The following is a 56651-nucleotide window of genomic DNA, read 5'->3' on the forward strand; positions in this document are numbered from 1 at the left end:
TTGCGACTGGCGCCCGCGCCGGACGCCCTTCGGTGCCGGACGGCGGCGGCGCCGGCTCGGTATCGGCGGGCGCCGCCGCTGTTGCCGCGCCCGGGGTCCGCGAGCTCGAGGCGGACACCGGGCCTCGTCTCACCGGCCTTGCCGCTGGAGCAGCGCGTCCAGGCGCGGATAGACGGCGCGGACGTTGTGCTCCTGGATCTCGGCGACCTGGGCGGTGGACAGGCCGGCGGCCTCGACGTAGCGCCGCGTGTCGTCGAAGTGGTGGCCCGAGCACGGGTCGATGTCCCGGACGGCGCCGATCATCTCGGAGGCGAAGAGGATGTTGCGCCGGGGCACCACGTCGAGCAGCAGGTCGATGCCGGGCTGGTGGTACACGCAGGTGTCGAAGAAGACGTTGCCCAGGACGTGCTCCTCCAGCTCGGGCTTCTTCAGCGCCATCGCCAGCCCGCGGAAACGCCCCCAGTGGTAGGGCACCGCGCCGCCGCCGTGCGGGATCACCAGGCGCAGGGTCGGGAAGTCCGCGAACAGATCGCCCTGGATCAGCTGCATGAACACGGTGGTGTCGGCGTTGAGGTAGTGCGCGCCCGTGGTGTGGAAGGCCGGGTTCACGCTCGTGCTGACGTGCACCATGGCCGGGAGGTCGTACTCGACCAGCTTCTCGTAGAGGGGGTACCACGAGCGGTCGGTCAGCGGGGGCGCCGTCCAGTGGCCGCCGGAGGGGTCGGGGTTGAGGTTGACGGCCACCGCGCCGTACTCCTCGACGCACCGGGTCAGCTCCGGGACGCAGGTGGCCGGGTCGACACCCGGGGACTGCGGGAGCATGGCCGCCATGGCGAAACGCTCGGGGTAGAGCCGGGCGACCCGGGCGCACAGCTCGTTGCAGAGGGAGGCCCACCGGGAGGAGGTCGCGAAGTCCCCCACGTGGTGGGCCATGAAGGAGGCGCGCGGGGAGAAGACCGTGACGTCGATGCCCCGCTCGTCCATCATGCGCAGCTGGTTCGGCTCGATGCTCTGCCGCAGATCGTCGTCGCCGATGCGCAGATCCGCGGGGTCGGGAGCCTCCGCGGGACGGCCGAGCGCGGCGATCTGCCGGTCGCGCCAGGCGCCGAGCGCCGCCGGCGCGGTGGTGAAGTGACCGTGACAGTCGATGATCATTAAGCTGCTCCTCGATACAGAGGTCGGGCTGCCGGGCTCGGCACAGCCTGGGGTGCGGCCATGACACCAGTCGCTGACACGCGCGGCGTGTCGTCCGGCTCCCGGGCGACTGCGACAGCAGCATAATCCGCAACATAATTGTTGACAATTATGCCGACATTTTGCAGGGAGCTGTGCCGCCGTGTCCTGGGCCCCGCCTCGGCCCGCCCGCCCTTGACCCTGCCTCGGTCCGCCCGCCCTTACCCCTGCCTCGCCCCGGCGCCCCCTCGGCCCCTCGGCCCCTCGGCCCCTCGGCCCCTCGGCCCCCGGTGCCTTCTTCCCTCGGGTCGGCCCCGTGGCCGGCGTCCCGCGACGATGACGCCCCGGTTCGGCTGCCGGCCCGGCCCGGCCCGGCGGGAGGAACGGTCCGGCGGGGAAACGGTCCGGCGGGGGGGCACGGTCCGGCAGGGCCTACCCCCGCACGTTCAGCACCGGGCGCAGCATGAGGTGGTGGATGGGCCGGCCCGGTTCCTGGAGCCTTCTGACCAGCAGCTCCACGGCCTCGGCGCCGACCGCGCGCCGAGGGGGTGCCACACCGGTGAGGGGAGGGTCGGCCAGGGCGGCGAGCTCGTCGTCGTAGGCGACGACGGCCAGGTCGTCGGGGACCCGCACACCGGCCGCCCGCAGCCGGCTCACCAGCGGAAGGGCGACGGAGTCGTTGTGGACCAGGACCGCGTCGACCTGGCCGTCCTTGATGGCGTGCACCAGTTGGTCGCACTTGTGGTCCAGGTCCGCCATGTCGTTCTCCTCCAGCACACACGGCACCTCCGGAGGGCATGGCCGCAGCTCCAGGGCGGTCAGGGCCCGCTCGTAGCCGACCCGCAGCATGGGAGCGGTCAGCGTGTCGAACCGCAGCAGCGCGATACGGCGGCGCCCCTGTTCGGCCAGATGCCGTACGGCCAGGTAGGCCCCGTACTCATGGTCGGTGGCCACGGCCTCCACCGAGCCGGTGTCCAGTCCGACGCGGCGCTCGGCGAGCACCACGGGGACCGGCAGCCCCCTCAGCCACGCTTCGGTGCCGGGTGAGGTGCGCGGGTCCTCGGCCGTGGTCACCAACAGTCCGTCCACGCCTGTCTGGAGCATCTGGGCGACCAGCGCCCGCTCCTCGGCGAAGGCGTTGCGGGAGACCCCGAGGGCCAGCCTCACCCCGAGCGCCTCCGCCGCCGCCCGGGCGCCGCTGACGACCTCCGGGTAGTAGTACGACGAATGCGGGACGACCATCCCCAGGCTGTATCCCCCGGTGGCCTCCTTCCGTGTGCGGCCGGGCGCCCGCCCTTCGACCGTCGGGCGCTCTCCGGTGGCCGGCGGGGCCGCGCCGCCGGTCTCCTGGCGTTCCGCGGGCCAGACGACCCCACCGTGCACCCGGGTCACCGTGCCGCGCCGGGCCAGCTCCCGCACGTCGCCGCGGATCGTGACGGCGGCGACGTCCAGATCCTCCGCCAGTTCCCGGATGGTGACCGACCCACGGGCTCTGACCGCCTCGATGATCGCTCGGTGCCTGTCTTCCGCAAGCATGACCTGCCTCTCCGATCGTCCCGGCCAAACGATATCGATTCCGGCCGCGGCACGCCGCCTGACACAGCTCGCGGACACCGACCCCGACGAGGTCGTCGAGGACTTCGCCGACGCGGCCGGCCTCGACTCGGTGGAGGTGTTGATCACCGGGTGGGGCTGCCCGCCGCTGGACCGCGACGTCCTGGAACAGGTCCCCCGGCTGCGCGCGGTCATCCACACAGCGGGCTCGGTCAAGCACCACATCACCGACGCCTGCTGGGAGCGGGGCATCGCCGTGTCGTCGGCGGCCGAGGCCAACGCCGTCCCGGTGGCCGAGTTCACGCCGGCCGCCATCCTCTTCGCCCGCAAGCGGGTGTGGCAGATCAGCGCCCTGTACCGGCGGCACCGTACGTTCCTGCCGTGGGCCGAGCACTTCCCGGGCCTCGGCGACTACCGCCGTACCGTCGGGGTCGTCGGCGCCTCCCGCGTCGGCCGGCGGGTGCTGGAGCCGCTCCGGCCGTTCGACGTCGAGGTACTGCTCGCCGACCCCTACCTGGACGCCGCCGACGCGCGGGCGCTCGGCGCCACCCTGGTCGACCTCGACGCCCTCGTGGCCGGCCCCGACACCGTCTCGCTCCATGCCCCGCGCCTGCCCGACACCCACCACATGATCGACCGCAGGCGCCTGTCGATGCTCCGCGACGGAGCGACGCTGATCAACACCGCGCGGGGTGAGCTGGTCGACACCCAGGCCCTCACCGACGAGCCGGCCACCGGCCGGATCCACGCCGTGCTCGACGTCACCGGCCCAGAACCCCTGCCGCCGGCCTCCGCGCTGTACGAGCTGCCGGCGGTGTGACTGACCCCGCACATCGCCGGCTCCGTCGGGACGAGCTGGAGCGGCCGGCGCAGCACTCCCTCGACGAGCTCGCACGCTTCGCGGCGGGAGCGCCCTTCGCCCACCCCGTCCAGCCCGTCCAGCCCACCCAGCTGGCCCGATCGGCCTGAACCACCCGCCGGCGGCGGAACCCCGACCTCAAGTGGGGCATCTGCAAGCCGGCCTGGCGGCAGGGCGCCACCGAGGTCGCCGAGCGCGTCGTCTGGCACGGCAACGTCGCCGTCGCCCCCGATTCCGCCACCGGATTCGACGACGTCGACCCGACGTCGTGACGCGGTGACCGGACCGGCGTCCGCCCTCTGCTCGCCGGCACTCGCACGGACACGGTCACCGCGCGCTTTCAGGTGCGGCCGATCCGATATCGCTTCCCGCGCGGATCGCCTGCACCTTCCTTGACTCGCCCACTTTCGATATCACATCCACGGTCGCCTGGGAGACGGGCAGCCATGTCACTCACTCGCCGAACCATCCTCCAAGCAGCCCTGACCAGCGTCGCCGTGCCGCTGCCGGCCGGCCTGCCCCTCCCCGCCGCAGCGGCCGGGAGAGCGACCACCGAGATCTCCGACGCCTCCTTCTTCGGCGCCTGGAACACCACCGCCGGAACCCGGAGCACCCCACCGGTCCTCGACTACGCGGGCGCCGCCGGTCTGGCTCCCGTCGCCGACGCCGCCCGCGCCGGCGACTACCCGGTCCGCGGTGCCGGCCTCCTTGTTGCGGGCCATGAGCATGAATCCCACGCCGGCGGCGCTGACCGCGTCGTCGATCAGGTAGGTCCCGCCGGGGGCCACGAATTCCAGGGCGCGTTCGAGGTGGGTGAACTTGCCGGGCCACGTGTCCGCGAACACCAAGTCGAAGGGCTCTCCGTCATAGGTGTCGAGCCGGTCCCCGCCGTCCCCGGCCACGAAGGTCACCCTCGGATCGGACCCCGGCTGCCGGCGGGCCACCGCCTGGACAGCGGCGTCGAGTTCGACCGTGACCAGGCGAGAGGCTGCGTCCATCCCGCTCAGGAGCCAGGCCGCGCCTTCGCCCACGCCGGTGCCGAGTTCGAGAACGCGGCCGCCTGGCCGGGCAGCCGCGAGTACGGCCAGCGAACTGCCGGTCCGCTCCTCGCACGACATGGTGAAGCCGGCCTCGCGCGCCGCAACGCGCAACGCGGGCAGGGCGGTTGGAAACGCGACCGGCGTGTCGTCCATCCAGGGATGGCGCTCGCGCCGCGCTTCCCGTGCAACGTCGTTCGCTTCCAGACCCTCACGCGCACAGGGCCGCCTCCTGTCACCGACGTGCCCGGACAGCGCAGCCCTCAGGCCGCCGTACCGCGCCCCCGGTCCCGCAGGACCGCCACGCCCACCGCGGCCGACAGTGCCAGTCCCGCCGACACGGCCATCGCCACGTCCGCGCCCCGGGCCGTGGTCCCGGCCGACGCGGTGAGCGCGATCGTCAGGGCCACTCCGGCGCACGAGCCGATGTAGCGGAAGGTCTGCTGCGCACCGGAGCCCATCGCGGCCCGGGTCATCGGCACCGACTCCACGGCGAGCAGCGGCAGCGCGGCGTTCAGCAGGCCGCTGCCCATGCCGGCGACGACCAGGCCGGGCAGCAGCCGGGGCCAGGAGCCGGCGCCGACCGCGCCCAGCATCGCCAGCACCCCGGCCGCGTGCAGGACGAAACCGAGGGCCAATCGGTGGCGGTGCGAGACGCGACCGCCGAGGTGTCGGGCCAGGAGGGCCACCACGAAGGAGAGGCCGGACCAGAGGAGGAAGAGCCATGCCGTGCCCATCGGTGACATCCCCATCGCCTGCTGGATCAGCGTCGGCAGGAAGCTGAACAGGCCGATCACCGCGAGTCCGGTGAACAGCCCACCCACGGAGGAGGCCAGGAAGAGCGGGCGGCGCAGCAGGGTCAGGTCGATCATCGGGGTGGCGGCGCGGCGCTCCACCAGCGCGAACACGGCCGTCAGCAGAACCGCCGCCGCCAGCAGCAGGACGACGGGGGTCCGCAGCCAGCCGCCCCGCCCCAGGGTCAGCGCCGCCACCAGCGCGATCAGCGCCGCTCCGAAGGCTGCGGCACCGGCGAGATCCGGCCGCCCGGCACGCGGGGAGCGCGACTCCGCGAGGCCCCGCACCCCGAGTACGGTCACGATCAGCGCGGCGGCGCCCAGGACGCCGTACGAAAGGCGCCAGGAGGGCATCGCCCCGGAGAGGACCGGGCCCACCGCGATGCCGCCGCTGACGAAGGCGCCCCACACTCCGGTGGCGTGCATCCGTCCGCGCGGGGTGGGGAAGGCGTGGACGATCAGGCCCAGGCTGCTGGCGAGGAGCGCCGCGCTCGCCGCGCCCTGGGCGATGCGGGCGAGGGTGAACAGCCAGGTCGACGTCGCGAATCCGGCGAGGACGGTGGTGAGGCCGAGGACGACGGTACCGGTGACGAAGATCCGGCGGCGGCCGTGATCGTCGGCGAGGCTCCCCGCGACCAGCAGCAGGGCGGCCAGGCCCAGCGGGGTGCCGTTCAGCAGCCATGCCTGCGCGGACAGCGGGGTGTGCAGGTCGGCGGCGGTCTCGGGGAGCGTGACCATCGGCGCGGTGTACGTCATCAGGGCCACCGCGGTGGCGGCACTGGTCAGGGCGAGGGTGAGACCGGGGCGCTGGGGCGCGTCGGAGCGGACCCGGCTCCCCTTCGGTGCGGCGGTGCCGCCGGGAGCCAGGGAGGAGCCGCTCCCCGTCTCCCCCTCGACGTCGGTGTCGGTGTCGGTGTCGGTGTCGGTGTCGTTCACGGGTGTACGTCCTTCCGGGCCGCGGCCGGACCGCGGCCACGACCGCGGAGCGCCTCACAGGAACAAGGTCAGTTCGCTGACTGAACTTACTGAGCCCGTAGGCTAGCACCATCAGTTCAGTCACTGAACTGATATGGGGGAAGTTGGTTACAGTGGACGGCATGACACTGGGCAAGGACTACGCGAAGCAGGAGTGCTCGATCGCCCGCGCGCTGGAGGTCGTGGGCGAGCGGTGGACGCTGCTGGTGGTGCGCGACGCGCTCTACGGCGTCCGGCGCTACAACGACTTCCTCGTCCACCTCGGCATCCCGCGCGCCGTCCTGGCCAACCGCCTCCAGACGCTCACCGCCGAGGGAATCCTCGACAAGCGCCGCTACCAGGAGTCGCCGCCCAGGGACGAGTACGTCGTCACCGACCGCGGCACAGCCCTGTGGCCCGCCCTGCGCGCCCTGTCGATGTGGGGGCGCGAGAACTACGACCTCGTTCCCCTGCGGATCTTCCGGCACGCCGACTGCGGCACCGAGCTGGGTCCGTACGGCGAATGCCCCGCCTGCGGAACCGTCGTGGCCGTGGCGGACGTCGAGATGGTGCCGGGACCCGGGCTCGATCCCGACCCGGCGGATCCGGTCAGCCGGGCGCTGTTGCGGCCCAAGCGGCTGCTGCAACCGGTGGTCACCGACGCCGTCGCGGCGGGGTCCGCGTAACGGGGACCGACGGTCTCCGCGTAACGGGGACCGACGGTCTCCGCGTAACGGGGACCGACGGTCCGTGCGGACCGACGGTGGCCGCCGGGCAGCACCGGGGACCGCCTCGGTTCACGGGAGCCGACGGGCCATAGGATCTGGGCTGCCGGGACGGCAGTTGCCCAGGCCCGCGGGTGCGCGTGCCCACAGGGCTGTCCGGGCACGACGGGCACGACGGGCGAGGGTGCCACCACCGGTGTCCTCCCGGAGGGAGCGGGGATGGCAAAGACTCCGGCAGCGGGCCGGGAGAACGGTCCGACGGCGCCCCAGTTACGCCTGGACGAGCTGCTGGAGGGCCTCCAGGCACAGGTGGCGCAGGTCCGCGCGACCCGGGACCGGGTGCACACGCTGCTGGACGCGGTCCTCACCATCGGCTCCGATCTGGACCTCGACGTGGTGCTGCGGCGGATCACCGAATCCGCGGTGGCCCTGGTCGACGCCGAGTACGGGGCGCTGGGGGTGCTGGGCGACGAAGGGCGCATCAAGCAGTTCATCGTGGTCGGCGTGGACGAGGGGACGATCGGGGCGATCGGCCACTACCCCGAGGGCCACGGCATCCTGGGGCTGCTGATCAGGGAGCCGCAGCCGTTGCGCCTCGCCGACCTCGGTACGCACCCCGCCTCGGTGGGCTTCCCCGAGGGGCATCCGCCGATGACCACGTTCCTGGGGACGCCGGTGCGCGTGCGCGACCGTGTCTTCGGCAACCTGTACCTGACCGACAAACGCGACGGGGCGCGGTTCGACGACGAGGACGAGGCGGTGCTGCGCACGCTCGCCGCCGCGGCCGGCGTGGCCATCGACAACGCCCGCCTGTACGAGGACTCGCGCCGCCGGGAGCAGTGGCTGGCGGCGAGCAGCGAGCTGACCCGCGGTCTGCTCTCGGGCACCGATCCGGGCCAGGTACTGCACCGGGTCGCCGCCACCGTACGGGACCTGGCCGGGGCCGATCTGGTGACCGTGGCGGTGCCGCTGGACGGCGGCGACGACGATCTCGTGATCGAGGCCGCCGACGGGGAGGGCTCCGAGCGGGTGCGCGGGCTGGTGCTGCCGCCCGCCACCCTGGCCGCGCAGGTCTACCGCTCCAACGAGCGGATCACCAGCGGCGCCCTGTCGGAGGAGCCGCAGGAGGGCGGCGGGTCGGCGGGGCGGATCGACCTGGGGCCCGGGTTCCTGCTTCCGCTGGGCGGCCACGAGCACGCCCGCGGAGTGCTCCAGGTCGCCGGCCTGCCCGGCCGGCAGGAGTTCTCCGACGCCACCATGGCCATGATCAGCGGATTCGCCGATCAGGCCGCCCTCGCCCTGGAGATCGCCGAGCACCGGCGCGAGGCCGAGCAGCTGATGGTCCTCTCCGACCGCGACCGGATCGCCCGTGACCTGCACGACCTGGCCATCCAGCGGCTGTTCGCCTCCGGGCTGACCCTCCACTCGGTCCTCGGCCGGATCGCCGACCGGCCCGAGGTGGCCGAGCGCGTCCAGCGGGTGGTCGACGACCTCGACGACACCATCAAGACGGTGCGCGGCACGATCTACGCGCTGCGCGAGCGGGACCGTCCCGGGGGGCGGGGCGAGCTGCGGGCGAAGCTGCTGGCCGAGACCGACCGGGCCGCCGGCGTGCTGGGCTTCACCCCCGCCCTGCGGATGACCGGCCTGCTGGACACCGACGTACCCGCCGAGCACGGCGAGCACCTGCTGGCGGTGGTGCGCGAGACCCTGTCGAACGCCGCCCGGCACGCGCACGCCACCCGGATCGAGGTCACCGCCGCGACCGACGGCAGCCGGCTCCGGCTGCGCGTCGCGGACGACGGGACCGGTGTCGACCCCGCCGTCACCCGCCGCAGCGGCCTCGACAACCTGCGCCGACGCGCCACCGACCTCGGCGGCAGCTTCACCCTCCGGCCGAACGAGCCCGCCGGCACCGTCGCGGAGTGGACGGTGCCCCTTCCGCCCGGCCGGCAGCCCGAGCCCGGATTCACGACGGACGTCGGCGCCGGTCCGAGGTGACGGGGAAGCCGCCTTGCGGCCGGGAGCCGCGTCTCACGCGGGGGTGTCCGCGGTGCGGTGCTCGGGTCGGCGGCCGCCGCGCTGCTCGGGCCGGCCGCCCCCGACCCCGGCGCGGACGCCGGTGGCGGTGTGGGTGAGCGCCACGGCGGCCACCGCCGCGAGAAGCGCGAGACCGACCGCGTACGAACCGTAGGCGACGGCGGCCTTGTCGCGCCGTCCGCACGGGTGTGGGGGTAGGGCCGGTCGGCCCTACCCCCACACCCCACCCGCTGCGACGCTGGACCGATGTTCCAGAACGACGCCTTCGGTCCACTCGACCGGCAGGAGTGCCTGCGCCTGCTCGCCAAGGTGCCGCTCGGCCGCGTGGTCTACACCCGGCAGGCACTGCCCGCGGTCCTCCCGGTCAACTTCTCCCTGGACACGGACGCCTCCGTCGTGCTGAGCACCTCACCCGGCTCCGACCTCGTCCGTGCCGTGGACGGCGTCGTGGTCGCCTTCGAGGCGGACGAGTTCGACGCGGCGAGCCGGTCCGGCTGGAGCGTGGTCGTCACCGGCCGGGCCACCGTGGTGACCGATCCCGCCGAACACGAACGGCTGTCGCAGTCCGGGCCCACGTCCTGGATGCCCCTGCACGACTGGGTGTTCGTACGGATCGAGTCCGAGATGGTCACCGGCCGTGAACTCAGGCGGGCGCGCGGCACCCGGTGAGGCACGGGCCGGTGGCGGACCGGCCACCGGATGCCGGGTGCCGGATGGCCGGATGGCCGGATGGCCGGATGGGCCGGATGGGCCGGATGGCCGGATGGCCGGATGCCGGATGCCGGGTGCCGGGTGCCGGCGGCGGGATGCGCCAGCGTTCTGCTGCGACCGGCGTCGCGGCGTCAGTGGCCTTCCCGCCTGAGCCGGTCCTGTGCCTGGGTGGCGATGACGGCGGCCTGGACGCGCCGCTCCACCCCGAGCTTGGCCAGCAGCCGGGAGATGTGGTTCTTGACCGTCTTCTCGGCGAGGTAGAGCCGGCGGCCGATCTGACGATTGGTCAGTCCCTCGCCGATCAGCGCCAGGATCTCCCGCTCCCGCGCGGTCAGGCCGGGCAGGGCGTCGGGCTCCGGCTCCCTGCCCTGGCGCAGGCGGGCCATCAGCCTGGCGGTGGCGCCGGGGTCGAGCAGGGACTGGCCGGCCGCCACCGTGCGCACGGCCGACACCAGGTCCGAGCCCCGGATCTGCTTGAGCACGTACCCGGACGCCCCCGCCATGATCGAGTCCAGCAGGGCCTCCTCGTCGTCGAACGAGGTCAGCATCAAACAGGCCAGCCCCGGCATGCGGGAGCGCAGTTCCCGGCACACGCTCACCCCGTCGCCGTCCGGCAGACGCACGTCCAGCACCGCCACCCGGGGGCGCAGGGCGGGGACGCGGACGAGGGCCTGCTCGGCCGTGCCCGCCTCACCGACGACCGTGATGTCCGGCTCGTCGTCCAGCAGGTCGTGCACCCCGCGCCGTACCACCTCGTGGTCGTCCAGCAGGAAGACCCGGATCGGGTGGTCGGGGCCGGGCCGCTCGCCGTCCGCCATCGAGTGCTCCTTGTTCCGCGTTCCGCGCTGTCCGATGCCCGCACCGGGTCCGGCCCACGGGGCACGACCGGTCCTTGTCTGTCGCCGTCCGTCGCCGTCTGTCGCCGATCCTGCGTGATGCCGGGCCGAAGGGCCAGGGCCGGTCGGCCCTACCGCTCCCGCGGATTCCTGCTCCACGAGTTCCCGATGACCTGATGCGCCGTCGCACCTGCGGGGGCGGGACCGCCCGACCGGCCCCGGCCCCGACGGCCGTCGGGCAGCCGCCCGCCCCGGCGGACCAGGGCCGAACGGCCCCCGCACCGGCCCCACGACGGGGCCCAACGGCCCTCGATCGGCCTCGGCCCCGGTTCCGCCCGGGACGGGCCGCCGGCTCCGCACCTCCCCGGCCGTCCCGGCCGTCCCGGCTTCGGCCCCTGAGGGTGCCGAACTCCGCGATACACCTGGTGAGTTCGACCGTTCGGCGTCGGCTGCCGCTCCTATGATCCGGTCATGAGGTGGGTGTGGGCGGGGATCGCGTGCAACGCGGTGGGCATCGCCATGTTCGGCTGGGGTCTGGCGGGATCGATCGCCGACGGTTGCGCCTCCTCGCTGCGGGGCGGGTGTGCGGTGCCGGCGGGCGGTGGCTGGTACTTCGCCGCCTTCTTCGTTCCGCCGTGGCTGCTGGCGATCCCCGCCAAACTCGGTCTGTACGCCCGCGACTGGCGTCCGGCCCTGGGCTTCTCGGCCGGCGCTCCCGTCGGTTGCGTGATCGCCCTCTCCTCGGGATCGGGTGCGTCGGTGGGGCACTGGATCCTGGCCCTCGCCCTCCTCGCCTTCGGGGCGGTGACGCCTTGGGCCGCACGGCGATACAGCCTCGCCGCACAGCGGAAGGCCCGCGCCCTCGCCCGGCAGCGGGAGGAACACCACGCCGCGAGGCAACGGCGGGCCGAACGGAGGCAGCAGCGACGGCGCTAGCGAGCGGCCGTTCTCCCCTCGCCCCTGCCCCCTCGCCGCTGCCCCCCTCCCCGTTGCCCCTCCCCGTTGTCCCTCCCCGTTGCCGCGGCCCGTGGATCGGGCGGCAGCGCGGGGTCGCACACGGGTAACCTGCGGCCTGGTGGGTGCGCGTGAGGCGCGGCGATCCGTACGGGGAAAGGGTGCGCAGGCGGTGGAGGGCGAAGAGCTGGTCGCGGTGGGCAGTCTGGTGGTGGCGGCCGTCGCCGCGGTGTTCGCCTGGTTGCAGGCGCGCTCCGCCCGGCAGGCTGTGCGGCGGGCGGAAGAGGCCGTCCGGGTCGCCGAGCAGGCGAACCGCCTCGCCGAGCACGCCAATCGCCAGGTCGCCGATCTCGAGAAGCGCAACCAGCTCGGCCATCTGCGCGCCGTGCTGCGTCAGGCCGCGGCCGACGCGTACTCGCCGGGACTGAACCAGATGCGCTGGGAGAGTGCCTACCGCACCGAGGTCCAGGCGTCGCTGGCCGGTCTGCACGCCCGACTCCCCCTGTGCGCCGCGCTGCTGAACACTCCGCTGCCCGGTGCGCAGGCGCTCGCGCACGCCGTCCAGGAGACGGCGGCGGTCGCCGAGACCACCGAGGTGTCCGCCGCGTGACCACGATCCCCGGCGTCCGTCCCGGCGGCGGCCCGGACTGGGGTGCGCCCGAACGCCGTTTCCGGTCCGAGCAGATGGCCCTCCGCGAGCAGTTCGCCCCGCAGCGGGTGCCGCTCCTCGCGCGGTCGTACGCCACCGACGTGCTGCTGCCGATCGTCCAGGACATGCGCTCCTCCGGTGGGGGCGGCCTGCTGTCGGTCGTCGCGGAAGCCGGATCCGGCAAGACCGTCCTGCTCGGCCACCTGTTCCAACTTCTGTGCGACAGCGACAGCCACAGCGACAGCGACAGCCGCAACGGCAACGGCAACGGCAACGAGGACCTCGCCGGCGGGGGTCCGGGCGGCGGGCTCGGGGTGCCGCCCGGACCCCCGCCGACGCCCGCCGTCCTCGTCCGCTGCGACCAGGTCGTCCTCCCCGACGCGGCGCCGGCCCCGCCCGCGCCCCGCCCCGGCGATCCACTGGCCGCCGTGTCCCCCACCGCCCTCCTCGACCACGCCTTCGGAGCGGCGGCCGGGTCGGGGCTGCTCACGGCGGCGGTCCAGCAGTACGCGGGCGAGCGCCCCGTGCTCCTCCTGGACACGCTCGACCTGCTGCTGTCTCCACGCTGGAGCAAGCCGCTGGGCTCGTACCTCTCCGAACTCGTCGACCTCGGCATCACCGTGGTGCTCACCTGCCGTCCGCGTGACTACGAGGACCACGCGAACGGTCTGATCCCGGCCGTCCAGGGCAGCGGGCGGATGGCGGTCATCAAGGACGTACCCGCCCTCGACGAGGACGAGATCGTCGACTTCACCCGGCAGTTCCTCGCCGACCGGGGCATCCCTCCGGCCGTCGGCGAGGAGGAGTTCGGCGGGCGTCTCATCGCACTGTCCGCCGGCGGCGCCCATGTCCGGCTGCGGCGGCTGCTCAGCAGCCCGCTCCTCCTCGCCATGGTGTGCGAGGTCTTCGGGGAGACCGGTGGGCACGTCCCGCAGGACCTGACCACCAGCGGCCTGTACGCGAGGTACTGGGAGGAGAAGGTCTCGCGCACCCGGCTCACCGGGACCGGCGACGCGTCGGACCAGCGGATCGAGGACAAGGAGTCGCTCTGCCGCCGTATGGCGGCCTTCCTCTGGCACGCCTCCCGCACCCGCTCGCGCTTCCACGACCGCGTCCCCGCGGCACGGCTGACCGGAAGCGCGGCGGGCACCGGCACCGGGGCCGGCCGGATCCGGGCGGCGCTCAGGGAGTTGTGCGACGACGGGTTCCTGAACACCGTGGAACGCGGCCAGGTCGTCGAGTTCCGCCACCAGACCCTCGCCGAGTACGCCGTGGCCCAGTGGCTGGTGGAACTCGACGACGAACGGCGCGATTTCTACGACGAGCTGCGCGAGCGTCCCGCGGAGCGCGGCTTCGCGCTGCCGGTGCTCCGCCACCTGGTCGGCATGGAGGACACCCTTCACCAGCTCGACGACGTCTTCCCGCTGCTGCCCCTGGGCGACTTCGGCGTCTTCCGCAACACCGCGTTCGCCGTGGCGAACTGCGGCAACGACACCTATGTGACCACGCTGGCCGCCGAGGCCACGAGCAGGATCGACCAACGGCTGCGGTCCCTGTGGGAAGCGCTGGAGACCGTCGCCGGACGGGGCCTCGCCGCCGCGCGGGCCGCCGCCCTGCGGGGGCTGCGCGAACTGCCGTACGACCAGGTCGCGGAGGCGGGCGGGCTGTACGGGCTGCTGGCCGTCCGCCGTGGCGACGGTGGGGAGGCCGTCGATCTCGCGGACGGTGTCCGTGCCGTGCACGGCCGGCGGGCGGACTGGCCGCCCCTGGGGACCACCGTCGCCCGGCAGCCCGACCAGGTGCTCCAGCTGATGCTGGAACCGGCGCTCGCGGTCGGCGCGCCGGTCTCCGCCGGGACCGTCCGCGCGGTCGAGGAGGACTTCTCGCGGGCCGGGCGCGCGACGCGGGAGGCCTTCGTCCGGCTCCTGCTCGCGCCCGGTACGCCCCCCGAGCACACCGCCGCGTTCCTGCGCTTCCTGTGGACGCTGCCGGCGGAGGTCCATGTCCCGCGCGCGGCGGGAGGGGAGTTCGTCACCGGCGCGATGCTCGGCACCGGCCGCGCGCCCGAGGCGGTGCTCGACGCGCTGATCACCGACCGCGAGGGCTGTCCCGGCGACCGGCTCGCGCAGCACGCGGCGGTACGGCTCGTCGCCGCCCGTCCCGTGCTGCGCGACCGGCTGTGGCCCCACCTCGACCCGACGGCCGGCTCGGCGAACGCCCGGCTGCGTGCCGCCAACGTGGTGGGCGATCTCTGCGCCGATCCGGCCGTCGCCTCGGACACGTTCGCCCGGCTGGTCTCCCTGGACCTCGGCCCCCGTACGGACGGCGGCCCCGGCATCGGCGGGTCGCCGGGTGCCGAGGGCGCACCGGGTGACGACGGCGACGCAGCCGCCGTGCTCTACGGAGTCGGCCAGCGCGTCCTGCCCTCGCTCGCCTCGGCGGACGAACAGGCCGAGCTGGAGCGGTGGCTGGCACGGCTCGCGCCGCCGACCCGCCGCCGGGGCAGGGAGCCGGAGCGCCGCCGGGGGGACTCGCCCGACCGTGACGCCCTGCGCGACCTGCCTCTGGACACGCTGGTGGAGGTCGCCGCCGACGAGGCGCACGACGTCACCGCCCGGCAGGCGGCCGGGAACCTGCGCGCGGCCTCGCGGCAGGGCACCCTGCTCACCGCCGGCCAGTGGCGCACGCTTCTCGCCTCCCGCTGGTCCGGCACCCGCCGCTCGGCGACGACCCTGCTCGACACCCTGCTGCGCGCGCGGGACCCCGCCGCCGGCCTGGTCGCTCCCGCCCTCCTCACCTGCGGCGGCGCCGACGCGACGCCGGGCGAGCGGCAGGCGCTCTACACGGCGCTCGACAGCTGGCTGCGCGGCTACCCCGAGGGGGCGCGGCCGCACCTCGGCCCCCTGCGCCGGGTGCTGCGCGAGGCCGCCGAGAACGGCGACTGCGCGGGCGAGCCCGCCAAGGCATGGGTGGCGCTCACCAGGACCTGCTTCGAGTCCGCCCTGAAACTCCCCGAGGAGCGGCGCGCGGACGAGGCCCGCGCCGCGTTCGGGGTGTACGACGCGGCGGCCGCGGCCGGTGCGCTGCCCACCCGGGGGCCGGCCGCGGCCCTGGGCGTCAAACTGCTGGTGCGCGCGGTGAACCACGCCGTCGTCACCCCGGAGGAGCTGGCCCGGCTGGCGCGCTCCTGGCGGTGCGGCGGGCAGTGCGCCGCGGTCGGGGGGCTCGTCCAGACGGCGGGCGGCGGTGCCTGGAGCCCGCTGCTGCACGCGCTGCTCGACGACGGCGTGCTGTGCCGTGACGCGGTGGCCGCCCTCGTGCGTCTGCGCGAGACCGACTGACCCCGGCCCGCACACGCGGGGCCGGGGCCGGGGGACACGGCCGGGACGAGGGCCGAGTCGCCGAGTCGCCCGCGTGCGGCGGTCGTGCACGGCGGCCCGCCGCACGGGGAAGTCACCGCACGGGGAAGTGCCGGTCAGCCGGTGAGGTGCCGTTGCAGCCAGTCCGCGGCGGCGCGGCGGAACAGCCGCCGGTTGTCCGCGCGCTGGAAGTCGTGTCCCTCGTTGTGCAGCGTGAGCAGTTCGGCGGTACGGCCGCGTTCGCGTGCAGCCCGTACGAACTGCTCCGACTCCCGCGGCGGGACATTGGTGTCGTGTTCCCCGTGGACGGCGAGCACCGGCACGCGCAGCGCGTCGACCCGGCTCATCGGCGACAGGGAGCGCAGCAGTGCGCGGTCGCGTTCGGGGTGGCCGTACTTGTGGGCCGCCGACTGCGCGATCCACGGTTCGGTGCCCTCGAAGAACGTCGCGAAGTCGGACATGCCGCAGACGGCGACCCCGGTGCGGAACAGGTCGGGGTGCCGGACCAGGGAGGCGAACGTGAGGTAGCCGCCGTAGGAGCGGCCCATGACGGCCAGCCGTGACGGATCGGCCGGGCCGGCCGCCACCGCGTGGGCGGCGCAGTCGGCCACGTCGTCGAGCGCCGCGAACCGGCCCGCACCCAGGTCGGCGTCGACGAACGACCGCCCGTGGCCGGAGGAACCGCGGACGTCGGGCGCGAAGACGTCCAGTCCTCGCCCCAGGATCTCGTGGTACAGCGGGTTGAAGACCGGGCGTTCCTGTTCCTCGGGTCCACCGTGCAGATGGATCACGCAGGGCGCCGGTTCGGCCGGCCCCCGCCCCGGCGCACGGTAGTACCAGCCGTGCAGGGGCAGTCCGTCGCGCGCTGTCGGGCGCAGCGGGAAGGGCCGCACGGGCGGGCGGCCCGGCGGTACGGCGTCCTCGTCCCGGGAGGACCACGGGGTGCGCAGCAGGGACACGCCCTCGGGGAGCCACCAGACACCGGGGCGGCGCTGCGATCCGGACAGGGCCAGGGCGAGCCGCCCCGCGCCGGCCGGCACGATCCGGGTGACCACCTCGTGGGGCAGGGGCACGGGCCGCGGCGGCCCGGTGAGGGGCCCGGTGAGCGGCCCGGTGAGCGGCCCGGTGAGCGGCCCGGTGAGCGGTCCGGCCGTGCCGGGCGGGAACGTGTCGGCGATCTCCAGCTCGCTCGCGCCCCCGACGTTCCAGGCCAGGACGGCGGCACGGCCGTCGAGGGCGAATGCCAGCAGTTCCAGGTCGCCGCCCTCCCGCTCGGCCGCGACGGACCGGTCGCGTGGCCGGCCCTCGGGATCGAGGCCGATCGCGAGCAGCGCCGCGAACTCCCGGTCGAGGTCGCTGCGCAGCCAGAGGGTGTCCGCCTGGGGCGAGAACCTGCCGATCCAGGGGTCGCCGTCGGCCACCGGCACGACCTGTGTCGTGGCGAGGTCGGTGGTGCGGATCACCACCGCCTCACGCCGTCCGCGGGGTCCACGGCGCAGGAGCGCCAGTCGGCCGTCGCGGCTGAGGTCGCACACGCGCAGGGTCGCGGCGTCCGTCTCGGTGGCGAGGAGGACCGCGGCGGCCACCCCGTCGGGGTCGATCAGGTAGGCGGACAGGCCGTCCCCGAAGCCGGCCGCCGGGGCGGGCCGTGCGGTCCGCGGGTCGAGGGCGGACGTGGCGTCGGCGGTCGCGGAGGGGGACGGCGTCCCGGTTCCCGTGCCGGTGAGAGGTGCGGCGCCGAGGAGGACGGCATCGCCGCCGCGGCCGGACCAGCCGGCCGGCAGGCGGTCGGCGTACGCGCCGGACCCGGCCGGAACGCCGGCCGCGGTGTCCCGGCCTGTTCCGGACAGGTCGGTCGGGACGGCGACGGTGACCGCGACGGCCGACCCGTCGTGCGCCCAGCAGCCCAGGTGGGCCGAGGTGCCCGGCTCGGCCCCGGCCAGGATGTGGCGGTCGGTGCCGTCGGGTCGTACGCACAGCACCCTGGTGTGCTCGCCGCCGCCGGGGGCCGTGGTGTACGCGATCCAGCGGCCGTCGGGCGACCAGGACACCTCGCGGACGGGGTCCGGTTCCGAGTCGAGCAGCCGCACCTCGTCGCCGTCGACGGGTCCCGCCCACACCTGGGGCACGCCGCCCCGGTCGCAGACGAAGGCCACCCGCGCCCCGCCGGGATCGGCCGAGGGATACCAGCACCCGTGGGCGGTGAGCCGCGTCGTGGCGTCCCGCGGCCCGGAGGCGTCCGGCAGCGGCACCCGGGCGGGTGCGGCGAAGGCGGCGGGTGCGGCGAAGGCGGCGCGGCCGCCCGCGCCCGCCGGGACCTGGCTCGGGCCCCGCGCCGGGCGGGGGGCAGAGGACGGGCCGGCGGAGGAGGACGGATCGGCGGAGGAGGACGGGCCGGCGGAGGGGGACGGATCGGCGGAGGAGGGCAGGCCGGCGGAGGAGGACGGGCCGGCAGCGGAGGACGGTTCGGCAGCGGAGGATGGATCGGCAGCGGCCGCGCGGGGAGCGGTGGGCGGGCCGACGGCGGCCGCGCGAGGGCCGTGGGCGTCCCCGCCTGAGGCGTCCCCGCCGTAGGCCCCTCCGCCACCGTGTACGTCCCCGCCACCGTAGGCGTCCCCGCCGTAGGCGACGCGCCCATGCGCGTCCCCACCGGGGCCGTCCCCGCCGTGCGCGGCGCGCCCCTGCGCCTCCCCGCCGCGGGCGTCCCCGCCACACGCGGCACGCCCGTACGCGTCCCCGCTGCGAGCATCCCCGCCACACGCGGCGCGCCCGTCGCTCATGTTCCGTGCGTCTGAAGCCATATCTCCAGCAAAGCCGCCTGCCACAGCGCGTTCGCTCCGCGCCGGGTGCGGTGTTCGTCGGGGGCCGCGAGGAGTGTGTCGAGGTACGCGTCCTTGAAGAGCCCGCGCCGCCTCGCCTCGGGGGCGTGGAGTGCCTCGCGCACCCGGTCCAGGACGGGCCCGGCCATGTGGGTGATGGCCGGGACGGGGAAGTAGCCCTTGGGGCGGTCGACCACCTGGTGGGGCAGCAGCTTGCGGCCCGCCTCCTTGACCACGCCCTTGCCGCCGTCGGCCAGCTTCAGGTCCGGCGGACAGGCGGCGGCCAGCTCCACCAGCTCGTGGTCCAGGAAGGGCACGCGGGCCTCCAGGCCCCAGTCCATGGTCATGTTGTCGACCCGTTTCACCGGATCGTCCACGAGCATGACGTGCGTGTCCAGCCGCAGGGCCGCGTCGAGAGAGGTCTCGGCGCCCGGCTCCGCCATGTGTGCGCGCACGAAGCGGCCGGAGACGTCGTCCGGGGGCAGCATGTGCGGGTGCAGCATGTCGGCGAGGTCGTCGTGCGGCCGGTCGGCGTACGTGTCGGTGTACCGGTCGGCCGCCCGGTCGCGGTCGGCCGAGGCCAGGCGGGGGTACCAGTGGTAGCCGGCGAACACCTCGTCGGCGCCCTGCCCGCTCTGGACGACCTTCACCTCCTTCGCCACCTGCTCGGCCAGCAGGTGGAAGGCGACCACGTCGTGGCTGATCATCGGCTCGCTCATCGCCGCGACGGCGCCGTCCAGCGCCGTCGACACCCGCTGGGAGGGCACCTTCAGCTGGTGGTGGTCGGTGGCGAACTCCCGGGCGACCAGGTCGGAGTACGCGAACTCGTCCCCCTCGTCGCCGCCTTCCGACTCGAAGCCGACGCTGAACGTCGCCAGGTCCCGCTGCCCCTCCTCGGCCAGCAGTGCCACGATCAGGCTGGAGTCCAGTCCGCCCGAGAGCAGGACGCCGACGGGCACGTCGGCGACCATCCGTCGGCGTACGGCGGTGCGCAGCGCCTCCAGCACCGCGTCCCGCCATTCGCTCGGGCCCATGCCCGCGTGCTCCGGGCGGCGGGTGTACGAGGGCTGCCAGTAGCGGTGATCGCGGTGGCTGCCGTCCGGTTCGACGACCCGTACGGTGGCCGGGGGCAACTTGCGCACCCCGGCCAGCACGGTGCGGGGCGCGGCCACGGTCGCGTGCCAGCTGAGGTACTGGTGGACGGCCACCGGATCCAGCGAGGTGTCGACGTCGCCGCCCGCGAGCAGGGCCGGGAGCGACGAGGCGAACCGCAGCCGTCCGGGGGTCTGCGCCAGGTACAGCGGCTTGATGCCGAGCCGGTCGCGGGCCAGGACCAGCCGGCCGGTCCGGTGCTCGACGAGGGCGAAGGCGAACATGCCGTAGAAGTGGTCGACGCAGGCGGTGCCCCACTGCCGGTACGCCTTGAGGACGACCTCGGTGTCGGAGGTCGACTCGAAGCGGTGGCCGAGGGACCGCAGCTCCTCGCGGAGTTCCTTGTAGTTGTAGACGCACCCGTTGAAGACGCCGGTGATCCCCTGCCGGGCGTCGGTCATCGGCTGGGCCCCGAGCTCGGACAGGTCGATGATCTTCAGTCGCCGGTGTGCCAGCGCCACGGCGCCCTGGGACCAGATGCCCTCGCCGTCGGGGCCGCGGGCGGCGAGCCGGTCGCTCATGCGCTCGACGGCCGCGAGGTCCGGCCGCCCGCCGTCGAAGCGCATCTCTCCGCTCAGACCGCACATCACGCACCACCTCCCCGGTGCTCGTCAGCGGTCCGGGGAGGTCCGACGCGCGCGGAGCTCCCCGTCGGAGCCTGGTCCGGGCTGGTCGACATGGCGGTACGTCTCCTTCGCGGTGAGGCGGTAGGGCTACGGAGCAATAGGACGACAGAGCAATGGGACGACAGGGCGATAGCGCGAGGGGGCGATCGGGCGATGGGGTGGCAGAGGCGGAGACGGGTGTGGCTGCGCGGCCGGCGGGGACAGGGCGCCGGGGCCGGGCGGGCGGGCCCCGCCGGGGGCGGACGACGTCCGTGCGGGGCGTGCTCGCCTCAACGGCCGGGCGTCCTCACCGGCCGGCCGCCCAAGGCCTCCTCCGCGCCCAGCGTGCCGGAGGGGAGGCGCCCGTTCGGGGCCGGAGCGGGCCGGCGGCGCCTGCCGCTGTCGCCGCGCGTCTCGGCGATCGCCAGATCGGTGCAGGCCAGGAGGTCCTCGTCGGCGGCCGTGCGGCGCAGCCGATGGGCGGCGCTGCCGTCGGACAGGGCCTTCTCCGTGAGCGCCTGGACGGTCTGCCAGTCCCCGGCGGCCTCGAGCGCCGGGCGCACCCGCTCCAGCAGGCCGCGGACGACGTGCGCCGCGGACGCCTCGTGGCCGGTCTCCGGGTCGACCAGAGCCCCTTCGAGGCCGGACCGGGCGGCCCGCCAGGCGGCGGCGCGCAGCCACTCGTGCCGGCCCTCGCAGCCGGGGGACCCGCGGCTTTCCAGGCGTTGACGGGCTTCGGTCACCAGGGCGCGGAAGAGCGCCGCGATGAGCACGACCGTCTCCGCGCGCGGGCAGGAGTCGCAGATGCGCAGTTCGAGTGTCCGCTGGTGCGCCGAGGGCCGGATGTCGTAGTAGATCATCCCGTCGTCGCTGATGACGCCGGAGTCGATGAGCTGCCGCACGGCCGCGTCGTACTCGGCGGCGTCGGCGAAACATCCCACCGGCCCGGCGGTGGGCCAGCGCTGCCACAGCATCGTCCGCCAGCTCGCGTAGCCGGTGTCGGCGCCCAGCCAGAACGGCGAGCTCGCCGACAGGGCGAGCAGGGCGTGCAGCCACGGCGACACCTCGCACATGATCCGTACGGCGGTGTCGCGGTCGGGGACGTCCACGTGGACGTGGGCCCCGCAGATGAGCTGTTCGTCGGCGACCATCCGGTACTCGTCGACCATGTGGCGGTAGCGGAGACCGGCGGTGGGGTGGACGGCCGCCGTGCGTGCGAGGGGCACCGTGCCGGCGGCCACCACGGCCAGTCCGTTGGCGGAGGCGGCCGCGTCCAGTTGCCGCCGGGTGCCGGTCAGGTCGCCGTACAGGTCGTCCAGCGTGATGTGCACGCCGCTGTTCGACTCCACGGTCGTCTGTTGCAGCTCGGTCGTGAAGGTCTGTCCGGGCAGTCCTTCCAGCACCGTGTCGGCGCGTGGCACCAGCAGGCCGGTCTCCACCTCCACGAGGTGGAACTCTTCCTCCACTCCGATGCGAACGGTCACGGCTACTCCTAGAGGTGACGGGCGGACGCTTCGCCGCCGTGGTCCGGCATCCGGTCCCGTCGGTGGTACGGGGCGGCGAGCTGTCCCTCTCGGAGTTCCCCCATGCCCCGGGAACAAGCATGGGTGCTCTTCAGAAGCGTGGGCGTCTCATATGAGCCGTCGACGGCGGTCCGTCCGGGGCCGCGCTCCCTCACCCTCAGGGCTTGACGACGATCTTCCCGGCCGCCTCGCCGGAGGCCATCCGCAGCAGCCCGGCCGGTACGACGTCCGCCAGGCCGATGACCGCGTCGAGGGAGGCGGAGGCGATCCGCGGATGGTCCGCGAGCAGGGCGAGCGCCTCGGGCAGGTCCTGGTCGCAGATGTGCACCTTCGAGGTCGACACCCGGATCTCGTCGAGGACGAGCCTGGTCAGGTCCAGCGGCGACGGGTCGCGGTGCAGGCCCACCAGCCGGATGTGACCGCCGCGGCTCACCGCCCCCATGGCGGTCCGCAGGCCCTGGGGCACGCCGGAGGTCTCGATGACGACGTCCGCGCCGTCGCCGCCGGTGGCGCGCCGGATCGCGGCCGCCGCGTCCTGCCGGGACGCGTCGACGAGCACGGAGGCCCCGCTCCGCCCGGCGATCTCCAGGCGGGCGGCCGAGACGTCCACGCCGATCGTGTCGATGCCCCACGCGGTGCAGGCGGCGACGACGAGCGAACCGATCCCGCCCAGCCCGATCACCGCGACGGTGGCACCCGGTTCGGCCCCGGTGCCGCGTACCGCGTGCAGGGCGACGGCGAGCGGCTGCGCCATGATCGCGACGTCCGGCGAGCAGCTTCCGACAGAGCGGCTGATGCGGGCGGACACGTTGACCCGCTCGGCGAGGCCGCCGTCCACGTGCAGTCCGACCGTGTAGTAGCCGGCGCAGAGGTTCGTCCGTCCGGCCCGGCACCACCGGCACGCCCCGCAGGAGACGCCCGAGCCGGGCACGACCACGTCACCGACGCCGAACCCGGTGACCTCAGGTCCCACGGCCGCCACCCGCCCGACCATCTCGTGGCCGAGTACCAGCGGGCCGACCCGGCCGCTGGCGGGGTGGGGGGCGGCGAAGGGGATCAGATGCGGCCCGGAGGTGAACTCGTCCACGTCCGTCCCGCAGATGCTGGCCCGCAGGATGTCCAGCTGGATCTCCCCCGCCGCGGGGGGCGGGGGATCGGGCCACTCCTGGACTCGGACGTCGCGTTGCCCGTGGTAGACGGCAGCCAGCATCGATGTGATCTCTCTCGGTCGGAGGAGCTACGGGTCCGGTCGGCGCCGCTCGGCCGAGGACGGACAGGAACGGGGCCGGTCCGGGCGTGAGACAGCCCGGACCGGACCGGAACGGGCGTGAGACAGCCCGGACCGGATCGGAACGGGCGTGAGACAGCCCGGACCGGAACCGGAACGAGGACGGACGGACACCGGGCACGAGACAGCCCAAACCGGAACCGGAACGAGGCCGGTCGGGCGTGAGACAGCCCGGACCACACCGGAACGAGGAGGCCGGACCCGGCGTGAAACAGCCCGGCCGGACCTGCGCGAGGCGCCCGCGCGTGTCACTCCAGCCCGAGGGCGTGGAGCATCGGGCGCAGTTTCACGAGCGTCTCCTGGTACTCGTCCTCCGGGTCGGAATCGGCCACGATGCCGCAGCCCGCGTAGAGGGAGGCGGTGTCGTCCCGGACGAGCGCGCAGCGGATGGCGACGGCGAACTCCCCCTGCCCCGAGGTGTCGGTCCAGCCGACGGTGCCCGCGTACCAGCCGCGTTCCAGGCCCTCGTTGCGTACGAGCCAGTCGAGGGCCGCCTCGCGCGGATGCCCGCCGAGGGCGGGGGTGGGGTGGAGGCGTTCGACGAACCGGAGGACGCCGAGGCCGGGCTGGACGCCGCTTCCCTCGACCACCGTGGCCAGGTGCTGGACGTTGGCCAGCTTGAGCACGCTCGGTCCGGTGCCGGCGTCGACGTGCGCGCACGTGGCGCGCAGCGCGTCGACGAGCATGCGCACCACGACGTCGTGCTCGTGCCGGATCTTGGCGCTCTCCGTCAGCTGCTTCTCGAGTTCGGCGTCCAGCCGGGGCGTCGAGCCCCGGGGTGCGGTGCCGGCCAGCCCGAGGGCGTGCACGGTGCCCCCGCCGAGGCGCACCAGGTACTCGGGGGTGGCGCCGATGAAGGTGTGCGTCCCGTGTCCGACGGCGAAGACCGTGGCGTCCGGATACGTCCGGCGCAGCCGCTCCAGCGCGGCCGGGAGGTCGAAGGGCGTGCCGGTGGTCACCCGGACCTCGCGGGCGACGACCACCTTCTCGAAGGCGCCGGCGCGGATACGGTCGACGGCCTGCCCGACCAGGTCCTTCCACTCCCCCGCCGGGGGCAGTTCACGGACGGCCGACGGCGGGCGGGAGGACGGCTCCGGCGCGTCGGCGGAGCGGGGGGCGGCTCCCTCGGGCAGGCACCGCTCGGCCAGGTGGACCAGCGACTTGGCGGTCTGTTCGGGGTCGTCCTGCGGGTGGACGACGGCGTTGAGGCGCAGTTCGGCCATCGGGGACAGGCCGGCGGATCCGCGCATCTGCAGGGCCGGCACCCACATCAGCGCCTCGGGCAGCGGGGCGGTCGGTGACGGTCCCGCCGCGGCGAAGTCCCCGGCGGGGGCGAAGGAGAAGCCGCCCACCAGCAGCGGGCCCTGGCCGGTGGGCAGGCCGTCGCCGGGATGGCCGCCGGTCACGGCGTCCCGGACCAGCCGCTCCCAGGCCGTCCGGGTCCGCGGGATCCGGGTGGCGCCGCGGGCCGTCAGATCGTGTGCCGTGCCGAGGGCGACGAGGGAGCCGCGGTCCCACGCCGACTGCCACAGCAGGGAGCGGTCGGTGTGGGCGCGGCCGTGGCTCCACAGAGCGGTGGGGTCGGCGTGCCGCAACCGGGTGGCCCAGCTGGCGAGGACCGGGCGCCGCTGCCGCCGTGCGGTCCGTGCGGCGCGTCGGCACACGTCGAGGAGGTCGTCCTGGGAGGCGTGCCCCAGCAGGGGCAGGGCGGTGGCGCCGGAGAGGGCGGGCACGGTCAGTACACCCCTTCCACGACGGCGGGGGCGCCCTCGGCGGCCGGCGGGCGGACGTCCGCCACGCCGTCCTGCGGATAGGCGTCGGTGGGCTCGATGCGCAGGGCGACGTCGCGCTCCAGCGTCCACGGCAGCAGCAGGTCCCGGGAGAGCAGGCTGATCCTGGCCTGCCCGCGCTCGCCGTAGGCCACCTCGCGGGCGGGGTCCCCGGGGTCCACCAGCCGTACCCGGCTGAAGGGGTGGTACGGGACGAAGACGCACTCTTGCGTGCCGTCGCCCGGGGTCCTGGGCCGTTGCGGGGCGATGCCCATCATGGTGTTGCCGTAGAGGCCGACCACCGCCGCGTCGGGGAAGAGTTCGGTCTCCAGGACGTGGAGGGTCTCGGCGCCGATGCTCGTGCCGGCCCAGATGATGCCGCGGACCCGGCCGCGGACGAGATCGAGGATCTCCTCCCGGGCCGCGATGGCCTCCAGGACCGGCGGGGTGGCGAAGAGGACGGAGACGGGCTGGGTGCGCAGGACGTCGAGGGCCTGGTCGAGGATGTGCCGGACGTAGCGGGCCACCTCGTCGGACCGGCCCTGCTTCGCCCGTTGCTTGACCCAGCGCGGGTCGAAGTCGATGTAGTGGCAGAAGGTCCGGCGCAGCTGGGCGAGCAGTCCGATGGAGCGGCCCACGATGTGCGGGCCGGTGGGCCCGATGTGCAGCCAGTGGCCGTCGCCCTCGCCGGGCACGCCGTGCTCCTGGAGGACCGTGCTCACCCATCGGACCCCGGCCCGCCGGGACCGCGACTCCACGATCCGCTTGGGGCGGCCGGTGGTGCCGCCGCTGTCGAAGACCTGGAAGTCCCAGTCGGACCGGTCGATGCCGGCCGGCACCAGGGCGTCGACCGGTACGTCCCGCCACTCCTCGCTGACGTCGGGGAAGCGGTCGAGGTCGGCCCAGGTGCGGATGTCGCGCAGCGGGTCGAAGGGGAGCTCCGCGGCTCGCTTGACCCAGAACGGCGAGCCGGTGGACGGGGAGAAGTGCCACTCCATCGCCGCCTGGACGAAGTCGTCCGGGGGAAGGTCGGCGGTGAACGGCTCCAGCGTATCCATGGGCATCCTCTGCCTCCGGGGGTCAGACCTGGGTGAGGTGGCGGGCGCGCGGCTGGGCGAGGCTGCGCCCGACGGCTTCCACGACCGGCCGGAGCCGGTCCATGAGGTCGGTGAACTGGGCGGCGCCCAGCGCCTGGCCGCCGTCGCACAGAGCGGCTCGCGCGTCGGTGTGGACGTCGATCAGCAGGCCGTCGGCGCCGCAGGCGGCGGCCGCCAGGGACATGGGCCCGACGAGGTGCGGCCGGCCGGTGCTGTGGCTGGGGTCGACGACGACGGGCAGGTGGGTGAGGCGTTTGGCCTCGGCGACGGCGCTCAGGTCGAGCGTGAAGCGGGTGCTGCGCTCGTGGGAGCGGATGCCCCGCTCGCAGAGCACCACGTCGCCGTTGCCCGCGTGCATCAGGTACTCGGCGGCGAGCAGCCACTCCTCGACGGTGGCCGCCATGCCGCGCTTGAGCAGGACCGGGCGGCCGGAGCGGCCGGCCTCGCGCAGCAGGGCGAAGTTCTGCATGTTGCGGGTGCCGATCTGGAGCATGTCGCTCTCCTCGGCGACCCGTTCCACGTCCTCGGGCGTGACGACCTCGGTGACCACGGGCAGCCCCGTACGGCCGCGCTGCTCGGCCAGCAGGGCCAGGCCCGCGACGCCCAGGCCCTGGAAGCTGTAGGGGGACGTCCGGGGCTTGAAGGCGCCGCCCCGGAGCACGGACGCACCGCCGGCCACCACGACATCCACCACGGTTGTCATCTGTTGTTGGCTTTCCACGGCACAAGGGCCCGCGATCACCACGAACTCCGCACCGCCGAGGATCGGTCCGTCCGGGCCGCCCAGCGCCACGCGGGTGTCCTGCGGGGAGAAGTGCCGGCTGGTCAGCCGCTGCGGGCCGGGGACCAGCACCACGCGGTCGACACCGTCCGCGGCCTGGACCGAGGAGGCCAGTTCCGGCGTCCCGGCCTGCTCGCTCACCAGCACGGTGACGCTCTTCGCCGCCCCGGACACGGGGTTCAGGCCACTCGCTGCGAGTAACGCGCCCACCCTTTCGACCTGCTCCTGCGTTGCCTCTCGGCTCATCACCACGATCATGGATGCCTTCCATGGGGCTGTCGTGCGCGGGCTGTCCGGCGCCGCTCGCCCGGGGAGCACGGAGTGCGGGCAAGCCCCTTGCGGTGCGCCTCGACAGAGCTCTTGCAGTCGGGCCGATCCTCCAGCGCCGAATCAAAGCTGTCAATGGGGGTTGTCAACTCAAGTTAATGATGCTCAAATCGCTGTGCCCTCTCCAGCCGGGGACGGCCAAGCCCGCATCGTGTACGGAGGCGTACAGGTGAAGATGATCGACATCAGCCAGGGCTGGTACGAGGGGATGCCCTCGTACGACGCGCCCTGGTACCCGGACTTCGGCGTACGGCGGGCCATGAGCCCCGAGACCGATCCGGCGAAGACCGGCCGCACCTTCTCCGACCTCCACCTCTTCCCGCACAACGGCTCCCACGTGGAGTCCGGTTACCACTTCTACGAGGACCGCGAGAAGATCGACGAGGTCCCCCTGGAGACGTTCGTCGGCCGGGTCTGCATCGCCGACCTCTCCCACAAGCGCGATCTCGAACCCGTCACCGGCGAGGACCTCGACAAGGCGCTGCACGAGGTGTGGCGGCCGGGGGACCGCCTGCTGATCCGCACCGATCACCCCAACCGCTACCTGGGGCGTGCGGACTACTGGGACAACCCGCCCTACCTCACGGTGTCCGCCGCCGACTGGGCGGTGGACAACGAGGCGGTGCTCGTCGGCATGGACTGCATCACCGAGCGCCCGGACGACCGCAGCGGCCAGGTGCACCGGCGCCTGCTCGCGGCCGGCATCCCGATCCTGGAGAACATCCAGAACCTCGACCGGATCAGCGTGCCCGTCGCCCAGCTCATGGCACTGCCCGTCAAGATCGCCGGTGTCGAGGCGGCCCCGGTGCGCGCGGTCGTCTTCGAGGGCTGGCCCGTCTGACGGCACGGAAGCGGGCGCGGACGCGGACGCGGAGGGCGGCCCCGCCGCCCCCGGCCGACGCCGCGCGGAGCCCCGACCGGTCCCGGCCCGTACCGGAGGAAACGATCTGACGTGTTGTCCATACCACTCATCCGCCAGGGCGCGGAGAGCACCTCGCGGGACACGCACGTCCTGCACGCCGTCACCGGCGCACCCCTGGCGACCGTCCACGAGGCGCCGCCGCTCCTGACCAGGCTGACGGCCGGAGCCATGCGCACGCTCCCCGAGACCGCCCCCGGTGAACTGGCGGCCGCGCTGGCCGAGGCGGGCCGGATCTTCGCCACGGAGACGGTCGAGGGGCAGACCCCCGACGACTACTGCCGGCAGCAGGCCCTGGCCTCCGGTGCCCCCGTCGCGGTCGCACGGCGCACCCTGGACCGGTGGGAGCGGCAGTGCCGGGTGCTGCCCGACGTGGTCGCGGAGCATCGGCCCGTCGGCGCCGCACCGGGACGCCCGGCCCGCTGGGTCCGCCGCGGCTCGGTGCTCGGGGTGATCGCGCCGAGCAACCACCCGGCCACCCACCTCGGCTGGCTGAAGGCCGTCGCCCTGGGCCACGGCGTCGCCGTACGGCCCGGCGCGCGCGACCCGATCACCCCGCTGCGGCTGGTCAGGGCACTGCTGCGGGCGGGGCTCCCGCCCCGTCTGCTGAGCCTGCTGCCCGGTTCGCACGCCGCGGCCGACACGCTCGTCGCCGCGGCCGATCTGGCGCTGGTGTACGGGAGCGAGGCCACCGTGGCCCGGCTGCGCGGCGACCGCCGCGTCCTGGTGCACGGGCCCGGCCGCAGCAAGGTCCTGGTGGACGGCCCCGTGGACGACGGCCTTCTCGACCACCTCGTGGGGGAGATCGCCGAGGACGGCGGGGTCCGCTGCACCAACGCCAGCGTCGTCCTCACCTCCGGCGACCACCGCGCCCTCGCCGCCGCGCTGGCCGAGCGGCTGGCCGCGCTGCCCGTGCTCCCGGTGACCGATCCGGGCGCCGTCCTGCCGGCCCGGCCGCTCAAGGAGGCCGTGGGTCTGCGGCACGCGCTCGCCGCGGCCGCCGAGGGGGCGCCGGATCTGCTGGAACCGTACTGCGCCGGCGACCCGACACCGCTCGTGGACGGCGACGCGGCCGCGCTGCGGCCCGCCGTGCTGTGCGTGGACCGCTCCGACCACCCCGGGTTACGCGCCGAACTGCCGTTCCCCTGTGTCTGGGTGGCTCCCTGGCGCGCGTCCGAGGGTGTCGCCCCGCTGCGCGACTCCCTGGTCCTCACGCTGATCGGCACGGATCCGTCCCTGGTGGACGAGGCGCTCGGGACACCCTCGATCCGCACGGTCGTCCACGGGCGGGTCCCCGGCTGGTGGCAGGACCCGTACCTGCCGCACGAGGGCCACCTCGGGCAGTTCCTGAGGGACGTGAAGGGCTGTGTCGTGGCGGACGGGGAGGGCGGATGACACTCCAGGGCAAGCGCGTGGTGGTCACCGGGGCCTCCGGCGACCTCGGCCGGGCCATGGCCCGCAGGTTCCTCGAACTCGGGGCCGACCTCGCCCTTCAGTACCGCAGTGACGCGGCCGCCCTCGAACCGGTCCTGCGGGCGGCGCGGGAGGCGGGCCGCGAGGCGTTCGCGGTCGCCGCGGACCTCACCGCGGCGGACGGGCCCGACCGGCTGGCGGCCGCGGTCCTGCGGCGGTGGCCGTCGGTGAACGGGCTGGTCAACAATGCCGGCGGGGCCCGCCCCGAGTCGTTCGAGGACGTCAGCGCCACGGCCTGGGAGCAGGCGCTGCGGCTCAACCTCACCGCGCCGTTCCGGCTGATCCAGCTGCTGCTTCCGGCGCTGCGCGAGGAGGGCGGCTCGGTCGTGAACGTGTCCAGCGTCGCCGCCCTCACCGGCGGCGCGTTCGGACCGCAGTACGCCGCGAGCAAGGCGGGCCTGATCGGGCTGACCCGCAGCGCCGCGCGCGATCTCGGGGTCCACGGCGTCCGGGTGAACGCGCTCGCCCCGGGGCCGGTGGAGTCGGCGATGACCTCGTCGCTGGACGGCCCGGTGCTCGACGGCATCATCCGCACCACCGCCCTGCGCCGGCTGGTCGATCCCCTGGAGATCGCGGAGGCCGCCGCGTTCCTGCTGGGCACCGGGACGGCGGTGTCCGGACAGACCCTCGTCGTGGACGCCGGACGCCACTTCGTCTGATGACCCGTCAGCAACTCTCGATCCGCCAACGATATGGAGACTGTGACATGTACGTACTCGGCATCAACCTGAGCCACGACCGTGCCGCCTGTCTGCTGCGGGACGGACGGATCGTGGCCGCGGTCGAGGAGGAGCGGCTGGACCGGCTCAAGCACTCCGAGGGCTTCATCATCCACGGCCACTTCGAGAAGCTGTCGAAGGTCCTGCCGATGAAGGCGATCACCTACTGCCTCGACGCGGCCGGCATCGGGATCGACGACATCGACGTCGTCGTGGGCAACCGGCCGCTGGGCGACGGCGCCCGCGAGCGCATCCTGAAGGAGCTGCCGATCCGCGACAAGAGCCGGATCCACAGCCTGCCGCTGCCCTCGCACCACCTCACCCACGCCTACGCCGGCTACCTCGCCTCCCCGTTCGACGAGGCCGCGGTGCTGGTCGTCGACGGCGTCGGCAGCAAGGTGCCGGGCACCGGACGCATCGAGAAGCACACCATCTTCGACGGCGAGGGCACCTCGCTCCAGCGGGTCCACGCCGAGACCTTCCCGGAGGACTGGAGCGAGGTGGGGCTCGGGCTCTTCTACAGCTTCTTCTCGGCGAAGCTCGGATTCGTCACCCGCTGGGGCCACCCCACCTTCGGCGACTTCGGCTGCGGCGGCTACACCGAGGCGGGCAAGACCATGGGCCTCGCCCCCTACGGCCGGCCCCGCCCCGAGTGGCAGCGCCTGCTCACCGTCAAGGAGGGCAACGTGGTGGTGCGCACCGAGGACATGGAGCAGGCGTGGGAATCCTGGTACGCCTCCGACGGCGACGGCTACGACGCCCGGCAGAAGGGGTCCTGGCAGCACCAGTTCGCCAAGGACGTCGCCTACAAGATCCAGACCGAGACCGAGGAGGCGATGCTGGAACTCGCCCGGTACGCCCACGAGGTGACCGGCCGCGACAAGCTCTGCCTCACCGGCGGCGTCGCCCTCAACTCCGTCGCCAACCAGCGGATCGCCGCCGAGGGCCCCTTCGACGAGGTCTACATCCTGCCGCCGGCCGGTGACGCGGGCACCGCCATCGGTGCCGCCTACTACGGCTACTACGCGATCGCGGGCGGAACCGAACGGCACCCGGTGCGCTCGGGCTCGACCGGCCGCGACTACGCGGAGCAGGAGATCGAGGAGGCCGTGCGGGCGGCCGGCGACCGGGTCGAGTCGCGCCGCGCCACCGTCGCCGAGGTCGCCTCGCTCCTGGCCGAGCACCGCCTCGTCGGCTGGTTCCAGGGCGGCTCGGAGATCGGCCCGAGGGCCCTCGGGCACCGCAGCATGCTCGCCGATCCGCGCCACCCGGAGGTGCGCGACTACCTGAACGAGGTCGTCAAGCACCGCGAGGTCTTCCGGCCGTTCGCGCCCTCGGTCCTGGCCGAGCGGGCGGGCGAGTGGTTCGACATGCGGGGCGACAGCCCGTTCATGCTGCTCGTGCCCGAGGTGCTGGAGAGCCGCCGGGCGCAGGTCCCGGCCATCACCCACGTGGACGGCACGGCGCGGGTGCAGACCGTCGAAGCGGACGTCAACCCGCGCTACCACGAGCTGATCTCGCACTTCGCCGACCTCACCGGGGTGCCCCTGGTGCTGAACACCTCGTACAACGACGCCGGTGAGCCCATCGTGGAGACGCCCGCCGACGCCGTGCGCACCTTCCTCAACACCGAGCTCGACCACCTCTACATCGGCGACCTGCTGCTGACCAAGCCGGGCCGGGAACTCCCGGAGCGGCACCCGAGCCGGCGGTCCCTGTCGTGACGGCTCGGATCACCGAAGCCGCCACGGCCGAGCGGCTGCGCGACGTGCTGGCCGAGATACGCGCGACGGCCGACCAGGGCGACGCCCTGGACTCCGCGCTCATCGCGGCGGTGGAGGGAGCGGCGCTGATCGCGGTGGCGGCCGAGGACGCCGGCCGGGAGGACGGCGGGGGCGACGCCCTGGAGCTGGCGCGGCAGGCCCTCGGGGCGATGCGCGCCTGCGTGGTCGCCACCACCGTGTCGGTGCGGACCCTGGCGGACCGGCGGCGGGCGCGTGTCCTCGCCGGGCCCGTCGGCCGCCCGACCTGACGTCCGCCTCCGCCGGGGCGGGACACCGGGCCGACGTCGAGTCGGCATCGAGCGAAGGAGGTGTGCATCTTCCATGGCCTCACGGGCCCTCGCACAGCACTCGCGCCGCGACGCTCCGCTCCGGCCGGCCGGACCGGCGGACGGACGCCCGTCCCTGCTGCTGGTGGGTGACGACGGCGGAGATCCCGCCGGCTGGGCGCGGCGCGGCATCGAGCGCCGGTACCGCCTGCTGTCCCCGCCCGCGGGCGGCGGCTCAGAAGGCGGGGGCCCGGCCGCGGCGGCCGGGGTCGTCACGTTCCAGAGGGCCGCCGTGGACCGGGCGCTCCGGCTGGCGGAGCGCTCCGGTCTGCCCACGGCGGCCCTGCGGACGGCCGCGCTCAGCCGGTCCGGCACGCCGCGCCGGTCCGCGCCGGCCGACGGGTCCGCGCCCGGCCCGGCCTGGACCGTCGTGGTCGTCTGCGCGGTTCTCGACGGCCGGCCGTCACCCCTGTTCGCCGCGCGTCCGGAGCGGGAGGGCGAGGACACCGGATACGTGGTCGAGGCGTCCGATCCGCTCCTGCACCGGCGGGACGTCATCGGGGCGGTGCTCGGCGCGCACCGCGGGCTAGACATCCGCGCCGGCCTCACCGCCACCGAGGTCGGCGTCGTCGGGCGGGACGGCGGCAGGCCGGCCGAGTGGGTGGGCGTCGAGGGTCTGCTCGGCGCCGACCCCCTGCTGCGGGCCGGGTCGCTGGCGACGGGCGTCGACTGCGCACTGGCCTGGGCCGACCTCGCGGCCGGCGCCGCACCCGATCTCACCCCGCGCCGGCGGAGCGCGGCCGCCGTGCGCCTCACCCGCCCGGGACGGGAACTCGCCCTGGAACCCGTGGAGCTGGACGTGTCCGCGCTGCCGGGCGGCATCTGGGAGGTGCACCTCGGCGCGGACCGGGACGGCGAGGGCCACGCACCCGCCCGTCCCGTCGTCCTCGCGGTCTCGGTGGGCGAGGACGCCGCCGCCTGCCGGCGCGCGCTCGACCTCCTGCCCGGCGCCCTGCGGGTGCGGCACCGTCCCCCACCACCGCTCACCGAAGAACGGAACCGACGGAGAACTCATGTCTGAATCCCGCGTACTGCTGATGATCGCGGCCTCACTCAACCCGGACCTGCTGCGCACCCCGCACGAGATGGGCCTGAAGGTGCTGCTGGCCGCCGCGGTGCCCCCGGCGGACGACAGCCTGTACGACGAGCACCTGGCCGTGGACGAGCTGGACGAGGAGGCGGTGCTCGCCGCCGTCCGCGCCCATCTCGCGGACGGCGGCCGGATCGACGCCGTGGCCACCTTCCACGAGGGTGCGCTGCACGTGGCGGCCCGGATCACCGCCGAGCTGGGCCTGCCGGGCAACTCACCGGAGGCGGTGCGCGCGATGCGCGACAAGTTCCTCACCGGGCGGCGGCTCACCGAGGCCGGGGTGCCCACGCCCGGCACCCGGGTGGCCACCACGTTCCCCGAGGCCCTGGCGGCCGCCGCCGAACTGGGCTTCCCGCTGGTCCTCAAGCCCCAGGCCAGCGCGGCCAGCCAAGGCGTGACCAAGGTGGCGAACGAGACCGAGCTGAAGGCGGCGTTCGAGAACATCACCGGCCTCTACGAACCCGACGCCTTCAGCGACGGCGCGTACTCGGTCCCCAACGTCGCCCGCATCTACGCCTACCCCGAGACGCGGGGGGTGCTGATCCAGGAGTACGTGTCGGGCGACGAGTTCGCCGTGGACCTGGTGTACGGCGGTGGCGAGTACCGCCTGCTGGCCATCCACGACAAGCCCTATCCCTTCGCGGAGCCGCACTTCATCGAGGGCGCGTACGCGACGCCGTCGGCCCTCCCGGAGAGCGAGCAGGCCCGTCTGGTGGACACCGCCGTGGCCGCGCTGAAGGCGCTGGGCGCGACGGTGGGCGGTGCCCACGTCGAACTGCGCCTCACCGACGAGGGCCCGAAGATCATCGAGGTGAACGGGCGGCTCGGCGGGACCACCGCCTTCGTCCAGGAGTCGATCCGGGAGTCGACCGGGGTGTGGGGCCCCAGGGAGTACCTGCGGGCGGTCCTCGGGGAACCGCTGGACTTCACCGCCGAGGAGCACCCGACCCCCGCCGGTTTCACGCCGCTGCTGGCCGACCGCAGCGGGGAGATCGCCGCCTTCGCGGGCGTCGAGGAGGTCGTGGACGTCCCCGGAGTGATCGGGGTGCGCTGGATGGCCAGGCCCGGGGACCACGTGGTCATCAAGTACCCGGAGAACCCGGTCTCCTGCTACGCGCTGATCCTGGCCCGGGGCGGGACCCGTGAAGAGGTCCTGTCGGCGCTGGAGGGCGCCGAGAAGGTGCTCAAAGTCGTCTACACCGGGGACCGGCAGCGATGACGAGCCGGACGGAGGGAGCGCGTACGGCGCCGAGCCCCGCCGGCCAGGATCCCGCCGGCGCGGGGGGCCTGGGGCCGCACGGACGGGGTTCCGGGTCGCGGGCCCGGTTGCGGCAGCGGCACCTGACCATGATCGGCCTGGGCGGGGCGATCGGGGCCGGGCTCTTCGTGGGCTCCGGGGCGGGCATCGCGGTGGCCGGGCCGGGCATCCTCGTCAGCTTCGCGCTGGCCGGTCTGCTGTCCGTGCTCGTCATGCGGATGATGGGCGAGCTGTCGGTGGCACTGCCGTCGGCCGGCTCGTTCTCGGCCCACGCCGAGCGGGCCTGGGGCAGCTGGGCGGGGTTCACCGTGGGGTGGCTCTACTGGTGCATGATCGTCGTGGTGCTGGCCATCGAGGCCACGGGCGCGGCGGTGATCGTGCACGGGTGGGTGCCGGCCGTCGACACCTGGGTGTGGGTGCTGGTCTTCATGACGGTGCTCACCGGGGCCAACCTGGCGACGGTCGGCGCCTTCGGTGAGTTCGAGTTCTGGTTCGCCGCCCTGAAGGTCGCCGCGATCGTCGGGTTCCTGGTGCTCGGCGTTCTGGCGATCGCGGGGTGGCTGCCGGGCGGGAAGGCGATCGGACTGGCCCACCTGACGGACCACGGGGGCTTCCTCCCGCACGGATGGGACGGGGTGCTGTCCGGACTGCTCGTGGTGATCTTCTCGTTCGGCGGCATGGAGGTCGTCACCTTCGCCTCCGCGGAGTCCGCGGACCCCGCGCGCGGGCTGAGCAGGGCCATGCGCGCCGTCGTGTGGCGGCTGCTGCTGTTCTACGTCGGATCGGTGGCGGTCATCGTCACCGTGCTGCCGTGGAACGACAGCAGGATCGGGCAGAGTCCGTTCGTGGCGGTACTGGACCGCGTGGGGGTGCCCGGCGCCGCCCAGCTGATGAACGTCGTGCTGCTGGCCGCGCTGCTCTCGGCCCTCAACGCCAACCTCTACGCCGCCTCGCGCATGGTCTTCTCGCTGGCCGAACGGCGCGAGGCCCCGGGCCCGCTGCGCCGGCTCTCCGCCGGCGGCGTGCCGCGCCGGGCGGTACTGGCCTCCGTGGCCTTCGGTTTCGTCTCCGTCCTGCTGAACTTCGAGTGGCCCGACAGCGTGTTCCTGTGGATGCTCAACTCGGTGGGCGCCATCGCGCTGGTGGTCTGGATCGCCGTGGCGGCGACCCAGCTGCGGCTGCGGGCGGAACTGGAGCGGACGGCACCGGAGCGGCTCACCGTGCGCGTGTGGGGCTTCCCCTGGCTGACGGCGGTGGCGCTGCTCGCGATGGGCGCCCTCCTCGTCGCGCTCGCCGCCGACGAGGACACCCGTCCCCAGGTGGTGGGCACGGGGGCGCTGACCGCGGTGGTGCTCACCGCCGGGGTGCTGCGGCAACGGCTCCGGGCGGCGTCCGAAGCGCGCTGAGGGCGTGCGCGCCCCCGCCAGGGTGTGCGCGAGCGTCCCCGACGGGGCGCGGTCGCACACCCGGGCCGTTCCGGCCGGCTCACGGCAGGCGCTCGACGGCGGCGTCGGCGCCGAGCAGCTCCCGCAGCGTCGCCTCCAGCCACTCGCGTTCCGCCTGCTGCGTCGCTCTGGCCATGATCAGCATGCCCCGGCGGTACCGGTCCTCCTCGTCCTTGATCCGCACCGGTGTGCCGGACCGGCTGAAGAAGCCGGCCGGCCGGCTCAGGAAGTCCAGCCGCCGGCGCAGGACGGCTGCCTGCCGGGCGGGATCGGGCAGCCGGCTGAGGAAGGCCAGCAGGGTGAAGAAGGCACCGCTGTCGGTGATCTCGCTCTCCTTGGGCTCGCTCAGCCGGCGCAGCAGCTCGGCCCGGCCGGCGGGGGTGATCCGCAGGACCTGCCGGGGCGGTGCGCTGTCGCCCGGCTCGGCCTGGCGTTCCACGTGGCCGGCCCGGCGCAGCCGGTTGAGGGCCGGGTAGAGCGCCCCGTCGCTCACCGGCCGGTTGTGGCCGATCAGCTCCGAGATACGGCGGCGCAGCTCGTAGGCGTGCATCGGACGCTCCGCCAGAAAGCCGAGGATCGAGAGGGTCAGCACGTCTTCCTTCTTCCTTGCCGGGACGACCGACGGGCGCGGGCCCGTTCGACGGCCTGAGGGCGCGGTGCCGTTCGAGGCGCGTGGGGCCGGGCGAAAGTCTTGACTAGCTCTATTAGAGTGACACGAATCGAGCTAGTCTGTCTCCGCCGTCGGGCGGCGCGGTACCGAGGCCGCCGTCGGCGGGCGAGGCGGCGAGGAGAGGGGGAGTGCGTGTCCGGCCGTACGACGATGCGAGCGATGGTGGTGGAGCGTCCCGGCGGGCCCGAGGTGCTGCGGCCGCGCGACCTGCCCCGCCCCGAGCCGCGGGACGGCTGGACCCTGGTCCGCGTGACGGCGTTCGGGCTGAACCGCTCGGAGTTGTTCACCCGCCGCGGGCTCTCCCCCACCGTGCGCTTCCCCCGCGTCCTGGGCATCGAGTGCGTCGGTGTCGTGGAGTCCTCGTCCGACCCGGCACTGCCGGCGGGCACCGCGGTCGCGGCCGCGATGGGCGGCATGGGGCGCGTGTTCGACGGCAGCTACGCGCAGTACACCCTGCTGCCCACGGCCCAGCTCATGCCCCTGACCTCCGCACTGCCGTGGCACGTCCTGGCGGCCGTGCCGGAGTCCTTCCTCACCGCCCACGGTTCGCTGGCGGCGCTGGCTCCGCGGCCGGGCCACCGGTTGCTCATCCGCGCCGCCACCTCCTCCGTCGGCATGGCGGCGCTCGCCCTCACCGCGGGCAGCGGCGTGGAGACCGCGGCCACGACACGCGACCCCGGCAAGGCGGAGAAGCTGCTCCGGCACGGTGCCGACCACGTCGTGATCGACCGGGGCGGCCGTCTCGGCCAGGACGTCCGCGCCCTCTGGCCGGAGGGCGCCGACCGGGTGCTGGACCTGGTCGGCGGCGCGGCCGTCCTGGACTCGCTGCGCCTGCTGGCGCCCGGCGGCCGGGTCTGCAACTCGGGCATCCTGTCCGACAGCTGGACCATCCCCGAGTTCGAGCCACTGGAGGACATCCCCTCCGGAGCGACCCTGACCACCTTCTCCAGCAGTTCCGTCAACAGCGGCGACTGGGCGCGGCACGCCCTCCAGGAGCATCTCGACGCGATCGGTAAGGGCAGCCGCCAGGTCGTGATCGACCGCGTCTTCCCGCTCGCCGAGGTCGCCGCAGCACACCACCACATGGAAGCCGACCGAGCCCTCGGAAAGGTCGTGGCCGTTGTCCAGCACCCCTGAGGGTAGGCAGACGCCCGCGGAGGCCGAACCGCTCACCCCGACCGCCACCCGCCGAGCACTTCTGGGGCTGGGGGTGCCGGTCTACTTCGAGCTGCTCTCCGGGGTGGTCGCGGGCATCATCGACACCGTCTGGGTGGCACGCCTCGGCGAGGCGGCGGTCGGTGCCGTGGCCGTCGCCAGCACCCTGGAGAACGTGCTCCTCGGGATCATCCTGATGGCCAACATCGGGGCCACGGTGCTGATCGCCGACGCGCTCGGCGGCCGTCGGCGGGCGGAGCTGCCGGTCCTCGTCCGGGCCGTCGGAGCCCTCTGGCTGATCATCACACCGATCGTCGTCGTGGGCGGCTTCCTGCTCCGTGACCAGGTGGCCGAGCTGCTCGTGGGCAGCGGCGACGGCGAGGTCCACCGGCTGGCCGTGGACTTCTTCGCCATCGCGTTCCCCGGCATGACGGTCTTCTTCGCCCAGAACGTCGTCGACGGGATCTTCAAGGGCACGGGAGACACCCGGACGCCGATGCGGATGGCGATCCTCGCCAACGCCTGCATCCTCGTCCTGGACCCGCTGCTGATCTACGGCGTCGGCGTACTGCCCCGGATGGGCGTCCAGGGCGCGGCGCTCGGCATGCTCCTGGGCCGGGCGGTCGCGCTCGGTGTGAGCCTCGTCCTGCTGCGGCGCAAGCGCCTCGGTGACACCGGCGGCGAGGCCACCGCCCTGCGCTGGACCGCCGCGCTGCGGCGCGTCGTGGGCATCGGGCTCCCGGCGTCCGGGGACTTCGTGCTGCGGATGGGCATCAGCGCCAGCCTGGTGGGCATCGTCGCCCGGTTCGGCGAGGACCCGCTCGCCGCCTACGGCATCGGGATCAAGATGATCCTCTTCGTCACCATGGCCTTCTACGCCTTCCGCCAGGCCGGCAGCATCCTCACCGCCCGGATGCGGGGAGCGGGGCGGAACGCGGACCGGGTGATCGCCCACCAGAGCCTGTTGCTCGCCTCGGCGGCCGGTGCCGCGGCCGGACTCGTCCTCGCCCTCGGCGGACGCGTGATCATGGAGTTCTTCACCGGATCGCCGGCAGTCGTCGACTCGGGTGCGACGCTCCTGTGGTATCTCCTGCCGTACCTGGTGCTGCTCGCCGGGGTCGTCGGGCTGGGCGGCGTGTTCATGGGCGGCGGGCAGGCCCGCTCCCTCTTCTGGGTCACCGCGCTCGGCGCCTGTGTGCAACTGCCGCTCGCCTACGGGCTCAGCTCCCTGCCCGCTCTCGGCGTCCAGGGCGTCTGGCTCTCCATGATCATCGGCACGGCGGCGCAGTACGCGATGACGCTCCTGCTCTTCCGGCGCCTGGTCGGCGCGGGCGGGCCCGCGGGCCGCGGACGGCGTGGCCAGACCGAGCCGCAGGTCGTTACAGTTGACAACTGACAAGGACGCTACCGAGGAAGAGGGGGGTGACGGTCATGACCGAGGCGAGTGGTCACACGGAGGATGTGCATCCCGGGCCGAGAAGCCTTGCGGAAAAGCTGGAACACCTGCTGACCGTGACGACACCCGCCGGTCAGCGTGCTCCGTCGAACGAGGACATCGCCACGGCGATCAACATCGCCGCGGGTGAGAAGACGATCAGCGCGACGTACGTGTGGCAGCTGCGCACGGGGCGGAAGACGAACCCCACGATGCGGCACCTGGAGGCACTCGCCCAGTACTGCGGGGTCAGCGCGGCCTACTTCCTCGACGAGGAGGAGTCGCGGAAGATCGACGACCAGTTGGACCTGCTCCAGGCCCTGAAGCAGTCGGACGCGCGGGACATCGCCCTGCGCTCGACGGGCCTGTCCGAGTCCAGCCGCCGGGCCCTCCACAGCATGATCGACCAGCTGCGGAAGCTCGAGGGCCTGCCGGACGACGCACCCCGCACCGGCCGCGAAGAGACACATCACTGAACGTCCCGCGGACGGAAACGCCATCCGCGCCCAACATCGGCCGTACCGGGCGTCGTCCGCACCGACCATCGGCCGTACCGGGCGTCGTCCGCACCGACGACCCGCCGCGCCCGGCGTCGTCCGCGCCGAGCGTCATCGGGGCCGAGCGTCATCGGGGCCGGGAGCCCTTGCCGGCCGGGGCACGCCTGTCCAGTGCCTGGAACGCGTTCGACACCTGTATCAGGGCGGCGATCTCCTGCTGGAGCCCGGTGCCGGCCGAGCGCCGGCGGGCCGACGGGCCCTGCTGGGTCGCCCCGGCCGACCGCGGCGCGCCGAGCCCCGCCCGCAGTGCCGACCGCAGCACCGCCGCCTCGCACAGCGCTTCGTGCGGCATGCCGTACGCCTGGTCCAGACGGTGCAGGCTGATCGGGTCCGCCGCCTGCCGGAGGATCAGTTCGGCGTCCCTTATCTCGATGACGCGACGGTACAGGTGGTAGTCGAGCGGCCGGGGCGGAAGCCAGGCGAGGAGACGGGACGACGGGTGCTCCAGGGCGATGCCGGGCGCCGCCCCGTACACGCCGCGCCACAGCGGAGCCAGCCGCACATAGCTGCGGTAGCTGTTCAGCCAGCGGCCGAGGGCACCCACCCGGGGCCCCCATGAGGGGACCGTCCAGCCGAATATCTGCAAGAGGGTTCCGCTGTCCGCGATGAACCAGAACAGGAACTTCCAGGGCTCCACGACACCGTCGGTGTGAAGGGCGAGGATCTGCCAGTAGCGGACCCCGCAGTAGACCAGAATGAGCGCCGAGCCACCCGCGACGGACCACATTCCGAGGCGCAGCCAGCATTCCGGTGCGGTCCGCGCGTAGCGGAAGGCGAACAGCACCGTCTGGATTCGCCCCGCGGTGCACACGGTCAAGTAGTAGGTGAAGTACAGGGCGTATCCCGTGTCGTGCAGGTTGAGGTAGATGGTCTCCTGTGCGGCAGCCTCCCTGCTCGGTTGAACCATGAAGAAAAGTGTCACCAGGACGACGATCGACATTCCGAAACCGAGTGCCAGCCATCGGGTGGAACGGCGCGCGCTCCTGGCGGGGAGGGTCAGATTGACCACGGTGATCTGCTGCGCAGCGGTGAGGACCACCACCGAGACCTGGACGACGATGGTGGTCGCGTTCGGGAATCCGAGCAACTCGTTGATCTTTTCCCGGCATCCCTCGAGGTCGACGAAGTAGGCGATGGAGTTGCACAGGAAGTAGGTGCACAGGGCCGCTATCGCCAGGTTCTTCGCATTCGACAGCAGCGCCGGCAGTTTGTACAGGAACGCGGTGAGGGTGGCTATGGCGCAGGCCCACGAGAAGAGGGTGAAGAGCATTCACCGCACCGGGTCGGTGTGAGGGGCACGGTCCATCGCGATGGCCGCCCTGAGCCGCGAGACGACCTCGTCGTCCGGGGAGAGCGGGGGCGTCGGGGCGTCCCTCGCCGGCCGGCCCGGGGCGAGCAGCAGGGAAGCCGTCATCTCCGCCTCCTGCTCGCTGCGGTCGGAGTACTTGGTGCGCTGGAGCACGCGCCGGACGACCTCGGGCGCTATGTCCGGGAACAACTGGCGCAGTACGGTGTTGTCCGCGTCCGCCACGGCTTGGTGCCCGCAGAGTATATGGGCGAGTTCATGCGCGATGATATGTTCCTGATGAGCCCGCGTGGTGCGCGCTTCGTAGATCACGAAGTCGGTCATCACGGTGGATATCCACATGCCGTTCACGGAATATCCGGGTATGGCCATCGGCACCAGGTGGATCGGCTTGCCGCGCAGGGCGCTGAGCCGCTCCCGGAGGGACAGGACATCCCTTGCCCCCTCCTCGACGTGTACTGCGGTGAGCCGTGCTTCGCACTCGCGGCGCAGTCGCCTGAAATGGCGCGCCGACCTCAGTTTCCCGCAGGCGGGGAAAAGACGGTTGGCTGGATGTGTCGTCACTTGGCTGTCACCGACTCCTGCTCGTAGTCATACGCGTTTCTGTTGCTGTCAATGCAGCGTTCAGGTGTCGTGCGGTACGCCATACAACTACATATCGGGTGATCCGTGACGAACAAGTGGCCCCCTCTCAGCAAGTCCGGCCGATTGCACACCATCGCGTGATCTTAACGGCACCGAGGATGGCGATCCAGGGGTCGTGGAGTTTTGGTCAACGCTTTAGCGTACGGCGTTTCCAGAATTCGTCTCGATATCCACTTGACCCGGCAAGAACGATCACCGCGGTGGCTGCGCGCGTCTTCTCGTACCCGGTGTCGACGGCGTCACCGGTCGCGAGGCCGAGGGTCAGGCTCGTGCTCGCGATGGTGACGGCGAGCAGGAAGAGGACAGCCTCGCCGGGGCGGCGGCGCATGTCGCGCAGTACCAGGCGCCCTGTCAGGAGCAGTTGTCCCGAGGGAGCGGCGCCGCAGCCGGGCGAGCGCCCGCTCGCCGAGGTCGTCGATGCGCCGTCCGCCGAGCCACACCTCGCCCTCGGTGGGCCGGTCGAGGCCGCCCAGCAGCTGGAGCAGCGTGGACTTGCCGCAGCCGCTGGGCGCGGTCACGGCGAGCATCTGCCCGGCGGGGACGTCCAGATCGACACCATCGACGGCCCATATCGCGCTCTCGCCCTCGCCGTACACGCGCGCCAGGCCCACCGCGCGCACCACCGGCCCGGCCGCCTCACCGGGCCGGCGCGCTCCCGCGCTGTCGTCCGTACCGCGCCGCCGCGACCGGACCCGCTGACCGTCCCTCATCCGTTCCCTCCGCCTTTCCCACGCGTCGTGCGGCCGGACCAGGCCCGCTCGCACACCTCCAACCAGCGCAGATCGGCCTGCAACCGGAGCGCGACGCCCTCCAGCAGCAGCCCGGCCTCCGCATCCGTGTCGTGAGCGAGGGCGGCATGCCGGGCTTCGGCGAGGCTGCTCATCAGCTCCCGTCGGCGTGCGTCCACGAGAGCGAGCGGATCGGCCGTGCCGGACTCGCGTGCGGCCACCAGTTTCAGATGGAACTCCGCCACGTCCGCCCGGGGCCCGGTGCTCTCGGCCATCCACGCGGCCACTCGCTCGTGCCCGGCCGCGGTCGGCGCGAACACCTTGCGTTTCGGGCCGCGCACCGCCGCCTCCTCGCGCACTTGGACGACCAGGCCCGCCTTTTCGAGCCGGGTGAGCGTGACATAGACCTGCCCCGCGTTCAGCGTCTCCCCGAGCGGCCCGAGTGCCGCCGCCAGGCGCCTGCGCAGGTCGTAACCGTGCAACGGCTCTTTGACCAGGAGCGCCGGCACCACGTCCTGCACGATCCCCTCCTCAACGACTCCCAATAGATAGCGGTGAGGTAAAGGGGCGTCACATCACGCGAGATCCAGCAGTCACGGGACAGCGCCTAGGATTCGCAGGTGCGAGCAGCTTGCATCTGTGCATGTGCCCACCCGAGCCCGCCGACCGACGGACACCCCATGACAGACCGCGTCTCCCGTACCGCCCGCCGCCGAGCCGCCCGTGCTCCCGGGCCCGCACGGGAACGCACCTCGGACGTCTGCCGGAGCCTGTCCCCCCTGCTGCGGCTGCTGATTCTCACGCAGCTCGCCTTCAACATCGGCTTCTACGCGGTGCTGCCGTTCCTCGCGGAACACCTCGGCAGCGCGATCGGCATGGCCGGCTGGCTGGTCGGTCTCGTCCTCGGGCTGCGGACCTTCAGCCAGCAGGGGCTGTTCGTGGTCGGCGGCCGGCTCGTCGACCGGTACGGGGTGCGCCCGGTCGTCCTGGCGGGCTGCGCCCTGCGGATCGCCGGGTTCGCCTGGCTCGGGTACGCGCAGGCGACCTGGGCGGTGATCGGCGCCGTGCTCGTGATCGGCTTCGCCGCCGCCCTGTTCTCCCCCGCGGTGGAGTCCGAGGTCGCCCGTCAGGCCGTGGCGTGGGAGGCGGCGGGCAACGGACCGCGCACCCGGGTCCTGGCCCTGTTCAGCGTGGCGGGCCAGGCCGGCGCGTTCGTCGGACCGCTGCTCGGCGCGCTGCTGCTCGCGGTGGACTTCCGCACCGCCTGCCTCGCCGGGGCCGCCGTCTTCGTCCTAATCCTCGCCGGACACGCGCGGCTCATGCCACGGCGCGTCTCCGGCCGCGACCGGTCACCGCGGCGGGGCAGCGGCACGCGCGCCCTGCTGCGCAACCGCCGCTTCCTCGCCCTGTGCTGCGCCTACGGCAGCTACCTGCTCGCCTACAACCAGCTCTACCTGGCCCTGCCGGACGAGGTGCGGCGGGCGGCGGGCTCCCAGGCGCCCCTGTCCTGGCTGTTCGCCCTCTCCTCCCTGCTGGTCGTCCTCGCCCAGCTGCCGGTCACCCGCTGGGCCGGCGACCGGCTCGACCTGCGCCGCTCCATGACCGCCGGGCTGCTGACGGTCGCCGCCGGGTTCGCGGTCGTGGCCGCGGCCCGCCCGGCCGGCTGGACCGGCACCGCCGGGCTGCTGCCCGCCGCGGGCTTCGTCGTGCTGCTCACCCTCGGTCAGATGCTGGTCGTCCCCGCCGCCCGCGCCTGGGTGCCCGACCTCGCCGAGGAGGGCCGGATCGGCCTCTACACCGGCGCGCTGTCCTCCGTCTCGGGACTGATCGTCCTGGTCGGCAGCGCGGCCACCGGCCTTCTGCTCGACCTGGGCCTCCCGCCCGCCGTCCCCTGGCTGGTCCTCGCCGCCGTTCCCGCGCTGGCGGTGGCGTCGGTGCCACGGCGCGCGCGGGAGAGCGGGCGGCCCGGGGGGCCGGACAGGCCGGACACGGCACGCTGACCGCCCGCCCGGTTCCCGGCCGGGTACGGTGCCGGAGCGCGTGAGGGCGCCCGGACGGGGCGGATGCCCGCCGGGCGCCCGGGTCACATGGTCTTGAGCTTGATGTACCGGCGTACCTCCGGCAGTTCGGTCAGGGCGATCAGTACGGCGGCGGCGCCGACGGCGCCGACCACGGCGCGCACGACACCGGCGGGGATGAAGATGCCTCTCTTCATGGCAGGGTTCACCTCCTCTCGGCCGCGTCGGCCAGGATGTCGGCCACGAGGGACTCGACGAAGGGCACAGAGCGCGTCACGGCCTCGCGGACCGGTTCGCTGAGGCCGACGACGACGTCCACCTCGTCGCCGCGCATGCGGACCTCGGGCTCGCAGCCGACGACGAGGACGCGGGGCAGCCGCCCGTCGCCCAGCTGCCGGGCGAGGCCGAGCACCTTGACCGGGTCCATGGCGTGGGCCTCGGGGGCGCCCGCTGCGGGGAGCGCGGCGAGGTCGGGCTCGATGACGCTGAGGGTGCCGGGCGGCTGCCCGTGCGGGGTGGCGTCCAGCAGGACGACGGTGTCGTAGCCGTCCAGCATGCGGTAGGCGAGGTCCATGCCGCGGATGCCGAAGTCGGCGACGTGGACGCCGTCGGGCAGGGCACGGCCGGCGAGGAGGGCGACGGCCTCGGGGCCGAAGCCGTCGTCGGCCAGGAAGATGTTGCCGACGCCCGCGACGAGCACCCGGTGGGCCGGCGGGCCGCCGTCGGTTCCGGGGAGCGGTTCGAGCTCGTCGGGGGCGAAGAAGAACCGGTGGCCGATCTGGCTCGCGGCGCCCAGGTCGCGGCCCGGGTCGCCGTCGAGGACTACGGCGACGTGCACCTGCCCTTCGAGGTCCTCCTCCACGGCGGCGACCTCGGCGATCCGGCCCGTCAGGGCGAGGTCCATGATGTCGGCCCGCCGGGACGGCCGGAGCCGCACGCGGGTGCCGGGACGGTAGGGGGCGCCGTTCACCGCTCCTCCCCCGGGCCGGTCGCGCGGAACTCGCGGATCGTGCCGTGCAGGGCCATGAGGTCCTCGGTGCCGAGCCCGGCGCAGCGGTCGAGGATCTCACGCGCCCGGGGGTCGCAGGCCCGTGCCTCGGCGCGCTCCTCCTCGGTCAGGCTCAGCACGCTCAGCACGAGCAGCTGGTCGATCTCGGTCCCGTCGAACAGGTCGCCCGGGCTCTCCGGCGCGACCCGCGGGAAGTCGTACAGGGTGACCGGCGAGGAGAGCACGGTGCCCGCCCGGCCGTCGCCCGCGTCGGTGCCGACCAGGACCGGCCAGGTGCCCTGGCTGCGGCAGGCGGCGGCGTGCTCGCGCAGGGCGGCGGGCGGGTCGAGGAGGGAGACGAAGCGGCCGGTGCCGGCGTGCAGGACGGTGTGGGTGGAGACGAACGCGTAGGGGGCGGTGGCCTCCCGCGCGTGGCGGGCCCCGGGTTCGGGCACCGGGCAGGGGGTGCTGTTGCCGATCCGCACCGTCAGCCGGTGCACCCCGTCGGCGACCGGCTCGGCCGTGACCTCGACGGTGCCGGTGAGGCGCCGCCAGCCGCGGACCAGCCGGGCGGTCCCGCCGGGCAGCTCCTCGGTGTCGGTGCCCTCGGGGATCTCGACGGCCGCGCGGGCGGGGGCGCCGGTCAGCACGGCCTCCCGCTCGGTCGCCTCCTGCCAGCTCAGGTACCGCTCCCCCGCGACGGTCAGCTCGTCGACGGGACGGCCGTCCCGCGTGACCGTGCGGTCCACCACCTGGAGGAACCGCACCCGCACGGTGAGGTCGTCCAGGGGTCCTTCGTGGAGGACCTGGGTGGTCATGGTGTCCGGTTCGCCGAGCGCGTCGGCGCAAGCAGCGGGGAAGACGCCGCCGAAGGTCCAGCGCTTGGCGTTCTTCAGCGCGGACCTGCGGTAGGGCCACAGCAGGTAGCCCTCGTACAGGCAGGTCCGGGTGATCTTCTCGACGTCGGAGAGGTCCGGGTGGTCGCGGTGGTCGGTGAGGGTCATGTGCTGGAGGTCCCCGAGTGGTGGTGGGCGGTGCCGTCGAGCAGGGCGCGCACGGCGTCGTCGGGCGTGGCGAGGACGTGCCGGGCGCGGTAGGCGTCGAGGCGGTCGTAGGTGTCGCGGGTCAGCCGCAGCCAGGGGCTGCCCGCGTGGTAGCGGTCGGTCAGGGAGTGCCACAGGGCTGCGGGCAGGTCGTAGCGGGTGTCGCCGTCGGCCCAGGAGATGCGGGACGCCACGAGTCCGGGTCCGTCGGGCGTGCGGTGGAAGACGGTGCCGCTGAAGAGGAAGTCGAGCGGCACGTCGCCGTCGTCGCCGACCGCGCGCAGGTACTTGGTGACGGCCAGTTCGGTGTCGTAGGAGCACTCGACGGGGAGGTGGACCGTCGTGCGGTCGTCGAAGGCCGGGACGTGCACGGTGGTGCGGGCCCAGACGAGCGGGCGCATGCCGGCCGCCCACTGCTCGGGCTCCCCGAACAGCTCGCCGAGCGCCTCCCGTGCCTCGGGCCGGTAGCGGCGGCGGGCGACGTCGATGCGGACGACGGTGGTCAGGGCGACGGAGCCGACGGGCCGTCCGGCGGTCCTGGCGATCTCCAGGTCGAAGCGGAGGACGGGCAGCGCGGCGAAGCGCTCCTCCTGCGCCCCGGTGACGGTGAACGCCAGGACCGGGGCGGCGGGAGCGGACAGCGCGGGCGGCGCCGTCATGCGGGGGACAGGTTCGGCATGTCCCGGTCGACCGGGTTGCGGTGGCGGGCGTTGATGCCGGTGGAGCGCCGGGCCGTGGAGCGGTCGTCGCGGCGGTGCCCCGGCTGGCGCTTGTACAGGCCCCGGTGGTTGCCGCGCCGTACGCCCGCGACGTGCGCGGGCTTGTCGGGCTCGACGTCGGGTGTGCCTACGGTGATGCCCATGACGCCTCCTGTGGGGTGAAGGGGGTGGGGTCGGTGGGGTCGGCCAGTGCCCGGAAGAAGTCCTCGACCCGCTGCCACACCTCGGGGCCGCCGTCCAGTCCCTTCCAGTGTGCGCGTACGACGGCGGCCAGGCGGTAGCAGTCGTCGAGCGGGACGAGCCAGTGCTCGCTCGCCCCGTGGCCCCGGTCGACCAGCAGTGCCTGGACGTCGGTGACGTGCTCGGGCAGGTCGGGATGGCAGGTCTCGACGTCCCGCCAGCTGTCCGGGGGGACGGGGGCGCGCAGGACGCCCAGCGGGCTCGGGTAGGCCGCGGTGACCTCCCCGCTCTCGCCGGAGCGGGTGAAGAAGGCGAGGGAGACGGGGACGCCCAGGCACGCCCACGCCGCGTCGTCGATCCGGCAGCCGTCGAGCCGTCGCCGCTCCCGCGGCAGCAGCCGGTGGCCGCCGGCCGAGCCGGCGTCGTGGTCGAAGAGCACGGCGCAGGCGGGGCAGGCGCAGGAGACGGTGCCGGTGGCGGGCCGGAGGACGTGGCGGTGCGGGTAGCCGGGCGGCAGCGGCTGGGCGCACAGGTCGCACCGCTCCACGGCGTCCCGGCCGTCGGCCCGGGCCGCCTGCCGCGCCACCCGGCGGAGCCCGTTCATCCGCAGGCTCCCCCGCCGACGGGCGTACGGTCCCGGAACAGGGAGTCGACGGGGATCAGCGCCGCGGCCTGGCCCCCGGTCTCCACCCGGACGTCGTCGATCTCCGGGGCCCGGGCGGCCACGGCGTCCCGTACGGCCTGTTCGGCGCCGGCCGCGCCGCATCCGCCGCCGGTCACCCGGACCCGCAGCGCCGTGCCGGTCAGTTCGAGGATCTCGGGCGGTTCGGGCAGCGCGGCGAGGGCCTGCCGGACCCGGGTCTCGGCCGGGTCGGGGTGCAGGTCGTGCACGAGCAGCAGATGGCCGACGAGTTCGTCGGCGGCCAGCCGGTCCAGCAGGTCGGGGTGGCCGGCCAGGTGGGCGGTGATCCGTCCCAGGCACTGTCCGTACAGTCCGACGAGCGTCTCGACGGACTGCGCGGCCCGTGCCGCGGCCAGGCCGTCCGGCAGGGCGTCCAGGCCGGACAGCCGCTCCTCGGCGAGCGCCACCTGGCGGCGGGCGTGGGTGTCGTCCCAGGGTTCCCAGGGCATCAACGGCCGCCCTGGTCCGCGAGGGCGCCGAAGGTCGGCGAGTGGGACTGGGTGAGGGTGCGGCCGCCGCCGAGGTACATGTGCACGCCGCAGGGCAGGCAGGGGTCGAAACTGCGGACGGTGCGCATGATGTCGATGCCCTTGAAGTTGTCCGGACCGTTCTCCTCGAAGATCGGACAGCCCTGCACCGCGTCCTCGTACGGGCCGGGGGTGCCGTAGAAGTCACGCGGGCTGGCGTTCCACGGGGTCGGCGGGTACGGGTGGTAGTTGGCGATCTTGCCGTCGCGGATGACCAGGTGGTGGCTGAGGACTCCGCGCACGGCCTCGTGGAAGCCGACGCCGATGGCCTCCTTGGGGACCTTGAAGTCCTGGAAGGTCTTGGTGACGCCGGAGCGGACCTCGTTCAGGGCCTGGTCGACGAAGTGCAGGGCCATGGCCGCCGCGTAGGCGACGAAGTACATGCGGGCCCGGTTGCGCTCGATGGTGTTGGGGAACGGCGGGGGCGTCCACTCCAGCCGGGTCTCGGCCGACGACGGCGTCTTCGGCAGGTCGATCTGCACGCTGTGGCCGGTGGAGCGCACGTACGGCGTGGCGACCTTCCCGGCGAGGGCGGTGGCCCACAGGCGGGCGATGGGGCCGCCGCCGGTGTCCAGGGCGAGGAAGTCGTTGGTGCGCTTGTCGAACCAGCGGGGGCTCATCACCCAGCTGTAGTTGCCGCCGTCCAGCTCGCGCTTCTGCGGTGCGGGCAGGGTGGTCTGGTTCCAGGGGTGCCGCTTGTCGACCGGGTTGCCGAGCGGGTCCTTGTCGACGAAGGTCTCCTCGCCCGTCCAGTCCTCGTAGTAGGAGCTGCCGAGCAGGATGCGCATGCCGAGGTTGATGTCGACCAGGTCCGTGGTGACGAGCTGGTTGTCGACCACGATGCCCGGGGTGACGAACATGCGGTTGCCCCACTCGTTCATCTTCTTGTAGCTGTAGTCGACGATCTCGGGGTCCTGGAAGGCGCCCCAGCAGCCGAGCAGCGTGCGGCGGCGGCCGACCTCCTCGTAGCCGGGCAGGGCCTCGTAGAAGAAGTCGAAGACGTCGTCGTTCATGGCGACGGCCCGCTTGACGAAGTCCAGGCAGCGGGTGAGGCGGACCAGGTAGTCGGTGAACAGCTGGGGGGTGGCGACCGTGCCCACACCGCCCGGGTAAAGGGTGGAGGGGTGCACGTGGCGCCCTTCCATGAGGCAGATCATCTCGCGGGTGAGGCGGCTCATGACCAGCGCCTCTTTGTACGTGGCCCCCTCGAAGGGGTTGTACGAGCGCATGATGTCGCCGATGGTGCGGTGCCCGTGCCGGTCGCCGCGCGGCGCGGGGGTGCGCTCGGCCCGCTCCCACACGCCCGGGTTGGTCTCCTTGACCATGCGTTCGCAGTAGTCGACGAAGACCATGTTGTCCTGGAAGATCGTGTGGTCGAACATGTACTCGGCGGCCTCGCCGAGGTTGACGATCCACTCGCCCAGCGGCGGTGTCTTCACGCCGTAGGCCATGTTCTGCGCGTACACCGAGCAGGTGGCGTGGTTGTCCCCGCAGATGCCGCAGATGCGGCTGGTGATGAAGTGCGCGTCGCGGGGGTCCTTGCCCTTCATGAAGACGCTGTAGCCGCGGAAGACCGATGAGGTGCTCTTGCACTCCACGACCTCACGGGCATTGAAGTCGATCTTCGTGTAGATGCCCAGGTTGCCGACGATCCGGGTGATCGGATCGAACGCCACATCGGTGAGGGTGCGCTGCTGCGCGGGGGCGGCCTGGCTCGTCGTCACTCGACGGGTTCCTTTCACACGAGGCGGTGCGGGAGGTGAGGGTCACTTGCCGGGCCAGCGCGGCGCGAAGCCGGAGGTCAGCTCGCCGCGGTTGTGGCGCCACTTGGGCTCCTTGTTGACCGAGCGGTTGGTGATGGCGCGCAGGGTGCGCACCAGCGGACCGTAGGTGGAGGACAGCAGGCCGGAGGAGACGCTGCCGCCGGGCGGCTCGTCCATGAACGGCATGAACTTGTCGGGGAAGCCGGGCATCGTGCAGCCGATGCAGATGCCGCCGACGTTGGGGCAGCCGCCGATGCCGTCCATCCAGCCGCGCTTGGTGACGTTGCAGTTGACCACGGGGCCCCAGCAGCCGATCTTCACCTGGCACTTGGGCGAGTTGTAGTCCTTGGCGAAGTCGCCCTGCTCGTAGTAGGCGGCGCGGTCGCACCCCTCGTGGACGGTCTTGCCGAACAGCCAGGTGGGCCGGAGCTGTTCGTCGAGCGGGATGGGCGGGGCCATGCCGGCGGCCTGGTAGAGCAGCCAGGTCACGGTCTCCATGAAGTTGTCGGGCTGGACCGGGCAGCCGGGCACGTTGACGATCGGCAGCCCGCCGGCCGAGCGGAAGTCCCAGCCGAGGTAGTCGGCGAGGCCCATGCAGCCGGTGGGGTTGCCCGCCATGGCGTGGATGCCGCCGTACGTGGCGCAGGTGCCGACCGCCACGACGGCGAAGGCGCCGGGGGCGAGCCGGTCGATCCAGGTGTTGAAGGTGATGGGGTCGCCCGTGCGCGGGTCGTTGCCCATCGAGGTCCAGTAACCGTCGCCGTTGATGCGCTCGTTGGGGACGGAGCCCTCGACGACGAGCACGTACGGCGCGCCCAGGGTGCCGTCGGCGGCCTGGTGGAAGGGGCGGGTGAAGTCGTCGGCGGTCTCGTAGGCGAGGACCTTGTTGTGCAGATGGACCTTGGGCAGTCCGGGGATGGCGCCCAGGACGACGTCCTCGAGACTGGGCAGCGAGGCCGCCGTGACCGAGACGGTGTCGCCGTCACAGCTCATTCCCTCGGAGGTCCACAGGATGTGGACCTCTTCCACGGCCGCGGGGGCCTCGGTGTCGGTGCTCATGGGATCCCTTCCTGGCGGCGTCCCCCGCAGCAGGCTGACACATCAGACAATCAGCCACCATTCGGACACTCCGTTCGGAGGTGCTCCGGCGTCCCGTCCGGCCGCCGCTTGCGTACGAAGGCGGAGCGCAGGGCGTGGTAGGGGGCGGTGGGGTCGTCGAAGACGGCGCGCATGCGCTCCAGTTCGGCGGCGCGGTGGGCGCGCAGCGGGCGGACGGCCTCGTCGCGCTCCCGCGCGGCCTTCTTCGCGCCCAGCCGGGTGGGCAGCCCCGCGGAACGGGCCAGCCGGTCGGCCATCCGGGTGACCTCCGCCGTGAAGTCCCCCGGCCCGCACCCCAGGACCCGGTCGACCAGCCCGAGGGTGCGGGCCGCGTGGGCGCCGATCGGCAGGGCCTCGCCGGTGAGCCGCGCGGCGGCCGCCGGACCGACCCGCCGGGGCAGGGTGTAGGTCCAGTACTCGGATCCGTACAGGCCCATCAGGCGGTAGTGCGGGTTGAGGACGGCGCCCTCGCGGCACCACACCTCGTCCGCGGCGAGGGCGAGCATGGCGCCGCCGGCGGCCGCGTTGCCGGGCAGGGCGGCGATGACCAGGCGGTCGGTGGTGGTGAGGATCTCCTCCACCAGGTCGTCGATGGCCTCGATGTTGGCCAGCGACTCGGCGGCGGGGTCGGGGGCGGCCTCGATGACGTTCAGGTGGATGCCGTTGGAGAAGAAGTCCCTGGTCCCGCCGAGGACGACGACGTCGGTGGGGCGGGTGCGGGCGTGGCGGTAGGCGTCGAGGAGACGGCGGCACTGACCGGTGCTCATGGCTCCGCCGGGGAAGCGGAAGGCGAGGTGGCCGACGGTGCCGTGTTCCTCGTAGGTGATGTCCTCGTAGCTCCCGCCTGTCGGGTTCCGGCTGTCGGCCGTGGGGGGTTGTTCGCGCGGTTCCCCGCGCCCCTCGCGGGGCGCTGTCGGCAGCAACGTGCCCAGCGCCGTGGTCGCCGGCAGTTTGAACGTCGCCGGTTCCCCGGGGCGCCGGCGGGGGCGCAGCTCGGGGATCCAGACCGCGCCGTCCGTGGTCGCCCGGCAGATCGCCCCGTGGCGCGTGGCCAGGATCTCACCCGGCGGGCCGGTGAGGCGGTGCTCGGGCCGGCCGCCGTGCAGGTACCACTCGCCGCCCAGGAAGGCGTCCAGCACACCGGGCTGCGAGTCGGCGGCGCGGAGTTTGCGCAGCACCGTGTCCGTGGGGTCGTGGTGCCAGTCGATGCGGCGCTCCTCCTGGCGCAGGTACGGCTGCCAGGTGTGCTCGGGCGGCGTGAGCGGGGTGTACGTGCCGGAGGCGAAGCGTTCGACGGCGAGCAGGACCGCTCTCAGGGCGGCGTCGGCCAGTTCGCCCCGGTACAGCTCGCTCTTGCCGACGTCCGGCGGCACGGCGAAGCCGGCCGACGCCCACACCGGTCCGGCGTCCATCTCGGCCACCGCCTGAAGGACCGTCACGCCCCAGCGTCCACGGCCCTCCTGGACCGCCCGGTCGAGCGACGACGGGCCCCGGTCGCCGGGCGGCCCCGGATGGACGATCAGGCAGCAGTACGCCGACCAGACCGCTTCCGGCACGGCGGTCGTCAGCATGGGGGCGATCACCAGGTCGGGCGCGTGGCGGCGCACGGCGGCGGTGAGTCGCTCGTCGTCCCCGAGGGCCAGCTCGACGGCGACGGGGTGCCCGCGGTCGCGCAGCTCCACGAAGACCCGCTGGGTGAGGCTGTTGAACGCGCTCGCAAGCAGCAGAATCCGCATCACGCGGCGATGCTCCCCCGACGACCCGCGCCCGGCACGGTAGGCACGCCCCGGGCCGGGCGCGCTTGGGCCGCCCGGGGGAAAACACCCCCCGTCCGTCTCCGCGTGACCGGGCGGGGCCCCGGCCGTGCCTACCGTGCGGGGCATGCACGAGCTGTCGATCGCCGCCGCGGTGGTGGAGAACGCCGAGGGCGTGGCCCGCGACCACGGGGCGGCCGCGGTGACGGGCGTGACGCTGCGGATCGGCGAGCTGGCGGGGGTCGTCCCGGACGCCCTGCGCTTCTCCTTCTCGCTGGTCGCCGAGGGCACGGCGCTGGCCGGCGCGGAGCTGGTCATCGAGGAGGTGCCGGCGCGGGCCCGGTGCGGCGGCTGCGGCACGCGGTTCGCGGTCGGCTCGCCCCCCGCGCTGTGGTGCCCGCACTGCGACACCGCCGCGGCCGAACTGCTGACCGGGCGGGAACTGGAACTGGCGGAGGTACGAATGGCAGGGAGCCCGTGATGTGCCGCAGCGTCGACGTACGGACGGCCGTACTGGCGAAGAACGACGGCCTGGCGGCCGAGCTCCGCGCCGACCTGGCGAGACGGCGGGTGACGGCCGTCAACCTGCTCTCCAGCCCCGGCAGCGGCAAGACCGCGCTGCTCGAACTGGTGCTGCGCCGGGCCCGCGAGCGGGGTGTCGCCGTCGCCGCCCTCACCGCCGACCTGGCCACCGAGAACGACGCCCGCCGCCTGGCCCGCTCCGGGGCGCCGGTGAAGCAGGTGCTGACCGGCGGCCTGTGCCACCTGGAGGCGGCCCAGCTGCGCGGCCTGATCGACGGCTGGCTCCCGCCCGCGACGCGTCTGCTGTTCGTGGAGAACGTCGGGAACCTGGTCTGTCCCGCCTCCTACGACCTGGGCGAGACCCTGCGCGTGACGCTGATGTCGGTGACGGAGGGCGAGGACAAGCCGCTGAAGTACCCGACCGCGTTCGGCGCGGCCCAGCTGGTGGTGCTGACGAAGACGGACCTCGCCGGCCCCGTCGGCTTCGACGACGCCGCCTTCACGGCGGCCGTGGAGCGCGTCAATCCCGGCGTGGAGGTCCTGCCCACCTCGGCCCGGACCGGACAGGGCGTCGACATCCTGCTCGACCGGATCCTCGTCGTGGCCGACGGAGGGACGCCGCACGCCCCGCTCCTCGCCGCGGACCACCTCCGCCGGCACGCGCACGACCACGGGCCCGACCACTCCCACGGACACTCCCCCGCGCACGACCACGCCCACGACCACGACCACGCGCACGACCACGCGCACGACGACGGGCACGGGCCCGACCCCGCGCACGAGCACGGTGCCGGACACGACCACGGGCACGGGCACGGGCGCGCCTCCCGGGCCACCCCCGCGTGACCTCCACGACCACCGCCAGGGGCACCGGGGACACCGCCGGCCCGGCCGCGGTACGGCGACGGGTCGTCGTGCGGGGGACCGTGCAGGGCGTGGGATTCCGGCCCTTCGTGCACCGTCTGGCGGTGGAGCTGGACCTCTCCGGTCATGTGCGCAACGGCGCGGCCGGAGTGGTCGCCGAGGTCGAGGGTCCCCCGGAGGCCGTGGCCGAGTTCTGCCGGGCCCTGGCCGAACGGCCGCCGCCCCTGGCGGACGTCCAGGAGGTGGCGTACGAGACGGTCCCGGCGCTCGGCGCGCCCGGTTTCGTCATCCACCCGTCCGAGAACGGCGACGAGGGCGCCGGCGGCAGCACGCGCCGGACGCTCGTCCCGCCGGACACCGCGCCCTGCGACGACTGCCTGCGGGAGCTGGCGGACCCGGCGGACCGCCGCCACCGGCACCCCTTCATCACGTGCACGCACTGCGGTCCCCGCTTCACCATCTCCACCGGCCTGCCCTACGACCGGGCGACCACCACCATGGCGGTGTTCCCGCTGTGCCGGGCGTGCGCCACCGAGTACGCGGACCCGGCCGACCGCCGCTTCCACGCCCAGCCGGTGGCGTGCCACGACTGCGGGCCCGTGCTGCGGCTCACCGTGCCCGGCGGGCGGCCCCGGGAGGGCGAGGCGGCCCTGGCGGAGGCCCGCCGGCTCCTGGCGCGGGGCGCCGTGCTGGCCGTCAAGGGGCTCGGCGGGTACCACCTGGCGTGCGACGCCCGCGACGAGCGGGCCGTCGCCGCGCTGCGCACCCGCAAGCGGCGCGGCGGCAAGCCGTTCGCCGTCATGTGCGCCGACCTGGCGGACGCCGAACGGCTGGCGCACGTCGGCCGCGAGGAGCGCGCGGTCCTGACGGGCCGGCGGCGGCCGATCGTCCTGCTGCGCCGCGCGGCGGGGACCGCCGGACCGGCCGAGTCGGTCTGCCCGGGCGCTCCGGACATCGGCGTGATGCTGCCGTACACCCCCCTGCACCGGCTGCTGTTCGGGCTGCCGGGGGATCCGCCGGGGCCCCGGGTCCTGGTGATGACCAGCGGCAACCGGTCCGGGGAGCCGATCGTCACCAACGACGCCGAGGCGCGGGAGCGGCTCGGCGGCATCGCCGACGCCTGGCTCTGGCACGACCGGGTCATCGAGGCGCCCTGCGACGACTCCGTGGTCCGGGTCCGCGCAGACGGCGGCGGCGCGGTCGTCCTGCGCCGGTCACGCGGTCTCGTCCCCGAGCCGGTCGCGCTGCCCGTCCCCGTCGCCCCGGCCCTCGCGGTGGGCGGTGACCTCAAGAACGCCCTGTGCCTCGGCGCGGAGGACCGGGCCTGGTTCTCCCCGCACATCGGCGACATGGGCGACCTGGCCACCGTACGCGCCTTCGAGCGGGCGGCGCGGCGGCTGCGCGCGCTGACCGGGGTCGACTACGGGCTGCTGGCGGCGGACCGGCATCCCGGGTACCACTCGGCCCGCTGGGCCCGGCGTGCCGCGGACACGGGCGGGCTCGCCCTGCGGCCGGTGCAGCACCACCACGCCCACGTCGCCTCCCTGATGGCGGAGCACGGGCTGGACGGTGACGCCGTCGTCATCGGCGTGGCCTTCGACGGGACCGGATACGGCGACGACGGCGCGGTCTGGGGCGGCGAGGTGCTGCTCGCGGGCTACGACGGCTACCGCCGGTGGGCGCATCTGCCGTACGCGCCGCTGCCCGGCGGTGACGCGGGCGTGGCCAACCCGTGCCGTACCGCGCTGGCCCGGCTGCGCGCCGCCGGTCTGCCCTGGGACGCGGACCTGCCGTGCGTCGCCGCCTGCGACCGCGGCGAACTGCGGCTGCTGCGGCAGCAGCTGGAGCGCGGCACGGCGTGCGTGCCGACCTCCAGCATGGGCCGGCTCTTCGACGCGGTCTCCTCCCTCGTCGGGGTCTGCCACCGGGCCCGCTACGAGGCGCAGGCCGCGATGGAGCTGGAGGCGGCGGCGCTGC

General features: G+C 73.8%; 48 protein-coding genes and 1 pseudogene (1 of these 49 running past the window's edge). 22 read left to right on the forward strand and 27 right to left on the reverse strand.

What is annotated here, in order from left to right; genetic code table 11:
* Positions 1–129: 129 nt before the first annotated feature.
* Complete coding sequence (locus ACFV9M_RS24670) at positions 130–1155, reverse strand: amidohydrolase family protein (protein WP_385079021.1); 1026 nt, start codon at positions 1153–1155, stop codon at positions 130–132.
* Positions 1156–1605: 450 nt separating this feature from the next.
* Positions 1606–2709, reverse strand: a complete 1104-nt coding sequence (locus ACFV9M_RS24675) for a substrate-binding domain-containing protein (protein ID WP_385079018.1) — start codon at positions 2707–2709, stop codon at positions 1606–1608.
* Between ACFV9M_RS24675 and ACFV9M_RS24680 the strand changes: the two are divergent.
* Positions 2708–3696 (forward strand): annotated as a pseudogene (locus ACFV9M_RS24680) (hydroxyacid dehydrogenase). The gene ACFV9M_RS24675 and the pseudogene ACFV9M_RS24680 overlap by 2 nt on opposite strands.
* Before the next feature lie 339 nt (positions 3697–4035).
* On the opposite strand, the gene ACFV9M_RS24685 reads toward ACFV9M_RS24680, so the two are convergent.
* A complete protein-coding gene (locus ACFV9M_RS24685; RefSeq protein ID WP_385079015.1) occupies positions 4036–4779 on the reverse strand; it encodes an O-methyltransferase in 744 nt (247 codons plus the stop codon).
* 107 nt (positions 4780–4886) lie between these two features.
* Positions 4887–6284: an MFS transporter gene (locus ACFV9M_RS24690; RefSeq protein WP_385079024.1), complete on the reverse strand. Its 1398-nt coding sequence runs from the start codon at positions 6282–6284 to the stop codon at positions 4887–4889.
* A 221-nt stretch (positions 6285–6505) separates the two neighbouring features.
* On the opposite strand from ACFV9M_RS24690, the gene ACFV9M_RS24695 reads away from it, so the two are divergent.
* From ACFV9M_RS24695 to ACFV9M_RS24705, 3 genes are all read left to right on the forward strand, one after another.
* Complete coding sequence (locus ACFV9M_RS24695) at positions 6506–7057, forward strand: winged helix-turn-helix transcriptional regulator (protein ID WP_385079012.1); 552 nt, start codon at positions 6506–6508, stop codon at positions 7055–7057.
* Between the two features lie 258 nt (positions 7058–7315).
* On the forward strand, positions 7316–9097 hold the full coding sequence (locus ACFV9M_RS24700) for a GAF domain-containing protein (protein ID WP_385079009.1): 1782 nt from the start codon (positions 7316–7318) through the stop codon (positions 9095–9097).
* Between the two features lie 285 nt (positions 9098–9382).
* Positions 9383–9805 (forward strand): pyridoxamine 5'-phosphate oxidase family protein, encoded by a 423-nt coding sequence (locus tag ACFV9M_RS24705; RefSeq protein WP_385079007.1) that lies wholly within the window; start codon positions 9383–9385, stop codon positions 9803–9805.
* Between the two features lie 173 nt (positions 9806–9978).
* Here the strand turns inward: ACFV9M_RS24705 and ACFV9M_RS24710 are convergent, their stop codons facing one another.
* On the reverse strand, positions 9979–10665 hold the full coding sequence (locus ACFV9M_RS24710) for a response regulator (RefSeq protein ID WP_385079004.1): 687 nt from the start codon (positions 10663–10665) through the stop codon (positions 9979–9981).
* 489 nt (positions 10666–11154) lie between these two features.
* On the opposite strand from ACFV9M_RS24710, the gene ACFV9M_RS24715 reads away from it, so the two are divergent.
* The 3 genes from ACFV9M_RS24715 (at position 11155) to ACFV9M_RS24725 (ending at position 15627) form a co-directional block, all read left to right on the forward strand.
* Positions 11155–11619 (forward strand): hypothetical protein, encoded by a 465-nt coding sequence (locus ACFV9M_RS24715; protein WP_385079003.1) that lies wholly within the window; start codon positions 11155–11157, stop codon positions 11617–11619.
* A gap of 190 nt (positions 11620–11809) precedes the next feature.
* A complete protein-coding gene (locus tag ACFV9M_RS24720; protein ID WP_385079001.1) occupies positions 11810–12247 on the forward strand; it encodes a hypothetical protein in 438 nt (145 codons plus the stop codon).
* Complete coding sequence (locus ACFV9M_RS24725) at positions 12244–15627, forward strand: hypothetical protein (RefSeq protein ID WP_385102532.1); 3384 nt, start codon at positions 12244–12246, stop codon at positions 15625–15627. Before ACFV9M_RS24720 ends, ACFV9M_RS24725 begins: the two co-directional genes overlap by 4 nt.
* Before the next feature lie 134 nt (positions 15628–15761).
* Here ACFV9M_RS24725 and ACFV9M_RS24730 read toward each other — a convergent pair whose 3' ends face one another.
* The 7 genes from ACFV9M_RS24730 to aroF form a co-directional block, all read right to left on the reverse strand.
* Positions 15762–18425, reverse strand: a complete 2664-nt coding sequence (locus ACFV9M_RS24730) for a S9 family peptidase (RefSeq protein ID WP_385069243.1) — start codon at positions 18423–18425, stop codon at positions 15762–15764.
* Positions 18422–20203 carry an N-acetylglutaminylglutamine amidotransferase gene (locus ACFV9M_RS24735; RefSeq protein WP_385069242.1) on the reverse strand — a complete coding sequence of 594 codons (1782 nt, stop codon included), beginning with the start codon at positions 20201–20203 and terminating at the stop codon, positions 18422–18424. The genes ACFV9M_RS24730 and ACFV9M_RS24735 overlap by 4 nt, the downstream gene beginning before the upstream one ends.
* Positions 20204–20511: 308 nt before the next feature.
* Complete coding sequence (locus ACFV9M_RS24740) at positions 20512–21705, reverse strand: glutamate--cysteine ligase (protein ID WP_385069240.1); 1194 nt, start codon at positions 21703–21705, stop codon at positions 20512–20514.
* 196 nt (positions 21706–21901) lie between these two features.
* Positions 21902–22954, reverse strand: coding sequence for a zinc-binding dehydrogenase (locus tag ACFV9M_RS24745; RefSeq protein WP_385069238.1), 1053 nt, complete (start codon positions 22952–22954; stop codon positions 21902–21904).
* 326 nt (positions 22955–23280) lie between these two features.
* On the reverse strand, positions 23281–24765 hold the full coding sequence (locus ACFV9M_RS24750) for an isochorismate synthase MenF (RefSeq protein ID WP_385069237.1): 1485 nt from the start codon (positions 24763–24765) through the stop codon (positions 23281–23283).
* A gap of 2 nt (positions 24766–24767) precedes the next feature.
* Entirely contained in the window at positions 24768–25859 is a 1092-nt protein-coding gene (locus ACFV9M_RS24755; RefSeq protein ID WP_385069236.1) for a phenazine biosynthesis protein, read from the reverse strand.
* A gap of 22 nt (positions 25860–25881) precedes the next feature.
* On the reverse strand, positions 25882–26925 hold the full coding sequence (aroF, locus tag ACFV9M_RS24760) for a 3-deoxy-7-phosphoheptulonate synthase (RefSeq protein WP_385069234.1): 1044 nt from the start codon (positions 26923–26925) through the stop codon (positions 25882–25884).
* A gap of 256 nt (positions 26926–27181) precedes the next feature.
* Between aroF and ACFV9M_RS24765 the strand changes: the two genes are divergently transcribed.
* The 8 genes from ACFV9M_RS24765 to ACFV9M_RS24800 all read left to right on the forward strand — a co-directional run bounded on the left by ACFV9M_RS24765 (position 27182) and on the right by ACFV9M_RS24800 (position 35981).
* Positions 27182–27847 carry a cyclase family protein gene (locus ACFV9M_RS24765; RefSeq protein ID WP_385069254.1) on the forward strand — a complete coding sequence of 222 codons (666 nt, stop codon included), beginning with the start codon at positions 27182–27184 and terminating at the stop codon, positions 27845–27847.
* Positions 27848–27958: 111 nt separating this feature from the next.
* The gene (locus ACFV9M_RS24770) at positions 27959–29320 is read left to right on the forward strand and encodes an aldehyde dehydrogenase family protein (RefSeq protein WP_385069232.1); all 1362 of its coding nucleotides are present in this window, start codon (positions 27959–27961) and stop codon (positions 29318–29320) included.
* Positions 29317–30057, forward strand: coding sequence for an SDR family NAD(P)-dependent oxidoreductase (locus tag ACFV9M_RS24775; RefSeq protein ID WP_385069230.1), 741 nt, complete (start codon positions 29317–29319; stop codon positions 30055–30057). The genes ACFV9M_RS24770 and ACFV9M_RS24775 overlap by 4 nt, the downstream gene beginning before the upstream one ends.
* A gap of 47 nt (positions 30058–30104) precedes the next feature.
* On the forward strand, positions 30105–31841 hold the full coding sequence (locus tag ACFV9M_RS24780) for a carbamoyltransferase (RefSeq protein ID WP_385069229.1): 1737 nt from the start codon (positions 30105–30107) through the stop codon (positions 31839–31841).
* Entirely contained in the window at positions 31838–32149 is a 312-nt protein-coding gene (locus ACFV9M_RS24785) for a hypothetical protein (protein WP_385069227.1), read from the forward strand. Before ACFV9M_RS24780 ends, ACFV9M_RS24785 begins: the two co-directional genes overlap by 4 nt.
* A 73-nt stretch (positions 32150–32222) precedes the next feature.
* The gene (locus tag ACFV9M_RS24790; protein WP_385069226.1) at positions 32223–33248 is read left to right on the forward strand and encodes a hypothetical protein; all 1026 of its coding nucleotides are present in this window, start codon (positions 32223–32225) and stop codon (positions 33246–33248) included.
* Positions 33241–34536: an ATP-grasp domain-containing protein gene (locus tag ACFV9M_RS24795; protein WP_385069224.1), complete on the forward strand. Its 1296-nt coding sequence runs from the start codon at positions 33241–33243 to the stop codon at positions 34534–34536. The genes ACFV9M_RS24790 and ACFV9M_RS24795 overlap by 8 nt, the downstream gene beginning before the upstream one ends.
* Entirely contained in the window at positions 34533–35981 is a 1449-nt protein-coding gene (locus ACFV9M_RS24800) for an amino acid permease (protein WP_385069223.1), read from the forward strand. Before ACFV9M_RS24795 ends, ACFV9M_RS24800 begins: the two co-directional genes overlap by 4 nt.
* A 79-nt stretch (positions 35982–36060) precedes the next feature.
* On the opposite strand, the gene ACFV9M_RS24805 is transcribed toward ACFV9M_RS24800, so the two are convergent.
* Positions 36061–36612 carry a PadR family transcriptional regulator gene (locus ACFV9M_RS24805; protein ID WP_385069221.1) on the reverse strand — a complete coding sequence of 184 codons (552 nt, stop codon included), beginning with the start codon at positions 36610–36612 and terminating at the stop codon, positions 36061–36063.
* A 210-nt stretch (positions 36613–36822) separates the two neighbouring features.
* On the opposite strand from ACFV9M_RS24805, the gene ACFV9M_RS24810 reads away from it, so the two are divergent.
* Genes ACFV9M_RS24810 through ACFV9M_RS24820 form a run of 3 tightly spaced genes read left to right on the forward strand, consistent with a single transcriptional unit; the run spans position 36823 to position 39756 of the window.
* The gene (locus tag ACFV9M_RS24810; protein ID WP_385069219.1) at positions 36823–37827 is read left to right on the forward strand and encodes a zinc-binding dehydrogenase; all 1005 of its coding nucleotides are present in this window, start codon (positions 36823–36825) and stop codon (positions 37825–37827) included.
* Positions 37811–39241 (forward strand): MATE family efflux transporter, encoded by a 1431-nt coding sequence (locus tag ACFV9M_RS24815; RefSeq protein WP_385069218.1) that lies wholly within the window; start codon positions 37811–37813, stop codon positions 39239–39241. The genes ACFV9M_RS24810 and ACFV9M_RS24815 overlap by 17 nt, the downstream gene beginning before the upstream one ends.
* A gap of 35 nt (positions 39242–39276) precedes the next feature.
* On the forward strand, positions 39277–39756 hold the full coding sequence (locus ACFV9M_RS24820) for a helix-turn-helix domain-containing protein (RefSeq protein ID WP_385069216.1): 480 nt from the start codon (positions 39277–39279) through the stop codon (positions 39754–39756).
* A gap of 148 nt (positions 39757–39904) precedes the next feature.
* On the opposite strand, the gene ACFV9M_RS24825 is transcribed toward ACFV9M_RS24820, so the two are convergent.
* The 4 genes from ACFV9M_RS24825 to ACFV9M_RS24840 all read right to left on the reverse strand — a co-directional run bounded on the left by ACFV9M_RS24825 (position 39905) and on the right by ACFV9M_RS24840 (position 43037).
* Positions 39905–41107, reverse strand: coding sequence for an MAB_1171c family putative transporter (locus ACFV9M_RS24825; protein ID WP_385069214.1), 1203 nt, complete (start codon positions 41105–41107; stop codon positions 39905–39907).
* The gene (locus ACFV9M_RS24830) at positions 41108–41707 is read right to left on the reverse strand and encodes a toxin (RefSeq protein WP_385069212.1); all 600 of its coding nucleotides are present in this window, start codon (positions 41705–41707) and stop codon (positions 41108–41110) included.
* Between the two features lie 320 nt (positions 41708–42027).
* Positions 42028–42498, reverse strand: coding sequence for an ATP-binding cassette domain-containing protein (locus ACFV9M_RS24835; protein WP_385069210.1), 471 nt, complete (start codon positions 42496–42498; stop codon positions 42028–42030).
* Positions 42495–43037, reverse strand: coding sequence for a PadR family transcriptional regulator (locus ACFV9M_RS24840; protein WP_385069209.1), 543 nt, complete (start codon positions 43035–43037; stop codon positions 42495–42497). Before ACFV9M_RS24840 ends, ACFV9M_RS24835 begins: the two co-directional genes overlap by 4 nt.
* A gap of 159 nt (positions 43038–43196) precedes the next feature.
* Here ACFV9M_RS24840 and ACFV9M_RS24845 point away from each other — a divergent pair, with 159 nt between their 5' ends.
* Positions 43197–44516, forward strand: coding sequence for an MDR family MFS transporter (locus ACFV9M_RS24845; protein ID WP_385069207.1), 1320 nt, complete (start codon positions 43197–43199; stop codon positions 44514–44516).
* A gap of 83 nt (positions 44517–44599) precedes the next feature.
* Here ACFV9M_RS24845 and ACFV9M_RS24850 read toward each other — a convergent pair whose 3' ends face one another.
* From ACFV9M_RS24850 to ACFV9M_RS24895, 10 genes are read right to left on the reverse strand one after another with little or no spacing between them, the layout of a single operon-like run.
* Entirely contained in the window at positions 44600–44731 is a 132-nt protein-coding gene (locus ACFV9M_RS24850) for a DUF6893 family small protein (protein WP_385069203.1), read from the reverse strand.
* 8 nt (positions 44732–44739) lie between these two features.
* Positions 44740–45504 (reverse strand): hydrogenase maturation protease, encoded by a 765-nt coding sequence (locus tag ACFV9M_RS24855; RefSeq protein ID WP_385069202.1) that lies wholly within the window; start codon positions 45502–45504, stop codon positions 44740–44742.
* Positions 45501–46526, reverse strand: a complete 1026-nt coding sequence (locus ACFV9M_RS24860; protein ID WP_385069200.1) for a hypothetical protein — start codon at positions 46524–46526, stop codon at positions 45501–45503. The genes ACFV9M_RS24855 and ACFV9M_RS24860 overlap by 4 nt, the downstream gene beginning before the upstream one ends.
* Positions 46523–47224 (reverse strand): DUF6084 family protein, encoded by a 702-nt coding sequence (locus ACFV9M_RS24865; RefSeq protein ID WP_385069198.1) that lies wholly within the window; start codon positions 47222–47224, stop codon positions 46523–46525. Before ACFV9M_RS24865 ends, ACFV9M_RS24860 begins: the two co-directional genes overlap by 4 nt.
* Positions 47221–47427 carry a hypothetical protein gene (locus tag ACFV9M_RS24870; protein WP_385069196.1) on the reverse strand — a complete coding sequence of 69 codons (207 nt, stop codon included), beginning with the start codon at positions 47425–47427 and terminating at the stop codon, positions 47221–47223. Before ACFV9M_RS24870 ends, ACFV9M_RS24865 begins: the two co-directional genes overlap by 4 nt.
* Positions 47412–48068, reverse strand: a complete 657-nt coding sequence (locus tag ACFV9M_RS24875) for a DUF5947 family protein (RefSeq protein WP_385069194.1) — start codon at positions 48066–48068, stop codon at positions 47412–47414. Before ACFV9M_RS24875 ends, ACFV9M_RS24870 begins: the two co-directional genes overlap by 16 nt.
* On the reverse strand, positions 48065–48595 hold the full coding sequence (locus ACFV9M_RS24880; RefSeq protein ID WP_385069192.1) for a NifU family protein: 531 nt from the start codon (positions 48593–48595) through the stop codon (positions 48065–48067). Before ACFV9M_RS24880 ends, ACFV9M_RS24875 begins: the two co-directional genes overlap by 4 nt.
* Positions 48595–50397 carry a nickel-dependent hydrogenase large subunit gene (locus ACFV9M_RS24885; protein ID WP_385069191.1) on the reverse strand — a complete coding sequence of 601 codons (1803 nt, stop codon included), beginning with the start codon at positions 50395–50397 and terminating at the stop codon, positions 48595–48597. The genes ACFV9M_RS24880 and ACFV9M_RS24885 overlap by 1 nt, the downstream gene beginning before the upstream one ends.
* Before the next feature lie 42 nt (positions 50398–50439).
* Positions 50440–51495, reverse strand: a complete 1056-nt coding sequence (locus ACFV9M_RS24890; protein ID WP_385069189.1) for a hydrogenase expression protein HypE — start codon at positions 51493–51495, stop codon at positions 50440–50442.
* A 50-nt stretch (positions 51496–51545) separates the two neighbouring features.
* Positions 51546–53270 (reverse strand): enoyl-CoA hydratase-related protein, encoded by a 1725-nt coding sequence (locus ACFV9M_RS24895; RefSeq protein ID WP_385069252.1) that lies wholly within the window; start codon positions 53268–53270, stop codon positions 51546–51548.
* 145 nt (positions 53271–53415) lie between these two features.
* Here ACFV9M_RS24895 and hypA point away from each other — a divergent pair, with 145 nt between their 5' ends.
* The 3 genes in view from hypA to hypF are tightly spaced (each overlapping or abutting the next) and all read left to right on the forward strand, a layout consistent with a single transcriptional unit that may run on beyond the window.
* Complete coding sequence (gene hypA / locus ACFV9M_RS24900) at positions 53416–53769, forward strand: hydrogenase maturation nickel metallochaperone HypA (RefSeq protein ID WP_385069187.1); 354 nt, start codon at positions 53416–53418, stop codon at positions 53767–53769.
* Positions 53769–54656, forward strand: a complete 888-nt coding sequence (hypB, locus tag ACFV9M_RS24905; RefSeq protein WP_385069185.1) for a hydrogenase nickel incorporation protein HypB — start codon at positions 53769–53771, stop codon at positions 54654–54656. Before hypA ends, hypB begins: the two co-directional genes overlap by 1 nt.
* Positions 54653–56651 carry the 5' portion of a carbamoyltransferase HypF gene (hypF, locus tag ACFV9M_RS24910; protein WP_385069184.1) on the forward strand. It continues 386 nt past the right edge of the window, so the window shows 1999 of its 2385 coding nt (coding positions 1–1999); its start codon is at positions 54653–54655; its stop codon lies off the right edge, out of view. Before hypB ends, hypF begins: the two co-directional genes overlap by 4 nt.

Origin of the sequence: Streptomyces sp. NPDC059895, from assembly GCF_042731035.1 — a bacterium.
GTDB lineage: Bacteria > Actinomycetota > Actinomycetes > Streptomycetales > Streptomycetaceae > Streptomyces.

Excerpts from the sequence above, each read along its gene's own strand:
- ACFV9M_RS24670 (WP_385079021.1), bottom strand. The coding sequence starts at position 1,155 with ATGATCATCGACTGTCACGGTCACTTCACCACCGCGCCGGCGGCGCTC.
- ACFV9M_RS24675 (WP_385079018.1), bottom strand. The coding sequence starts at position 2,709 with ATGCTTGCGGAAGACAGGCACCGAGCGATCATCGAGGCGGTCAGAGCC.
- ACFV9M_RS24685 (WP_385079015.1), bottom strand. The coding sequence starts at position 4,779 with ATGGACGACACGCCGGTCGCGTTTCCAACCGCCCTGCCCGCGTTGCGC.
- ACFV9M_RS24700 (WP_385079009.1), top strand. The coding sequence starts at position 7,316 with ATGGCAAAGACTCCGGCAGCGGGCCGGGAGAACGGTCCGACGGCGCCC.
- ACFV9M_RS24705 (WP_385079007.1), top strand. The coding sequence starts at position 9,383 with ATGTTCCAGAACGACGCCTTCGGTCCACTCGACCGGCAGGAGTGCCTG.
- ACFV9M_RS24710 (WP_385079004.1), bottom strand. The coding sequence starts at position 10,665 with ATGGCGGACGGCGAGCGGCCCGGCCCCGACCACCCGATCCGGGTCTTC.
- ACFV9M_RS24715 (WP_385079003.1), top strand. The coding sequence starts at position 11,155 with ATGAGGTGGGTGTGGGCGGGGATCGCGTGCAACGCGGTGGGCATCGCC.
- ACFV9M_RS24730 (WP_385069243.1), bottom strand. The coding sequence starts at position 18,425 with ATGAGCGACGGGCGCGCCGCGTGTGGCGGGGATGCTCGCAGCGGGGAC.
- ACFV9M_RS24735 (WP_385069242.1), bottom strand. The coding sequence starts at position 20,203 with ATGTGCGGTCTGAGCGGAGAGATGCGCTTCGACGGCGGGCGGCCGGAC.
- ACFV9M_RS24745 (WP_385069238.1), bottom strand. The coding sequence starts at position 22,954 with ATGCTGGCTGCCGTCTACCACGGGCAACGCGACGTCCGAGTCCAGGAG.
- ACFV9M_RS24755 (WP_385069236.1), bottom strand. The coding sequence starts at position 25,859 with ATGGATACGCTGGAGCCGTTCACCGCCGACCTTCCCCCGGACGACTTC.
- aroF (WP_385069234.1), bottom strand. The coding sequence starts at position 26,925 with ATGAGCCGAGAGGCAACGCAGGAGCAGGTCGAAAGGGTGGGCGCGTTA.
- ACFV9M_RS24765 (WP_385069254.1), top strand. The coding sequence starts at position 27,182 with ATGATCGACATCAGCCAGGGCTGGTACGAGGGGATGCCCTCGTACGAC.
- ACFV9M_RS24775 (WP_385069230.1), top strand. The coding sequence starts at position 29,317 with ATGACACTCCAGGGCAAGCGCGTGGTGGTCACCGGGGCCTCCGGCGAC.
- ACFV9M_RS24780 (WP_385069229.1), top strand. The coding sequence starts at position 30,105 with ATGTACGTACTCGGCATCAACCTGAGCCACGACCGTGCCGCCTGTCTG.
- ACFV9M_RS24790 (WP_385069226.1), top strand. The coding sequence starts at position 32,223 with ATGGCCTCACGGGCCCTCGCACAGCACTCGCGCCGCGACGCTCCGCTC.
- ACFV9M_RS24795 (WP_385069224.1), top strand. The coding sequence starts at position 33,241 with ATGTCTGAATCCCGCGTACTGCTGATGATCGCGGCCTCACTCAACCCG.
- ACFV9M_RS24800 (WP_385069223.1), top strand. The coding sequence starts at position 34,533 with ATGACGAGCCGGACGGAGGGAGCGCGTACGGCGCCGAGCCCCGCCGGC.
- ACFV9M_RS24820 (WP_385069216.1), top strand. The coding sequence starts at position 39,277 with ATGACCGAGGCGAGTGGTCACACGGAGGATGTGCATCCCGGGCCGAGA.
- ACFV9M_RS24825 (WP_385069214.1), bottom strand. The coding sequence starts at position 41,107 with ATGCTCTTCACCCTCTTCTCGTGGGCCTGCGCCATAGCCACCCTCACC.
- ACFV9M_RS24835 (WP_385069210.1), bottom strand. The coding sequence starts at position 42,498 with ATGAGGGACGGTCAGCGGGTCCGGTCGCGGCGGCGCGGTACGGACGAC.
- ACFV9M_RS24845 (WP_385069207.1), top strand. The coding sequence starts at position 43,197 with ATGACAGACCGCGTCTCCCGTACCGCCCGCCGCCGAGCCGCCCGTGCT.
- ACFV9M_RS24850 (WP_385069203.1), bottom strand. The coding sequence starts at position 44,731 with ATGAAGAGAGGCATCTTCATCCCCGCCGGTGTCGTGCGCGCCGTGGTC.
- ACFV9M_RS24860 (WP_385069200.1), bottom strand. The coding sequence starts at position 46,526 with ATGACCCTCACCGACCACCGCGACCACCCGGACCTCTCCGACGTCGAG.
- ACFV9M_RS24865 (WP_385069198.1), bottom strand. The coding sequence starts at position 47,224 with ATGACGGCGCCGCCCGCGCTGTCCGCTCCCGCCGCCCCGGTCCTGGCG.
- ACFV9M_RS24870 (WP_385069196.1), bottom strand. The coding sequence starts at position 47,427 with ATGGGCATCACCGTAGGCACACCCGACGTCGAGCCCGACAAGCCCGCG.
- ACFV9M_RS24875 (WP_385069194.1), bottom strand. The coding sequence starts at position 48,068 with ATGAACGGGCTCCGCCGGGTGGCGCGGCAGGCGGCCCGGGCCGACGGC.
- ACFV9M_RS24880 (WP_385069192.1), bottom strand. The coding sequence starts at position 48,595 with ATGCCCTGGGAACCCTGGGACGACACCCACGCCCGCCGCCAGGTGGCG.
- ACFV9M_RS24890 (WP_385069189.1), bottom strand. The coding sequence starts at position 51,495 with ATGAGCACCGACACCGAGGCCCCCGCGGCCGTGGAAGAGGTCCACATC.
- ACFV9M_RS24895 (WP_385069252.1), bottom strand. The coding sequence starts at position 53,270 with ATGCGGATTCTGCTGCTTGCGAGCGCGTTCAACAGCCTCACCCAGCGG.
- hypA (WP_385069187.1), top strand. The coding sequence starts at position 53,416 with ATGCACGAGCTGTCGATCGCCGCCGCGGTGGTGGAGAACGCCGAGGGC.
- hypB (WP_385069185.1), top strand. The coding sequence starts at position 53,769 with ATGTGCCGCAGCGTCGACGTACGGACGGCCGTACTGGCGAAGAACGAC.